We start from the raw sequence: 57,671 nt of genomic DNA, 5'->3' as shown, positions 1-57,671 counted from the left end.
AACAAGCGCATTATAAATTTGCTGGTTAATGTAAACTTTCTTAATTTTATTTTCATCAATAAATTGATAGATGCTGTCGCCATCGGTGTCCTTAATTTTGTGTTGTCCAATCATTTGAATAATATTGGCTTTTAGCGTTTTTTCTTCAAGTTGGCGCTGTTTTTCTGAATTGAGCACCTGATCCTTTTCCTGTTTCTGTTGCTGATCTTGAGCAATTTTTGCTTTGATTTCAGCATCATTGCTTAAACCTGCACGTTGTTCATGCTGTGCTTGCTTGGTCAATTTTTTCGCTTTTTTATTGTCGACTAAACCCGCTTTCAATAACTGCGCTTGTAAGGCATTTTTAACCATAAGATAAATCCAACAAAATTAGTGATGTAGATGCTTGCGAAGATACAATGCCCAGTAAGTTAGACTCATGGTCAAACTGAGGAACACTGGAATGAGAAAAGTATGTAAGTTTAAATAAGGATACAACCAAGTAACAAGTATCCCCCCACATAAAAAACCAATCAAAATCAAAAGCAGTAACATGATACGGCGTTTTTCTACAGGTAGACCACGTAACAAATAACCAAAATTGAGCCCCAAGTCCGTTAGTAGCCCAGTGAGGTGTGTGGTTCGAATAATTGCACCTTTATAGTGGCTGACCATGGCATTTTGCATGCCCATTGCAACACACGCCCAAAGTAATGCATAGCGTGGATAATAAGGAATAAACAACCAGCATAGAAAAATACATAGTCCAGAAAGACTAAGGGGAATACCGTAACGGCGTCCGAGTTGAAAATGACTACTACCGAGTAAATAACCACTATATAAAGAACCCAGTACAAAGCTTAAAATGACACAAATAATATAAAGAGCATGAATGAATTGCCCATGCACAATGGCAATTGCCAGCATGCTGACATTGCCTGTCATGTGCGAAACGGTTTGATGCCAGATACTTAACAACCCTAGTGCATTCACCATGCCTGCATTGAAGGCAAGAAAAAATGCACCAAGCTGAACCCAAACAGGTAATGTCTGAAATGGCATATCACGATCATGTGAGTAAAAAGTTATTTATATTTATACCCTTGATCAACTGCAATTACAAATAACACATCAGTCGAAGAATTAAGTGCAGTTTCAGTCGAATCCTGTAAGACACTAATGACCATTCCAATGGCAACGACCTGCATAGCAATTTCTGAAGAAATACCAAATAGACCACATGCAACAGGGACAAGGAGTAAAGAACCACCTGCAACACCAGAAGCACCACATGCAGAAATGGTCGCAACCACACATAAAATGATCATGGTGGTCAAATCAGTCTGAATACCCAAAGTGTTCACTGTCGCCAGTGCCAATGTGGTAATGGTCACGGCTGCACCAGACATATTAATGGTGGAACCTAAAGGAATGATCACATTGGCCGTAGATTCATCCACCCCACAACGGCGAGCGAGATCTAAGTTCACTGGAATATTCGCCGCGGAGCTACGCGTAAAAAATGCAGTAATACCACTTTCACGTAAGCATTTAAGTACCAATGGGTACGGGTTACCTTTAATCACCAGCGCCACCATAATCGGGTTAATGATTAGAGCAACAAAGAACATCGTGCCGAGTAAAACAGCCAATAAATGTGTATAGCTAATCAGGGTATTTATACCTGAGTTCGCAAAAGTTACGGCAACTAAACCAAAAATCCCCACTGGTGCAAACCCAATCACCAGTTTAATCACTTTTCCAATGGCTTCTGCACTGTCGTGCAAGAAGGCTTTGGTTGAATTTGAACTATGACGAAACGCTACGCCAAGAATTAATGCCCAAGCCAAAATCCCAATAAAATTGGCTTCGCTTAATGCAATGATTGGATTAGAGACAAAACTCAAGACCAAATTTTTAAGAACTACACTTAAACTGTTTGGTGGCTGTAAAGACTGGTCACTGGCTAAATGCAAAATAAGTGTTGTTGGAAATAAATGATCAGCGATGACAGCGCTTAGAGCGGCAAGTAACATGCCTACTGTATACATAATCAAAACAGGTTTGAAATTTTTAGCGCTTTGCGCTGCCTGAAAATTTGCAATTGAGGAAATGACCAGTACAAACACTAAAATAGGTGCAACTGATTTCAATGCCTTAATGAAAATATCACCTAAAAGGCTCAAGTAAGGTGCAACGTTTGGGAAGAACAGGGCAACAGAAACCCCTAAAATAATCGCAATTACAATTCTAGTCACTAAACTAGATTGCTTAATAGCTAAAAGCATAAGAACGCCTTAAAAACCAATTAAGGTTCTAAACCTACAGAAAAGAAAGGTTGAGTATTCTATAGAAAAAACCCAAAATCTTGCATTTTTATTGCGATAAAAAGCCGAATATTATGAATGAAATGAAAATATTATTATTTAAGAGTTTGATTTTAAATATTTTTTAATTAAACGGTGAATAAGGCGTAATCTTATAGTTTGTTGTTAAAATAAACAAAAATCACCGTTTAATTAAGCATACCTTACTCTGCAATTAATACTGCAGGAGAGGCAAGATGGAAATGATAAATATTGTTTAAGATTTTGATAAAACGTTGATCTTTTATAGAGTAAAAAATTTGTTTGCCTGAACGGCGAGTGGTGACGATATTATTTTTACGCAAAATCATGAGTTGCTGGGAGAGTGTTGGTTGTAGAATTTGACTTTTCATTTCAATTTCAGAAACATTCAGCTCTTCATTCATCAGTAAACTCAAAATCAGCAAACGGTCTTTATTGCCCAGTGACTTGAGTACACTTACGATATCATCTGATAACTCACGAATCACATCAATATCCAGTGGTTCGTTCATTTTTGCCCCTTTTCTAAGATCTATATAATTTATTAATAAATATACAGAAAATATGTGTATAAAAAATGGATTTTGTTATTCTTTGCGTATAATTGTAATAAAAACAAAGAATAACCATGACCATCAGAAAAAACATTGAATCATTTTTTTTAAGTAAATGGATATTATGCAAGTTATTGTATTACAAAGAATTGCTATTTGTAAATTAATTTATTTAATAAATATCAGTGGTTTATATGATTAAAAATTTCACCAATAGGAAAAAACTATCAGCATGATATTTTTATTATTTTTATAAGAGATCATACTTTTTGTAGAAACTTAGTATAATATGCGTGAAAATTTTATGTGCAACCTTTTCACTCATGTTTTCCTTTCTTTCAATTGAGTTCGCACTCTCTTTTATAGGTTTTTTCTGTCTATATTGGGGCTTACGGAAGATGCCTCAAATACAAAATATTGTGCTGATTATCGCCAGTTATTTATGTATTTTATTAATGTCTAACTGGATTGCAGTGACTATTATTGCCAGTTATAGCTGTGTTATTTATGCACTTTCTATTGCCATGGATCGCTGGCAGCAACATAAGAAAAAAATCTTTGTTTCAGGGCTTATTCTCACGCTGATTCAATTGGCATTTTTTAAATATTATGACTTCTTTCGCCAGGAAACCAGCCTTGTACTTGATGCAATGCATTTAGACAGTTCATTTTTGGCTTCGAATTTATTGTTGCCTTTGGGAATTTCTTATTACTCATTTCAATCGATTAGCTATCTATCAAGTCGTTATCAAAATGAAATAGAAGTTCCACGTTTTAATTTGCCACAGCTGCTACTCCATTTTTCATTTTTTACCACCATTACGGCAGGGCCAATTGCTCGCGCACAAAGTGCCAAAGGCTTGACTGACATCAATCAACAACCTTGTGGAATGAGTGCACAGATTTGCCAAACTGAACCACGCAAGATTTTGTATCCAAGTTTGGCTTTTGCACTAATTTTACTGGCACTGATTAAAAAATGGTGGATTGCAGGCTGGCTTGCAGATCATTGGGTCAATCCTGTATTTGCCAACCCGATGCAATATCATTCTTTAGAAGTATTGTGCGCCATTTATGGCTATACCTTGCAATTATTTCTCGATTTCTCTGGTTATAGCGAAATGATGATTGCATTTGGTCTACTGCTTGGTTTCCGTTTACCTGTCAATTTCCGCGCGCCACTGTTAGCACATAATATTCGAGATTTCTGGGACAAATGGCATATTAGCTTGTCAACTTGGATTCGTGACCATATTTATATTCCACTGGGGGGAAGCCGTGGTGGGTTTGCACGTACACAAGCGAATTTATTGATTGCTATGGTCTTGTCTGGCGTGTGGCACGGTTCAGGCTGGAACTTCTTCTTGTGGGGGCTATTACACGGCGTTGGTTTAGTTGCGCTGAATATTGGCGATAAAATTTATGAAAAAGTCCGTCAGGTCACGCCAAGAGAGTCTCGTAATGTATTGGCAAATACGGGCTGGTTAGGCAAAGCAGTTGGCATATTTTTCACGATTCACTTTGTTTGTTTCTGCTTTGTATTTTTCCGAGCAAAAAGTTTAGATGAAGCACTACAAGTTTTCCATGCGCTATTTAGCAACACAGTGAATGTGTCTTGGTCAAACAACCCATTGTATTTGCTAGGTGTATTGCTGCTTGCTTGGGTACTTTATCCTTTGGTGCGAAATAACACGCACAAATTGGCTGAAGTTTTTAGCCGAATTCCCAAATATGCCGTTTCAATTCCTTTATTTATCGTGTTTTTACTTGTGCTGATCTGCGCACCTTCAGGTATTCCAGGATTTATTTATGCAAACTTCTGACACGGATATTATCAGTTCATCATTAGAACAAACTCAACAACCCGAATGTGTTCAGGATCATCTGGCGCAGCGTCAGAATTTTTTATATGTGCTTTTTATTTTGCTGGCTTTTGCCTTAACGTCCATATGGATTATGCAAAATTCGGTCAATGCTTATTTTCAGCAGACCTATCATAAAGATAGTCCATTTGCGATTTTAGATCAGTTTCATATCTGGCATCTGGGTGGAGAAATTGGTGATTATTTATATCGTGAAAATGGGCAATATGATGAGCATGTCAATCAAATCAACAGTCGTATGATTGACGGGTTTAATCAAGATTATGCATATACACCTGAATATAAAGCCGCCGAAGCAAAACGCTTAAAAGAAGAACAGATTAAATTGGCGTTGCTCGAAAAACAAAAAGCCAAACAGGCATTTGACCAACGCTTTATATTGACGGGACAAGATCAGGTCTTTTTTGCGGGTGACTCCATGATGCAAGGGGTTGCGCCACATGTACAAAAAGTTCTCGAAGAAAAAGGTATTCAGACAGTGAACTTGAGTAAACAAAGCACAGGGCTGACTTATCCAAAATTCTTTGACTGGCCAAAAACCATTCGTGAAACATTAAACAGCAACCCACGCATTAAAGTAATGATTGTATTTTTAGGGCCGAATGACCCTTGGGATATGTTTAATGCATCAACCAAACATTGGCTTACCTTTAAGTCTTCAGAATGGGAAGCAGAATATCGTGCCCGTATTGACAGTATTTTAAATGAAGCACGTAAACATCATGTCAGTGTGATGTGGTTGACACCACCGAACATGCATAAAGATCAGCTAAATGAACAAATGATCTATTTGAATCAAGTCATTCAAAGTGAAGTGCAAAAAGCGCAAGAATTCGTGATTGACTCCCGCCCAATTGTTGGTGGAAAAAACAACCATTTTGCAGAAACACTCAACACAGAAAATGGAAATGTGAAAATGCGGAGTGCGGATGGGATACATTTTACAGTTGAAGGACAGAAAATCATCGCGCACAATATTTTGCAATACTTACATTTAACAAATTAAAGCGATTTTTGAATGAAAATGAAAGAATTAAAACGGTGCGGCCTTTTGTTGGCTGCATCTGTTATTCATATTTCTGCATTTGCAGGCAATCTCTCCAATTTCCAAGAACCCAATACTCCTCAACTGGTTAAAAGCATTCAGCAACACAAGCTCAATGTCGTTCAGTTCGGCGATTCACACACCGCTGCGGACTATATGAGTAATGCTTTAAGAACCACATTACAAAATACTTTAGGAAATGGCGGAATGGGTTGGGGAATGCCCATGTATTTTTCTGGTCAGCGCCTGACTCGTTTCGGTTACGAAAATAACAATTGGCAGCCTATTTCGATTCGCACTCAGGCCAATGAAAACTATACCTTAGGTGGATTAATTGCCCATCCTGCTACGGATGGTGCTACGCTCACCATTAAAGCCAAACAGTCAGAACAACTACAAAAGATTACCGTCAGTATTCGTCAGGGTGCTGGAGATAGTGACTTTCAGATTACAGACAGTCGTGGTCAGCATTTTCGTTTAAGCGCGCCAATTAAAAATAACACATGGCAATTGCAAACTTTCGAAGCCCATTTACCTTTTACAATTACGGCGCCACATAATCCGCAATCGGCATTGGGTGGCTGGTGGGCAAAAAATGCAACAGGTTCAGGTGCAATTGTTTCTGCACTGGGAGTTAATGGTGCGCAATTGCAGTCTTGGAATAACTGGAGTAATGATTGGCAACAGCAGCTTGGGCAACTCAAATTTGATTTAATTATTTTGGCGTATGGAACCAATGAAGCCTACAGTTATCATGATCTTGAGCAACAAAAACAGATCTTACTTAACCGAATTCATGATATTCGTGAAGCTTCACCGCATAGTGCAATTCTGATAGTTTCTGCACCTGAAAGCTTAAAAGACAAATCGGGTGAGTGTGGTATACGTCCAACACAATTAAGTGTATTTCAAAATATGCAGCGCCAAGTTGCCAGTCAAGCTCATACCTTGTTTTGGGATTGGCAAGAGGCAATGGGTGGCCGTTGTAGCATGAAAAACTGGATAGCACGTGGCGATGCTGCCAGAGATGGCGTGCATTTCTCTGCTTCAGGATATACCAAATTTGGTGACATGCTTGCCAATGATATTTTGGCACTGGCAGGAAAATCGGGTAGTGGAGGAGTTTTCGCTTCTAGTCATGCAGAAACGCATCCTTCAAGTAAATCAGCTGTATTTTCTGAAAATACTCAAGACCGTGCGATGGCACATGCGAGTATTTGTAATGTAGATGAAACGAGTAGCTGTAAAATCATTCATTAAGATAAAAATTACAGCAAACTTAAAAAAATAACCCACAAATATTTGTGGGTTATTTTTTTCTAATCGGGATTATTTGTGTACAACAAGCACAGGAACAGTGCCTTCAGAAAGGATGGCTTGAGTAACACTACCCAAGAACAGTTTTTTGATCCCTTTACGACCATGTGAACCAATGACAATCAGATCAGCACCAAGGTCTTTGGTTGCTTCAACAATCACTTTATGTATGGTTTGACCTTCAAGAATTTGAGTTTCAGCAGTTACGCCTTCTTGAGCAAACAAAGATTTTGCCTGTTCAAGAATTTCCTGAATTTCTTCTTTGGCTTTAGCCACATAATCATTAATAAATTGATCAGTGTTTACAAACTCAACGGCAACAAAAGGATCAACAGCCAAAACACAGACAGCGGTTACTTTGCTGCTAAATGCTTTTGCAATACATGCGGCCTGTTTGACTGCTGCTAATGAGGTTTCTGAACCATCAACTGGAACTAAAATATGTTTATAAGCCATGTAAATTACTCCTAAGCTGTCCTTAGACACTGAATACTTTTGTTAGATTTTGATCGTTTTTAAATGTAAGTGTCTCATCTATAAGAATTTCTAGTAGTATTTCATCTATTAAGTATTGTACAAACTAGAATTTTTTAATCTAAGAGCACGTAGCTTAAGGCTAACACATTTTATAAGCTTGAAAAAAGAGGGAATATTTTATTTTGATGAATAAAATCTATACTAATCTCTGGCTGTATCGATGAAATAAACTTGCATTTCATCGTTCTTTCACAAACGTATGCCTATAATATGCATCATTTTTTAGAGTGGGCTATCATGGATAATCAATCGGACCTCCAAAATTTAAATAATCTAATCGAGGAATTCGCAGTTAAAAATAAAAAACCTGAGAAAATCCTAATTGGCTATAAAGTTTATGCAGAGTTGATGAATGATCGTCAGTTCATGCAAGAGGTTGTTGGATCAGCAATGAATCCAAATAAACGTAAGTATAAAAATATCAAAATTAAAGTGACTCAAGATGGTCGACAACTTGAGCTTGTTTAAATTCTAAATTGTGAGAAGTTGATAGGAGTGTGGGATGGACATGTCAGTTGATATACCACGACCATTCTCCTAAACAGGTTTCAAAAATAAAGATTCAATCAGGCCAAAAGCATAGTTCAGAATAAATGATGTACTTGAAGGCAGATACGATCTTATCTCCAAAAATGCCATCGGCTCGCCCTGCGCATTGAGTTACACAATATGCCAGTCAGTCGCTATTTTTTCGGGTTGAGCAGAATATTAGGAATTTTACCCAAGAAGATATCACGGGCAATATCGCCTTGTTGTTCGATATTATAATCTGTAAATGCTTTATGCTTTTTTAGTGTGTAAGCATATGGGTTATAGTGTTTCAAGCTTAGATAATAGGCCGTTTGTAAAATTGCACCTTTCATCAATACTGAGCTGCCTTGTTGGAATTGTAATACATGAGTGAGTTCATGAATGAAAACAGCCTGATAAACCTGTGACTCTTGTGCATAGTCCAATGAATAATTTTCAGGGTTCACAAAGATTGCACCGATAGGCGCCATGAACATGCCAATGGGCTGCCACGGTAAAAACGGCGTATTCCAGATACGAACTTGCTGATAATCGATCAGATTGCCAAAGACTGTAGATGCAAGGGCAATTTCATTGTCTGTGAGCGGTCGGACATGCAGCGACCAAATTTTAAAATAATCTAGACAGCACAATAAAATTCTGTTTTGAAATAATTTTTTGATCATAAGAAATATTAATCTAAGCGCATAGCTTCAATAAATAGATGAAAAAGCAGTAATAATACATAGAGTATCCGCTATAACGTATATTACTTTCACTGAAGATTTCTCTCAATTGTCTTGTTGCCAGCTCTTGTGTGACTATGCTTTTAGGTAACCAAGTCATTCCTAAACGATCAATTGCTGCTTTCACTTTTAGCCTTGCATGGCTCACAATCATGAAAAATTTTGGCTGCAAGCTTATGGTGTTGCCTGATGAATCTAAAAACTCCCAGTCCATAATTTTGTCATAGGTGGGTAAGAGCATACCAATACTACGATGCTGATATAAAGTATTGAGCTATGTTGGGCTGCCATGCTGTGCCAGGATACTCAGGTGAAGTAACCAAGGCCATTTCCAGATCTTCGCTTACCCGAACGGCGATCATGTCTTTTCTAGCTGTATGATGAATATCCCATCTTCTTGGCTTTACTGTTGGGACGAAAACGTACTCAGTGATAAATGTTTAATATCTTCCGACGGCGGTGCGCCAAAGAAACGTTTATATTCACGGGAAAATTGCGACAAACTTTCATAGCCGACCTGCAAGCTGGCAGAAGAAATATCACGATTTTCGGTCATGAGTAGACGCCGTGCTTCGGTTAAGCGCAGGCTTTTTTGATATTGAAGCGGGCTCATACTGGTAATGTCCCGAAAATGCTGGTGAAAACTTGATACGCTCATGCCCATACTCTTGGCAAGCTCTTCCACACGCAAGGGCTGGGTAAACTGGTGTTTAATCCAATCAATCGCGCGAATAATCCGATGTCCTGTAGTTCCCATCGTGACAATTTGCTTGAGACGTTCACCCTGTGGGCTGATCAGTAGTCGGTAAAAGATCTCTTTAATAATTAAAGGGGCTAATACAGCAATATCCTGAGGGGTATTTAACAGATTGATGAGTCGAATAAAAGCACTGAGCATATCTGGTGTGAGTGTACCCACCGCAACACCTTTTCGCTCACGTCTAGAGGGCTGAAAAGAAATCTGTGCTTCGAGCATGATTTGCGCCAGTAAATGCGGATCAAGTTTCAGTAACACACTGAGGTATGGACGTTCTGGAGATGCTTCGGTAATTTGTGCAATCACAGGAAAATCGACTGCCGTAAACAGAAAATGACTGGCGTCATACGTGTAAATTTCCTGACTCAGCATGACTTGCTTTTGACCTTGTGCAATCAGACACAAACTAGCATCCATCACATAACTGGTTGGTTCATTCGGCTGCTCCCAGCGGCTTAAGCTCAAACCTGTGATTGGCGTTTGCACATGATGCTGACCTTGAGTCCACTGCGCGATGCTACGCCCCAAAATTTCATTTAAGCCCATTTCCAAGTTTGACACTGCCTGACCTTTTCACATTTGTAACTTCCCCAAACATAGTCGCAATTTGTCAAGAAACCTAGAGTAAGCAACATTTTTTTGGAGAAATAGGCAAATTTGTAAGAGGAATGGAACAACTGTTTTGCTGTGAAATTTCTATACTGATTTTACGGTTCTAATGACAGACCGCTTTGAAAAAGAGGTGAAGTCCATGCAAGTGCTTAAAAATGCCCAGCATCAGTCTCAGCAAGGTTCGCCAGACTGGTTTAGTGGCATAGTCCATATTGATAGCTTATTTGCACAGCAAGCACCTGCTTATGTCAGTGGTGGACGTGTAACCTTTCAGCCCAAAGCCCGTACCGCTTGGCATACTCATCCACTGGGTCAGATTCTACTGGTCACCGCAGGTTTGGGTTATGTGCAGAAATGGGGCGAACCACGCCAGATGATTCAACCTGGCGATATTGTGGTGATTGCACCCAATGAAAAACACTGGCACGGTGCATCGGAACAGCAGTTTATGACCCATATTGCATTGCAGGAAGCACAACAGGGTCAGGTCGTGACTTGGTTAGAACACGTGGTAGATGAACAATATTTAGCTTCTGGAGAACACAATGAGCATTAAAGTCTTGGGTTATGCAGCTCAGTCTGCAACTAGCCCTTTAGCCCCGTTTACCTTTGAACGCCGTGATCCACGTGAAGATGATGTCACCATTCAGATCGAGTATTGTGGCGTGTGCCATTCTGACTTACATCAGGCACGTAATGACTGGGGTTTTAGCCGTTATCCGATTGTTCCTGGACATGAAATTGTTGGGCGTGTGACAGCAACAGGTGCGAAAGCGCATAAATTCAAAGTCGGTGATTTGGTCGGGATTGGTTGCTTGGTGGATTCTTGTCGCCACTGTTCAGCATGCGATGCAGGTTTGGAACAGTACTGCGAAAATGGACATGTCCAAACTTATGCAAGCGAAGACTTGCATGATCATCGCCCAACTTATGGAGGTTATTCACAAACCATTATCTGCTCAGAAGATTTTGTGCTGAAAGTTCCTGAAAATCTCGACAGCAAAGCGGTTGCGCCGTTGTTGTGTGCAGGGATTACCACATGGTCGCCACTACGTCACTGGAATGTCGGTCAGGGCAGTAAAGTTGCGGTTGTTGGGTTAGGTGGTTTAGGGCATATGGCGATTAAGTTGGCTCATGCACTCGGAGCGGAAGTGACTTTATTTACCCGTTCCGTCAGTAAAGAGCAAGATGCCAAACAATTAGGCGCAGATCACGTAGTTCTATCAACCGATGCTGAACAAATGCGAGCCGCAGCCAATCAGTTTGACCTGATTATTGACACTGTGCCGTATGAGCATGATCTGAACCCGTATATCCCAACACTCGCATTGAATGGAACACTGGTTTTGGTTGGTTATTTGGGTGAGATCAAACCACATACCGTACCAATGATCATGGGACGCCGTTCTGTGGCAGGTTCAGTGATTGGTGGAATCCAGGAAACACAAGAGCTTTTGGACTTCTGTGGCGAGCATAACATCACAGCAGATGTGGAAATGATCGAAATGCAAACCATTAATGATGCGTTTGAGCGTATGTTAAAAAGCGACGTAAAATACCGTTTCGTGATTGATATGCAATCCTTTCAGCAAACCAATTCGCTTTAAGATCAGTTTTTTTAAATGATGCTGCCCAATGTTTATTTTGCCATTGAGCAGTATCGAAAGCATAGCGAGTCTGTATAGATCAGACTCGCTATTTTTATGCCGAAACTATTCAACATTTATCTAGATAGAACAATTCATATTGCTAAGGAAATTAAAATTACAATCAACTTGGCTTCTTTTGGTTTTGGGCAGATTTAAAGTTTGAGAGTGATGCTACAGCAACAGCCGAAATGACTACCGTAGGCAAGCTCGCCATCAAAATACCTGTTGTTCCTAAACCTAATGCCAAAATTTTCCCTGTTAATAGTGGGCCTGTCATGGCACCCAAGCGACCTAGAGAAATTGCACTTCCGACTCCAGTGACTTTCCCCATACCTGAATAGAAAATAGGGGAAATACCGTAAAGAATGGATTGACCACCTGTAGAGAAAATTCCGCCCATAATGCCTGCAACGATTAACACTGGAATAGACGTTGTCGTGAACAGTAGACTCAATGCAATAAACAAACCGCTATAGATAATGGTGGTTAATTGCCAAAGTTTTAGGCGATCCAGTAAAAAACCAAAAGCTAAAGTGCCCACAATTGCACCGATTTGGAAGACGAGCATGACCATAAAGGCCTGTTGTTTTTCTAAACCTTGTTCCATCAATAAGTTAGGTAACCAACTAATTAAAATGTAATTGATCATTAGGGTAAAGAAAAAACTGATCCAAAGTGGAATGGTATTTCTATATTGCTTGTTTTTAAACAAAACTTTCAGTGTGCTTGGCATAACCGTAAAAGTCTGCGCGTCTGCGACGAATTTAGGCTTGTCTTTAAGAACAAAAGACATGAAAGGAATCAAAAATAAGGGGCTTATCCCACCAATCAAAAACAATGTTTGCCATTTAACCTCTGGTAAAAATATCGCCAGAACTGCGACAAAACTTGCACCTACGGGCAAACCACAATACATCAGGCTATTTAACTTGCCCCGATTTTTTTCAGTGGCTTCATCACCTACACCTGAAATCATGGCAGGCATTGCAGCCCCTAAGCCTAAGCCTGTAAAGAATCGTGCTATATATAAAACTTCAATGTTTGGCGCTAATGCGGTTACAACCATAAAAATGCCAAAAACTGCGATAGAAAGCATCAGGACTTTCTTTTGTCCTAAATAATCAGCAAGCCGTCCGCCAAAGAATGCGCCAAATAACATTCCAGATACGCCTAAACTAAATACGTATCCCATTTCGACTTTGCCTAAACCAAAAGTTGTGGCAATTCCTTTAGCCGCAATACCTGGAGCTTGAAGATCATAACCTTCAAAGAATGCGACCAAAAAACACAAAAAAATCGTTAAAATTTTCTGTACTTTCCCTGTTTGTATTTGTGCCATGATTGATCTCCATCAATAATATACAAATCGTTTTAAACCCACGATTCGGCTTCTTATTCTCTGTTTAATCATCACGAATAAATATCAAGACAATAGTCGGGTATAATCACGATTAAATAATAAAGCAGGCTTGTTTTAGGTTTATAAATAAAATATTTTTAATACAAATGTTGTGAATTTATATATATTTCAATTATTTATTTATAAATAGTTATTTTTGATTAAGCGATAGTAAAAATAGATCATTGCAAACCAATAAGTCCAAAATAATCATATAATATGACGTTTTTTTTTGATTCATACCTTTGTCATCGTAAAAATATAATCTCATTATGGGATGGTTTTATTAGACTTCTTTTTTGTTTCTTTCTATAACAAAAAAGGGGATAAACAATGTTGATTCAGACTGGGTATAAAAATGTAAGTTTTTTTGCAAGTATGAATTTTTGATAGGTATGATTAAGGCATCTAGGGAAGATCAATTAAGTTATGGAATTACGTCATTTACGGTATTTTGTTGCTGTTGCTGAAGAATTAAATTTTACTAAAGCAGCACAAAAAATGTGTACAGTACAACCTTCACTCAGTCAGCAAATCAGGGACTTAGAACAAGAAGTCGGTGTACAGCTTCTCTTACGCTCTAACCGTAAGGTAGAACTTACAGAAGAAGGGAAAGCATTTTTAAAAGAGGCGTTACTTTGCTTGGAGCACTCTGAAAAAGCCATACATGATGCTCGCCAAGTATCCAAATTAAATCACGATCACTTAAATATAGGTTTTGTCCCTGTCGCAGAGATGAAAGTATTTCCCTATATCATGCCGAATATTCGTGCACACTTTCCAAATTTAAATATTAATTTTCAAAGTTTAACCGATGCAGATCAATTTAAAGCGCTGAAAAAAGGTGAAATTGACATTGCTTTTACACGGTATACTGATGAAACAAAGGAGTTTGAGTCATTTCACATCTTTCAAGAACCTCTGGCATTAATTGTTCCTAAAGATTCACCGACCGCCAAGTTAAAACAAATCAGTATTAAAAGTTTTAACCAGCAAGATTTTATTGTCAGTGATGAGATTGCTTCACCGCAGCTATACAAAATTATTCAGAATTTTTTTAAACAAGAAAAAATTACACCTAATATTGTTCAGTATTCGAATAATATTTTATTGAATGTGAACTTGGTGGGTATGGGCGTTGGCTGGAGTCTAGTACCATTGTATGTCACTCCCTTACTTGGCGACAAAGTGGTCGTCAAAAGTACGATTGAGTCTTTACCCATGATTGATTTGTATGTGAACTACCGAAAAAATCAAAAAAATGAAACGATTGATTTGATTTTAAAGATCTTAAAAGAATACTTTTATATTAATCTTATATAGATAATAGGCTTCTTTCATCAGTTGAATTTCTTTCTACATCGGGAGACTTTCCAAAGGGAACTCAACAATCATGAAAGTAGATTGATGTAGATTGATGTAGATTGATGTTATAAATTTTAAGCAATTTTCATTAAAGGCAAATAAAAAAGGTCGCTCATGAGGCGACCTTTTTTATGAAAGGCATGATTATGAATATAGTTTTGCAAATAACTCATTACTGATGCTATTGAGCGTTTGTGGAATAGCAAGTGCTGCCACAAAACGGTCTGGGCGCAAGATCACGATTGATTGAGAAGTTTTACCAAACCAACTGCGTATATCGACATCAAGATCACCAATTGTAATCACCCCATCAAGTTTTTTACGCTGAGGATTATCAATCTGAACTGCAGGGAGAACCTGAATAAATTTCACACCTAATGATTTCCATTTTTTCATGGTTGCATCATTAATTCCCCATTTAGGATCAACGCCCCATGCAATGATTGCAAAATCATTGTCAATGACGTCATCGAGTAACGCCGTTTCACCTGATTCGAGTTTCACCTGAGGTTGTATAAACATCTTACCGATCGGTGATTTTTTATTGCCGTCTGTTACCAATGCGCCATCTTTATATTGCGGCATTGGTTTAAAACGCATTTCTAATAAGTATTGTTTAATTGGCTTAATGTAATTAAGAGCATAAGCAATACTGTCTCGGACAAAGCCTTGCCATACTTTTGGTGGAGCAAGTACATGACCTGCCATCACAGATAGATCAATCATGGCTTTAGCATGGTCTTTGCGTTCAACCTGATACGAATCCAGTAAGGCAGCACCTGATTTACCTTGAACAACCAAAGCCAGTTTCCACGCAAGATTAAAGGCGTCACGCATACCGCTATTGTATCCCTGACCTTGCCATACTGGCATAATATGCGCAGCATCACCTGCCAGTAAAATGCGGTCAACACGAAATTTATCGGCGATACGTGCATTATGCGTGTATACGCGTTGACGAATGACTTCAATATTGTTCGTGTTTGGAAGCACTTTAGAGAGAAGTTTGTTGATATTTTCAGGTTTGCTCAGTTCTTCTTGAGTTTCACCTGGCATGACCATAAATTCAAAACGACGTATACCGTGCGGTAGGGCTGCCGAAACATATGGGCGAACAGGATCACAGCATAAATAAATATGCGGTGTTGCTAGTGGATCATTTTCAATATCAACTACAATCCATTGATTTGGTGCTGTTTTTCCATCAAAACCAATATTTAATGTACGTCGGACAATCGAGTTACCACCATCGCAAGCAACCAAGTATTGCGCATGAACCACCTCAGATTTTTGATCTGCGGTTTCAATATTGAGTGTCACGCCATTTGCATCTTGACTAAATTGAGTTAAATCACGCGAGAAAAGAACTGTTGCAGTTTTATACTGTTGTAAGCTTTCGAGTAGGACATTATCCACTTGAGGCTGGATAAATGCATTTCGACGAGGCCAACCGAATTCGCGCGTCATCGGTTGAATATCTGCAAAACAATGACCTTTTGGCGTTAAAAAGCGCATGGCATGGTTTGGTGTTGTATGTGGTAAAACTTTATTAATTAAGCCAAGCGACTGAATTGTGCGTAAAGCTTCATCATCAATACCAATTGCACGAGGGTAATCAATCAAGCTATCCAGCTTTTCTACCACAACGACGGAAATGCCTTGCTTGCTTAAATAATTAGCGATTGTTAAGCCAACAGGACCTGCACCTAAAATTGCCACTTGGGCATTGTAATCAATTTGCTTAGTACTCACAGCGAAATCCATTCCATTGACATTCATTCATTTATTCAATTAACCGCCAATACTGAAATCTGTACAACCTAGTCGATAGTCGTTATATCGGCTCAATAAAGCAGACTGAGAACAACATAAAAACTATAAACAACTGAAAAACAAGTATTTTATAGAAATTAATGAGTATATTTTTTTGATTTGACGATCATTTTTTTCTATCGACATTCAATTTAAATTTCATCTATTTTAAATTTTTTTAGATTCTAATAATGAAGTAAAAATGGCTATAAATTTTAACTTATTTAATAAAAACAATATCTTAATATTATTTTATTAATTCATTATCCTAACCGAAGACAATTTTTTATTAGCTATTAGTCGTAGAAATTAGCAATATTTGAAATATTAGCTCTGTACTACGACTATTGAAATTAATTAGTTCAATGATTTTTAAGTCTTTTTTTTATGAAAGAGCCACTAAAAATAACATATATCATTTCTAACTATTATAAAAAACAAAATAACTATTGGAATAAAAATAGCATTTTCTTGATTCTAAATATGTTTATTTAAATACACGTTTTTATAGATAGCCAGATACCGTATCGCTGTAAGCATTCATTCATTTGGCTACTGTGGAAATTTTCAGATCTCACTCAATGATTCACTCATTGTTTGTAATAAGAAAATTACATTTCGTAGTTTAAGGAAAAATTAATGTCGAATTCTGGTGTTGTTGAATTAGTTGCACAAGCTTTACGTACTGCTGAATTCTCTCGAACTGCAATCGCTCCCATTCGTTCTGAACTTGGCGGAGAAAGTGCTGATGTCGATATCGCCTATGCTGTTCAGGAAGTGAATACACAACATGCATTATCTGAAGGCCGCCGTTTGGTGGGTCGTAAAATTGGATTGACGTCTAAGGTTGTTCAAACTCAACTGGGCGTTGACCAACCCGATTTTGGTATGTTGTTTGCCGATATGGCTTATGGTGATGGTGAAGCCATTCCTGCAGGTTTATTGATCCAACCTAAAGTTGAAGCTGAAATTGCGTTAATCATTAATCAGGATTTAACCCAAAAAGAACACACCTATGCAGACATTATTGGCGCAACCGAATATGCGTTGCCTGCAATCGAAGTGGTGGATAGCCGTATCGAAAACTGGAAAATCTCGTTGATTGATACTGTTGCAGATAATGCCTCTTCAGCTGCTTATGTTTTAGGTTCACGTCCAGTCAAACTGGATCAGCTGGATCTTGTAAATTGCAAAATGACCATGACCCGCGGCAATGAAGTGGTTTCTCAAGGTGTTGGCAAAGCTTGTCTTTCTAACCCATTAAATGCCGCTGTTTGGCTGGCAGATGAAATGGTGCGTCGTGGTCGTCCACTTCTTGCCGGCGATATTATTTTAACGGGTGCGCTTGGGCCGATGGTGGTCGCGAATCCAGGTGATGAATTTCACGTTGAAATCGAAGGTTTTGGTTCAGTAACAGCTGCTTTTGCTGCTGAATAATCTAGTTCTTTAGGGAAGTTGTTCATGAAAAAGATTAAATGTGCATTGATTGGGCCAGGGAATATTGGGACTGACTTGCTTTACAAACTTCAACGTAGCAAATTTTTAGAACCCGTCTGGATGGTCGGAATTGACCCAACCTCTGAAGGTTTGGCACGTGCAGAAAAATTGGGTTTAAAAACCACCGCTGAAGGTGTGGATGGTTTGTTGCCACACGTAATTGCTGATGATATCAAAATCGCTTTTGATGCAACCTCTGCATATGTACATGCTGAAAACAGCCGTAAGTTAAATGAACTGGGTGTCCAGATGATTGACTTGACGCCTGCTGCGATTGGGCCTTTCTGTGTCCCACCTGTGAATCTGGAAACCTTGCTTGAAGCAGGTGAATTGCCAAACGTCAACATGGTGACCTGTGGTGGGCAAGCGACGATTCCGATGGTGGCTGCAATTTCACGTGTTCAACCTGTTGCATATGGCGAAATTATTGCCACAGTATCGACCCGATCGGTCGGCCCTGGTACCCGTAAAAATATCGATGAATTTACCCGTACCACAGCAGGCGCAATTGAAGAGGTCGGTGGTGCCAAACAAGGCAAAGCGATCATTATCATTAACCCTGCAGAGCCACCATTGATGATGCGTGATACCGTGCACTGTTTAGTGGAAGGTGAACCCGATCAGGCCGCGATTACACAATCTGTGCATGCCATGATCAAAGAAGTTCAAAAATATGTCCCGGGTTACACACTGGTGAACGGTCCGGTCTTTGATGGCAATCGCGTATCCATGTTCCTTGAAGTTGAGGGGCTGGGCGACTTCCTACCCAAATATGCGGGTAACCTTGACATTATGACTGCTGCTGCTGCGCGTACCGCAGAAATGTTTGCAGAACGTTTACTCGAAACAGCCGAAGCTTAAAAGGATGACCACATGTCTAAGATTATTATTAATGATATGACTTTACGTGATGGTATGCATCCAATGCGCCATCAAACCACACCAGAGCAAATGGTGAAAATTGCAACTGCACTAGATGATGCAGGTGTGCCTTTAATTGAAGTGACCCATGGTGACGGCTTAGGCGGTAACTCGGTCAACTATGGCTTTGCAGCAGCCAGCGATGAAGAATATCTCAAAGCAGTGATTCCACATCTGAAACAAGCCAAAGTCTCTGCACTATTACTACCTGGTATTGGAACGGTCGACCATCTCAAAATGGCACATGATGTCGGTGTTGCAACCATTCGCGTTGCAACGCATTCAACCGAAGCCGATGTCTCTGAACAGCATATTACGGCTGCGCGTAAACTGGGTATGGATACCGTAGGCTTCCTGATGATGGCACACATGGCCTCTCCAGAGAAATTGCTCGAAGAAGCACAGAAAATGGTGTCTTATGGTGCCAACTGTATTTATGTCACTGACTCTGCGGGTTATTTGTTGCCACAAGATGTAACGGATCGTGTGGGTATCTTGCGTGCCAACCTGCCAGCAGAAATAGAAATCGGTTTCCATGGTCACCATAACTTAGGTATGGGTGTGGCGAACTCGATTACTGCGGTGAATGCAGGTGCAGTACGTGTGGACTTGGCATCTGCCGGTTTAGGTGCAGGTGCTGGTAATACTCCACTGGAACTGTTTGTTGCAGTGGCTAATCGTATGGGACTGGAAACAGGTGTAGATCTGTTTAAGGTTCAGGATATTGCCGAAGACATTATTATTCCAATGATGACTCACCCGATTCGTGCTGACCGTGATGCAGCAACTTTGGGCTATGCAGGTGTGTATTCATCGTTCTTGCTGTTTGCTAAACGTGCCGAAGCCAAATATGGCGTATCTGCACGTGAAATCCTGCTTGAGTTAGGACGTCGTGGCACGGTCGGTGGTCAGGAAGATATGATCGAAGACTTGGCATTGACCATGTCTAAGGCGAAAGCATTCGCTACTTCAGTTTAAAACTGATGGTGTAAACGATTCAAAAGAAGCATCCTTTTTAGGGTGCTTTTTTTATAAAAAGATACTTATTAACAATAATATGAAAGGTTTTAGCTATTAATAAAAACAAAATCTTGGAGTAGCTATTTTTATGTTGAAATAAAAAATCAATTAAATAAGATTAATTTTTATTCTTGTTAAATAAAAATTAATATAAAACAATAATTTATTTTTAATGAAAATAAATATCTACTGAGTGTCATTGTTGATTTATATTTTCTAAATATAAAAGCATAAATTGTCTAATTGTCTAGAATGAAATCAAGGCAAAGTTTACTACTGTTGTCTGATATTCGATCTTTGACATGTTCTACATTATAGCCCGCTCATTACATTGTTCGATTAGGAAGTAGACAATGCGTTGTTATGCTTTATGGATGGCTTTTGTCGGTACAAGTGTTGGAATCACTAGCACTCATACGTTTGCTGATTTTTTTGAAGATAGTCAAACTCAGCTCAAATTGAAGAATTTCTATTTAGATCGACAATATGATACTGCATCAAGTAAAAACTGGGGTAGTTGGTCGCAGGGTGTGACTCTAGATACAAAATCAGGCTATGCTGATTTAGGTATGGTGAAAGTTGGCGCTGATCTTTTAGCCCAATATGCAGTACGTTTAGATGGACGAGATCGTAATCCAGACTGGGTTTTACCTTATGAAGGCAAGCCAGGAACAGGGAAACAGGCTCGTGAGTTTGGTCATATTGGTGTGACATTAAAAGCGCAAGTTGCGCAGACCGAAATTCGTGTAGGTGAGTTACTTCCTGTCACGCCTGTATTGGTTTATGACCCGTCTAGACAACTTTTAACGACTTATAATGGTGCTTGGTTAGAATCGAAAGATATTAAAAACACCAAAGTTACTTTGGGTTACATCAAAAGCATAAATGCGCGTTATGAAAACCAGCCGATGGATTTGGGTTTATGGCCGAAAAACCTGTCTAAAGATAGCAAAGTCAACGGAATGTATATTGCTGGGGTTGATTATAAATTTAACCAAAATGTGCAAGGTTCTTATTTTTATGCAGATGTCGATAATATCTATCAACAAAACTATTTGGGCTTAAGTTATAAAGAAAACTTAAACAAGGATGCTAAATTAGACACCCATATCCGTTTTTTTGATAATCGCCAATCAGGTGATGCTTTGTATGGAAAAATTGACAACCAAGCTTTATCTTTAGGAACGGCATTTACCTATAAGAATCAGACGATTAGTTTGGGCTATCAACAAATGTTTGGTAAACAAGGGTCTAATCCAAGTGCTGCAACTGGTGCGCCATATTTCCCAACATTAGCGGGTTGGGTACCACAGCCGTATTTAGATAACTGGGGTGTCGCAAGTTTTGTTCGTAAAGACGAACAATCATTCGGGATGACTTATAGTTATAATTTTGCTGGCTGGGGAATCAATGGCTTAAAAGCGACTGCCAAATATTGGGGTGGCTGGAATATAGATTCACATTATGAAAGTAAGGGTGTGAAATCAGGTCGAGGAACAGAAGATGAGTTTAACTTCATTTTAAACTACGTTGTGCCTGAAGGTAAATTTAAAGGTCTAGGTTTCGAATGGATGTATATTGATGTGGATTGGCATAATGTACAAGGACAGATCAGTAGCTTAAAAGAAAACCGAATTGCAACCACTTATACGTATAAGTTCTAATTTTTAAGGTAACTGTAATGCTTTTTTACAGTTACCCCACCAGCGATGGCTGCTCGGCCATCGCTTTTTTATTATTTTTATTTACTCTTATTTAATAGATTTCTTTCATACTTGCCTACACCCTCTTTATTTTTCTCCCATAGGGAGAAATAAAAAAGGACTGATGCAAGAAATTTAATATTTTGATCACATATAAAGTCTAAATTTAAGAGGTTTCTTTTGTCAGCTTATAGTATTTCTCTGGTGCTTGATTGACCGATATTTTTAATTTTGCTCATGGAAAAAATAAAAAGGGTATAACCCTTAATAAAAGAAGCCTATTTTGTAAAAAAAGAAAAAGGATGAGGTACATCCTTTTTCTTATACTTAGGTCTATAAATATAATGAAAATACTAGCTAAAATTGATAACTATCAACTTTAGTCTCGATTAATATTTAAGTAAAAAACTTTATTGAGTAGCTCAATAAGCTTCTTAATTCCTAAAGATTCGGATTGTTTTCGATAACTTACAAATAAATCAAGATAAGGTAATTCAACTTCTAAGGGGCGAATTACGGTGTTATTGACCGTCAATGGCTCAATATAAGCAGGTAAAATTGCACAGCCCAGCCCCATGCCAATTGAATTAATATTAAAGAGAATATTATCTGCTTTTTGTACAATATTAAATTTAATATTATGCGCTTGTGCGAATTCTAAAATCGTATGGTGGAGAACTGCAGATTGTTCAACAGCAGGAATAATAAAATCAATACCATTCAATGCTTTCACAGGAATACGATCATACTTGGTTAAAGGATGATCTTTATGCAATAGAAAGATCAGGGGTTCACGCAACACAAACTGACTTTGAATTTCATCGTTATTCAGATTCTCTCGTATAAAAGCAACGTCTAATTCTCCTTTCTTGAGCGCATCGATTTGGTTGGTATTATTCATGCTCAATAATTCAATTTTTAAATCAGGATTTTGTACTCTAAGGTTCGGTAAAACATAAGGAAATACTTTCATTTCTGCAACAGGCACAAAGCCAATCGTGAGGAGATGTTTTTTTGATTTGGCGACTTGTCGAGCCATGGTGACAGCCTTGTCTGCCTCGGCCAGAGTAATTTTTGCCCGTTCTAAAAAGACTTTCCCTTCTTCTGTTAATTCTACTTTACGCTTGGTTCTATGCAGCAGTTTTACCCCGACATACTCTTCGAGGTCTTTAATTTGCTGGCTTAAAGAAGGTTGAGCTGTATATAACTTGAGTGCAGCTTTACTAAAGTTCAGCTCTTCTGCAACCATAATAAAATAGCGAAGATGACGTAATTCCATAATGGCAATAATCCTAAAAATGCTCGTTTATTTCAGTCAATCTGTTGGCATAAATACCTAAACCAAGCAAAAATCCATTTCAGTGGTAAAAAGTGTATTAAAAAAGTTGGCTATAATTTAGTATAAAAAAGAATAAAGAATTATTCATAAAATATCTAAAATAAAACTTATAAAATATTTCACTTATATGTATTAAAAAATCATTATCAACGCCAACAGATTCCACCATCTTTTGATTTGATGGCGGCAGCAGGAGAGCGATGATCATGAGTGGAAAAATTGATGTGCGTGAAATCGATGCCTTAGTCGATGCACAAAATGGACGTATTTCACCCTCTATTTACACTGACCCTGAATTATATCAACTTGAATTAGAGCGTATTTTTGGGCGTTGTTGGCTATTTCTTTGTCATGAAAGCCAGATTCCGAAGGCTGGTGACTTTTTTAATACTTATATGGGTGAAGACCCGATTATTGTCGTCCGTCAAAAAGATGGTTCAGTTAAGGCATTTTTGAACCAGTGCCGTCACCGTTCTATGCGCGTGAGTTATGCAGACTGTGGGAATACCCGTGCATTCACTTGCCCATACCATGGCTGGTCTTATGGTGTTGACGGTTCTTTGAAAGATATTCCATTAGAAAATGTTGCTTTTCCACAAGGTTCATGCAAAGGAAAATGGGGTCTTGTTGAAGTCAATCGTGTTGAAATCTATAAAGGTTTAATTTTTGGTTGCTGGGCAGAGGATACGCCTGATCTACGCAGTTATATGGGGGATATCGCTTGGTATCTTGATGCGTTGATTGATCGTCGCGAAGGTGGTTCAGAAGTTATTGGTGGAATCCATAAATGGGAAATTAACTGTAACTGGAAATTTGCAGCAGAACAGTTTGCTTCAGACCAATATCATGCACCGTATTCACATGCTTCTGCAGTACAGGTCTTGGGTGGTAAACCTGATGATGATGCTTCAAAAGCACTTGGTGCCGCACAAACAGCACGCCCAGTATGGGAAACCGTTAAAAACTGTGTGCAATATGGTCAACGTGGGCATGGTTCAGGCTTTTTCTTAACTGAAAAACCAGATGCTAACTTCTGGGTAGATGGTCAGGTTGCTGATTATTTCCGTGAAACTTATGAAGAAGCTAAAGAGCGTCTTGGTGAAATTCGTGCATTACGTCTTGCGGGACATAACACCATGTTCCCGACCTTGTCTTGGCTGAATGGTATGACCACCATGCGGATCTGGCATCCACGCGGTCCAGACAAAACTGAAGTTTGGGCATTTTGTATCACTGACAAGGCTGCACCACAACATATTAAAGAAGCGATGGAGCTGAATGCTTGTCGTGCATTTGGTCCTGCAGGTTTTGCTGAAGCAGATGATGGCGAAAACTGGATTGAAATCCAGAAAGTTCTTCGTGGCTATAAAGCGCGTAATAGCAAACTGATTATGGAAATGGGTCTGGGCAATGAAAAGCTGCGCGATGACGTGCCTGGTATTACCAACCATATTTTCTCGGAAACGGCTGCACGCAGTATGTATCGCCACTGGGCAAACTTACTGATGCATGAAAAATGGGAAGATGTAGAAAAAGCTACAGTAGCGTATGAGCAAAGCCTTTTGGCAAAAGATGATTCGGCTGTCGCTATAGCAGATGAAACGGAGCTTGCGAAATGAATCAGGTCGTTGACGTGTTAAAACCACAACCAGTATGGCGTTCTATCGGGCTAGAGCTTTACCATGATATTAGCCAGTTTTTATATGCCGAAGCACAATTGTTAGATGACTGGAAGTTTCGTGACTGGCTAGATATTTTGAGTGAAGACATGCTCTACACACTCAAAACAACGACGAATGCCCAGACCCGTGACCGTCGTAAAAGTATTGCACCGCCTTCAACCTGGATTTATCACGACGATAAACCTGTGTTAGAGCTTCGTATTGCAAAGTTAGAAACTGGCATGTCATGGTCGGAAGAGCCTCCATCACGTACCCGTCATCTCATTACCAATATTCGGGTAGAGCCAACTGAGCAAGCAGATGAATATCTGGTATATAGCAACTATTTGCTTTATCGCTCGCAAAAAGAAAAAGACGTATTGATTTATGTGGGGAAACGGGTTGATTTAATCCGTAAAAATGAAGAGAGCAGTTTAGGCTGGAGCATTGCTAAACGTGACATCACGCTCGATCAGGCAACTTTAACATCCCACAACATTACGGTGTTTTTCTAATGAATAAGATATTCGTTTGTCAGGTTGACGAACTTGATGAAGGTGAAGCATTAAAAGTGGACTGCAGTGTAGGCGATATTGCTGCACTTGCTGTCTTCAATTTTAATGGCGAGTTTTTTGCGATGAATGACAAGTGTAGCCATGGCAATGCCTCAATGTCAGAAGGCTATCTGGAAGACGATGGTACTGTTGAGTGCCCGTTACATTCATCTCGTTTCTGTTTAAAAACTGGCGTACCACAATGTGTGCCAGCGACTGACCCGATTCAGACTTTTCCTGTCGTCGTTGAAGATGGTGCTTTATTTGTCGAACTCTCAGGAGTGGCATAATGGGCTGGTTGCAAGGAGAAGTCGTACTGATTACAGGCGGCGGTTCGGGGCTTGGGTTGGCACTGGTAGAACGTTTTTTAAATGAAGGCGCACAGGTTGCTGTGTTGCAACGCTCTCAGTCCAAAGTTGATGAACTGATCGCTCGCTTTGGTGATCGTATTGTCGCGGTTACAGGTGACGTTGCTCGATATGCCGATAATGTTCGTGCTGTTGAAGCTACCGTGGCACGTTTTGGTAAACTCGACTGCTTTATTGGTAATGCTGGAATCTGGGATCACTATGCCGATGTTATCAATATGTCAGGCGAGCAGCTGGAACTGGCATTTGATGAAATCATGAGTATTAACACCAAAGGTTATTTGCTCGGTGCCAAAGCAGCACTGAATGAATTGTTAAAAACCGAAGGCTCCATGATTTTCACCTTATCAAATTCTGCATTTTATTCATCAGGTGGTGGGCCAATTTACACTGCATCAAAGCATGCTGGCGTTGGCTTGGTGCGTGAATTGGCGTATGAACTGGCACCTAAAATCCGTGTCAATGCCGTCGCGCCTTCGGGCATGAATGTGAATGTCAAAGGTGCAGCATCATTGGGACAGGAAAATCTTGGACTGCTCGATGCGCGTGATCCTGAGCGGATTGGTCAAGGTATGCCACTCAAATTCTTACCTGAAGCAGAAGATATGACAGGTTCTTATGTTCTGTTAGCTTCTCGACAAAATAACCGTCCATTATCTGGCGTATTTATTAATGCCGACTGTGGTCTAGGTATTCGTGGTTTACGTCAGCCCAATGCAGGCTTCTTTGACGTTTAATCCTAAAGGTCTAGTCCTCTAGACCCACATAGATCGCCTGTTGGCGATCTAGTTTTTGGAGTTCAACATGGCTGTTAAACTGATTTGTGCATCTCATAGCCCGCTGATGGAGTTCGCTTCACCGATTGAGAAGCGTCAGGAAGAAGTTGTTCGTGCAACGTTTAAGGCTTTGGCGGCTGAGTTAAAGCAATATGATCCAACCCTGATTATTACTTTTGGTCCCGATCATTTTAATGGTTTCTTTTATGACCTGATGCCAAGTTTCTGTGTTGGCCTTCGGGCTACTGCTGCAGGCGATTGGGATTATGGCCCAGGAAAACTCAATGTACCTGAGCAAACCGCGCTACAACTTGTGCGTCATGTCTTGAATGAAGGCGTTGATATTGCATTTTCCTACCGAATGCAAGCAGATCATGGGGTTACCCAGCCCTTGCACTTTTTATGTGAAGGACAGCTTGATCGTTACCCGACGATTCCCGTTTTTGTCAATGGTGCAGCAGCGCCACTGCCAACCACAAAACGTGCGATTGCACTTGGCCGTGCTATAGGTTCATTTATTCAGTCTCTTAATCTTGAAAATGAACGCGTACTCATTTTGGGAACAGGGGGATTGTCGCATGATCCACCAACACCACAAATGGGTTCTGTACCTCCTGAAGTTGAAGAATTCCTGATTGCAGGTCGGCACCCGACTACAGAAGCACGCAACGCCCGCCAAGCCAAAGTCATTGCTGTGGGGCAGCGTCTTGCCGCAGGTGATACTTCGGTTTCAGTTCCGCTCAATCCAGAATGGGATAAACAGCTGTTAGATATTTTTCAAAATGCTGATTTTGCAGCCATTGAAAAAATGACTGAAGCCGATATCCGTCGTGAAGGTGGACGTGGTGGACAAGAGATTCGAGCATGGATAGCCGCTTTTGCAGCGCTTTCAGCATTGGGTGACTATGAAATGAAAGTTCATTGTTATGAAGCCATTTCAGAATGGATTGCGGGTTTTGGCATTGTCACAGCCAATTTGAAATAAAGGACAAAACACATGAGTATTCAAACCATTGTGATTGTAGGCGCAGGTCAAGCGGGCGCAAGTGCAATTTTAGAGTTACGCGCACAGCAATTTTCTGGTGAAATTATTTTGATCGGTGATGAACCTCATCTGCCGTATGAACGTCCACCGCTATCTAAAGACGCAATTTTACAGCCAGAACAAACCAAGCTGGAAATTCTCTCTGAACAAAAACTTGCCGAACTCAATGTCAAAGTGATTCGCAACAATGCTGTAGTTAAACTTCAGCCTGAAGCACATCAGCTTGTTTTAAAAAGTGGTGATGTGATTCACTATGACAAATTGTTATTGGCAACAGGTGGTTCAGCACGCCGTTTACCGATGTTAGATGCTCTAGGTCAACATGTTTATACTTTACGGAATCTTGAAGATTCACAGAAACTGATTCCTGTATTACAACCTGAGAAACGCATCTTGATCGTGGGTGGTGGTGTGATCGGTTTAGAGTTGGCTTCTAGTGCGCGTGCAAAAGGCTGTCAGGTCACAGTGCTTGAACAGGGAGCAATGGTCATGGGCCGTTGTTCTCCACTCAATTTGAGTCAATTTTTACTGCAACAGCATCAACGTGCAGGTATTGAAATTCAACTGAATACCAAACTGGTGCAGGCTGAATTGCGTGACCAAGAAGTGATTCTCACCTTGGAAAATGGTCAGCAGTTGACGGGTGATGCTGTCATTTACGGAATTGGGATTGTACCCAATGCTGATTTAGCGTGTGAAGCAGGTCTTGATGTCGATTTTGCCATTCGAGTCAATCAGTATTGCCAAACCTCTGATCCTGATATTTATGCGGCTGGTGATGTTGCAACACAGTTGGTCGAAGATGGGCAGTATCGTCGTATTGAAACTTGGGAAAATGCCAACAAGCAAGCGGGAATTTTTGCGCGTCATGCCATGGGCAATCCATTGGCGCAACAAACTCCTGCATGGTTCTGGACAGACCAGCTTGATATGAATTTCCAGTTTGTCGGTGATATGACTGCCACAGAATGGCATATTCGTGGTGAGATGGATATTGAGCAGGGTAAAAATGCCAGCTTTGTGATGTTCGGAACGCGCAACGGAATTCTGGTTGCAGGCATTACCGTCAATCAAGCAAAAGAAACGCGTCATTTGAAGAAAATGATTGCGAAAGCACAACCGTTTGATGCAGAAACACTGCTAAATCTCGCGATTGATTTACGCAAGGTTGCTTGAGTCTAATTATAACAGGCTTAAATGTAATCAACCCATGCGGTTTTCGCCATGGGTTGATTGATTTATATGGATATGATTCATGTTTATGTCTAAGGGATCGACGTCTTTTACCCACATTGCAATTTATGCCACCCTTGTCCTGATCTGGGCAGCAACGCCACTGGCAATTGTATGGAGTGTGCAAGAAGTTTATCCACTTTGGGTTTTAATTATTCGCTATGCAGGTGCATCTATTTTAGCGGTTATTTTGCTCATCATCTTTCGTAATCCCTTGCCACTAGATCGTCAATCACTCACGAGTTATGTCGCAGGCAGTCTAAATTTAATCGGTGCTCAACTCTTTATTTATCTAGCTGCCCGTTATTTAACCTCAGGGTTGATGGCTTTGCTATTTGGGTTGTCGCCATTAATTTCTGGATTGATCGGGCATTTTATTTTAAAAAATCAGCGCCTCGTTCTCATACAATGGGGGGGGATGTTGATGGCGGTCTTTGGTTTGATGATGGTTTTTGCGGATCAAACTGGAAATCAGGTACAGCCGATTGGTATCATCTTAATTTTTATTAGTATTATTTCTTATATTAGTTCTATATTTTGGGTCAAGCATATTGCAGCACCACTCACACCGATATCGCAAGCGACAGGGTCCCTGCTGGTTTCAGCATTGGCATCTTTGCTGTTGATTCCTTTTATTTATCCGCACATGCCACAACACCTTCCTGGCCTGCAAAGCATGCTTGGCTTTTCATTTACGATATTATTTTCATCGATTATTGCGATGCTGTGTTATTTTTGGCTGATTCGGGAATTAAAACCTGCAACCATTGCTTTGAGTAATGTGATCACACCCGTTATTGCTTTAACTTTGGGGGCGGTGTTTAACCATGAGCAACTTAATTTAAGTGCATTGTTTGGTGTAATGTTGGTGGTGATCGGGATTCTTTTTTATTTTAGAAAAACTTAGCTTGATTTAATGATCAGCATCATGGACTGATAAAAGCTGTTTAATCATTACAAAGATAATGTCTATACATGTTTTTTGATTTATTCTGTTTTTATTGTTGCTTAATCATTAAGCATGTTGATTTTTGATCCAAACTAAAATATTTTCTGGCGCAGTAGCGGGGAATTTCTGCTTTTTATCCCTATGTTTGATCTAGTGTCTTGCCAAGTAATAAACCACGATTTTTCTTAAGTTAAACAACCATCGGCGATGGTGAATTGCTATCACTCCCTTCTATAAATTTCTTTCATGATTGTTTACACGTTCTTTGTCTTTCTTTTTTCACAGAAAGAAAAAAGCACATGAATGAAAGAAGTTTTATGCAAGTTTTTTATGCTTATAAAAAAGATGTTATTAAACAAATGGTAAATAGTTTGTGTGGTTTTTAATTATTATTTAAATTAAATAATTGACTTAATTTGTTTTTTTAAAAAATTAATTTATTTTTGGTGTTTCAAAGTTTGAAATTGAGTTATGCTCAAGTTTGTTTCTTGCGTAGTCAGTTATTTAAAACATGATTTGATGAGTTTATTTTTCGTAGCAAATTAGCTTTGAAGCAAGCCATCCTAAAGTGCGAGAGGCGAAAGCCCTTGTCATCTTACAAGGCATTTTCTATGACGAGATAAAACTCAAAATCCCAAGTTAACTTGGATAACTATACGATGAAAAATGGGAGCAACATCTTAATTTAATGGTTGATCAAAGCGCTTTTAAATTGCCTTTATGAACATTAACGATATTAGACTTCTTTCATAATAGTTTACAGCTTTTGATTATTTTATATGTGATCTAAGACAGTGTATTACTCAAATAACACTGTATAAGTGAGTTGGTTATTTCATCATTTTGGATGAAAAGCCTTGAGTTTTATCGCTAAAATAGCCTTGTTCTGACTGTTTTTTATGCAAAGATGTATTTTAAAGAAATATTTTATATGTAAAATCAGCAAGAGGTTAATTTTCTTAAACAATGGAGACTTTAATGGCTAGTCAATTTATTAGTAAAGATAATAGCCATATATTTCAGCTCATTAGTCAAGGCAATAACCTGAAAACTGTTTTAGAAGCAATTACAGCATGGCTAGAGACTCACATTGAAGATGCGATTGTTTCAATCATGCTTTATGACCCTTCAATTGGAAAATTGCGCCTCATTAGTGGCCATCAAAATTTCTCTGATGAATATAAGGAGATGTTAAAAGCGGTTCTCGTTCATGAGAAAAGCGGTACATGTGGCTCAGCGGCTTTTTATAAACATTTAGTCATTTCTGAAAATTTAATTACTGATCCTAAATGGTCACGTCAAAAAGATCTTGTGCAAAAAGAGAATCTGACTTCATGTTGGTCAATGCCTGTGCTCGGAACGGATGGAGAGCTCTATGGTACTTTTGCAACTTACTATAGAACGATGATAAAGCCTTCAAATATTGAAATTAACCTGTTGCAGCGTGCTGCTATTTTAGTTGCTTTAGCGATTGAGATTGATCAGGAAAGAAAACAAAAATTATTGATTAATGATAAATATAGCTCATTTTTTAAATATCATCCCGATGCGGTATTTGAAGTAAATCTTGAAGGTTATATTGTTTCTGCAAATGTCGCTTCTGAGAAAATAACAGGATTTTTAGAAAAAGACATCAAAGGGCAATATTATTGTAATTTTGTGCCTAAAACCTCAGTCAATACTGTAAAAATTGCATTTGAACGTAGCTTACATGGTGAAGCTGAGCATTATGAACTACAGGTCTATCATGCTTCAGGAGGGTTATTATGGTTTGATATGACAAACTTACCCATAAAGCATGATGAAAAAATTATTGGTATTTTAGTGATTGCAAAAGATATTACTGCTAAAAATCGCTATCAAGAACGTGTACGACTTCTAGAAAGAGCAATACAAAATAGCATGCATGGGGTAGTAATTACTCATGCCGATTCAGATATGCCGATTGTTTATGTTAACGCTGCATTTTTAGCAATAACAGGTTATACCGAATCTGAAGTTATGGGGAGAAATTGTCGCTTTTTACAAGGTGCTGACACAGCTGCCATCACACTCAAAAAAATAAAAAATGCTTTGATGACAAAAACTCAACTACAAGTCAAAATCAAAAATTATCGCAAAGATGGTAGCTGGTTTTGGAATCAGCTGACATTAGCGCCTATTTTAGATGATTTAGGTCATTGTACACACTTTCTTGGAATACAACAGGATGTGACGAAAGAGTGGGTAAATGAAGAATATATTGAATATCAAAAAATGCATGATTATTTAACAGGGTTATTTAATCGTCGCACTTTTGATGAATACTTGGAAAAAACGCTAAAAAATATACAAGCCAAAGAAGATTTATATTTACTTTATATTGATCTAGATGATTTTAGCCCGCTCAATGAGAGCTTAGGTCATATTGTTGGTGATAAATTATTGCAATCTGTTGCAACTAGAATGAAAAACTTCATTCGAGATAAAGACATGCTGAGTCGAATATCTGGTGATGAATTTGCACTTGTTCTTTTAGATTTTAAAACTCCTGATCATGTGATTGAATTTACTGAAAGATTACTGAAAAATTTATCTACACCCTTTCAAATAGATGGTCATAAAATTCATATTACTGCCAGCATAGGAATTGCTAAAAATTGTAGTCAAGTTTATCAAGGCATACAATTAATCCAGCATGCGATCCTCTCGATGCAAGAGGCAAAAAAACAAGGCCGTAATACATGGAGCTGGTATCAGGAAAAATATAATGATCTCCCTAAAATAGATTATATAAATTTACGTTTAGATCTATCCGAAGCTTTAGAAAAAGCTCAGTTCAATGTGTTTTATCAACCATTAGTTAAGCCTAAAACTGGTGAAGTTGCTTCATTAGAAGCTCTTATCCGCTGGATTCATCCAGAAAAAGGCTTTATCCCACCAGATGTTTTTATCCCTTTAGCTGAGAGAACAGGGCACATTGTTTCGATTGGCCGTTGGGTTTTACAACAGGCATGCCATGATATTTCCAAATTAAATAAAAATCGGGAAAGTCCTTTAAGTGTATCCGTGAATATTTCACCATTAGAGTTTCATCGAAAGAATTTTTTAAATGATTTAGAAGAAATTTTAAATGTGAGTCAACTTCCGCCTCAATTATTAAAATTAGAAGTGACGGAGGGAATGTTGATTACTGATGTGCAAAAATCGATTGAAATCTTACACGCGATACGCGCTTTAGGGATCAAGGTTTCTCTCGATGATTTTGGTACAGGCTATTCAAGTTTAAGCTATTTGCGCCGCCTACCTGTTGATCAAATAAAATTAGATAAAAGTTTTTTTGAAAATTTTCCGATTAACCAGCAAGATACCGCTATTGTTAAGTTAATTATTGAAATAGCTCATCAGTTAAATTTAGAAGTTGTTGCTGAAGGCATTGAAATTTATGAACAGGTTAAATTCTTAACTGAATATGAATGCGACATGATTCAAGGGTACTTTTATTCAAAACCTGTGCCTATGAATCATTTAAAATTGTGATTTAGACCATGAGTGTTCAATTAAAATTAAAGTTATAAACTTTATGAGATAAGAGTTTTTTAATTGCCTTTCAGCTTTTTACAGGTATTTGAATTTATGGATGATTATCCATATAGATTATATTACTGTAAAAATAATCTATAATTTTAGATTATACCTAATAGGCACTTTTGTGTGCCAATTTGAATCTAAAATGAATTGAGTACCAAAGAAAAAGCGATTTAAAAACAGTACTATCAGAAAGACATGGATAGGTGAGGGTATTTAAAGCTTATTCAATTGAATTTATTATTATATTGCATCGTATGATATAAATTAACTAAATTCTAACTGCTAAAAAATATAGGTTTAAATAATAACTCTGTAATTTAATTTAAATAGCTGATTTAAATCAGTGTAGAAACTACGTCCATCTAAATTTAAATCGACTTCAGTTCCAGATTCAAGCAATACTCTTTTACCTACTTCGATTGATTTAAATCCAGTACGTGTGCTTTGTGTTTTGTTTAAAGGAACTAGCGATACTAAAATTTCTGTACCGTTTATAGATTTTGCAATAATGTTTTGATTTTGATTCAATTTTTTACCAATTTTATTGTATGTATTCCATTATGGAATAAAGATTAAAATATTCTAAATTTTTAGAAATAAAAAAGTACGATGTACGTACTTTTTTATTTTATTAAATATTATAGTGCAACAATATTTACAGCATTCGGGCCTTTTTGACCTTGAGCGATGCTGAATGATACTTGTTGACCTTCAAATAAAGTTTTGAAACCTGAGTTAGCGATTTCGCTGAAATGAGCAAATACATCTGGACCAGATTCTTGTTGAATGAAACCAAAGCCTTTAGCTTCGTTAAACCATTTTACTGTACCAGTTACTGTGTTAGAGTTAGACATAATATATCCTATGAGTTTTAAGAGTTTTTAGTCATTTCGAAATTTAAATGACTATTTTTAACTTTGAAAAATAATAAGAATTGAGCTTAAGATCTTAAAAAAACGGAGGATTATGACTAAAACTACGATACTTAAAGAAGATTTACTAAACAATACTTTTTTTCTAGTTAATTGAACTATACACGAAATAAAATTATATTCAAGCTTTTTTATCTCTTCTATTTATTTTTCTTTTTAAATGGTTTTAAAACAACAACTTTTAGACTGCATTATCTGGATTACATCTGGCTCTTTTGGTCAATTGAAAAAATATATTTGCTGGCATGTGGTATAAATTTTATTAAAAATATTTTTATAAAACAAATATTTAATTTGATATATGTTTGCTGGGATGAGTGCTGTATGAACATGCCATGAAATATATATTGATTGGGTTTTGTTCATTCATACGCTTTCTTTTTCTGTTCTTTATGGAAGGAGAGTATAGATCACGAGGAAGTAAAACTTAAATAATAGTAAATATAAGCCTTGAACAGCGCTGTTTGTCTATTTTGAAATCAGTTTGGCATCTTCTTTTATTTTCTAATGTTTTATCTATATAACGAACCTCATTAAATTCTAAAGATTAACCTAAAATTGCGTGCAATATTCTGAACAGCTTAGAGTAGACATGATAGTATTTAGCCTATGAAAAACGGACTAAAACTTGATTCCATGTCTATTTTTACCAAAGAAATTTCTGCACTAAAACTCAATCAATTTAAGCAGCATGAAAAACGCTGGATTGGTGGGCTACTTGGTTCTGCAGGTGCGTTATTATTTAAAGAAATTGCCGAACAATTCTCGCATTTATTTGTACTGATTGCGCGTAACAATCAACATTTGGCACAGCTAGAAAGTGAACTTGAGTTTTATGGGCTAAAACCAACTATTTTCCCAGATTGGGAGATTTTGCCCTATGATCGCTTATCTCCGCATCAAGATATTGTCTCGGAACGACTGGCTATTTTAGCCAATATGCCGCAGCAAGGAATTTTACTGGTTTCAGCTTCGACCTTTGCCCAGCGTGTTGCCCCCGTGTCTTGGGTGCTTGGAGCGCATTTTGATTTAGCTGTCGGGCAAAAATTTGACTTAGAACAACAGAAAAAACGCTTGATTCAGGCAGGTTATCAACTGGTTGACACTGTGTATGATCACGGTGAGTTTGCGGTACGTGGTAGTATTGTCGATGTTTATGCATCAGGTCAGGAAGCGCCGATTCGGATTGATTTGTTTGATGATGAAATTGACACCCTGAAATATTTTGACCCCGAAACTCAGCGTACTACGCAAACCATTCAGCAATTCCGTATTTTACCTGCTAAAGAATTTCCACTTAAAGAAGCTCGTGCGTTGTTTCGTGAGCGTTATGCCGAAAGTTTTCCAACAGCAAATCCAAAGAAAAATCCAATTTATCAGGATGCTTTAGATGGGATTGCATCTTCTGGCTTAGAGTTTTATTTGCCGTTATTTTTTGAAAAGACAGCGATGCAAAACCAAAGTACGCTCGCCAGTTACTTTCCTGAACAGACTGTTGTCATCAATACTGATGATTTGGATGAAAGTCTGACTCAGTTTTGGCAAGATGTGTATCGGCGTTATGAAGACCGCCGTCACAATGTCGATCAACCATTATTGCCTCCTGAAGATTTGTTTTTAAAACCGCAACAAGTTCTGGAGCAGGTCAATCAGTTTCGCCGTATTGTGGTTTCAGTTGACCCGATTGTTGAAAAGGCAGGGGGTATCAATCTTGCCACCGATGCGCCGCCTAAACTGCCTGTGGATGCTAAATTAGAGCGACCATTTAGCCAAGTAAAACATTATGCCGATGCTGTAAGCTATCCTGTATTGCTCGTTGCAGAAAGTGCAGGGCGGCGTGAAACCTTAAAAGATGCCTTGCGTCCAAGCTTTGGTGATATTCCACAAGTTGACTCGTTTCAGCAGTTTTTAAAAGAACAATATTCGATTGCAATTACCAATGCACCTTTAGATCGTGGTTTAGTGATTCATGATCATCTCGCGGTGATTTCTGAAAATCAGTTGTATGAACATCGGGTTGTACAGCGTCGCCGTAAACGTCAGCAGGAAATTTCTGAAGAGTTTCTGGTTCGTAGTTTGACTGAGCTGAGCATTGGTGCACCTGTGGTTCATATTGATCATGGGGTGGGGCGTTATGCTGGTTTGGTGAATTTAACCATTGATGAGCAAGAACATGAATTTTTACAGCTTGATTATGCAGATGGCGCAAAGATCTATGTGCCTGTATCGAACCTGAATCTGATTAGCCGTTATAGTGGTGGTGACCCAGATTTAGCACCTTTGCACAAGCTGGGTAATGATGCATGGAATAAAGCCAAATGCAAGGCACTGGAACAAATTCATGATGTTGCTGCCGAGCTTTTGCATATTCAGGCGCGTCGTCAGTCTAAGCCAGGTTTTGGTTTTGAACTGGATCAAGGCATGTATATGCAGTTTGCCAGTGGCTTTGCTTATGAGGAAACGCTGGATCAAGCCAATGCCATTGAAGCCACGTTATATGATATGCAACAAGCCAAACCGATGGATCGTTTGGTCTGTGGTGATGTAGGTTTTGGTAAAACCGAAGTTGCAATGCGCGCGGCGTTTGTTGCGGTGCAAAACTCAAAACAGGTTGCAGTGTTGGTGCCGACCACGCTCTTGGCTCAGCAGCATTATGAATCGTTTAAAGACCGTTTTGCAGATTGGCCGATTCGGATCGAAGTGTTATCGCGGTTTGGTTCAAGCAAGACCCATCAAAAAACCATTGAAGATCTGGCACAAGGTAAGGTCGATATTGTGATTGGAACGCACAAAATCTTGCAGGAAAATATCCAGTTTAAAGATTTGGGCTTAATGATTGTCGATGAAGAGCATCGTTTTGGTGTACGAGACAAAGAACGCATTAAAGCCTTGCGTGCCGATGTGGACATGCTGACACTGACTGCCACGCCAATTCCACGAACCTTAAATATGTCATTTAGTGGCATGCGTGATTTATCGATTATCGCGACGCCACCCGCACGCCGTTTAGCCGTGAAAACTTTTGTACAAGAACAGACTGATGCCACGATTAAAGAAGCGATTTTGCGTGAATTGCTGCGTGGCGGGCAAGTGTATTTCTTGCACAATGAAGTCGATACCATTGAGCGTACAGCGGAAAATCTCCGCCATTTAGTGCCTGAAGCACGGGTTGCTGTAGCACATGGACAAATGCGTGAACGTGACTTGGAGCAAGTCATGCAACAATTTTACCACAAGGAATACAATGTCCTGGTGTGTTCAACTATTGTGGAAACGGGGATTGATGTACCAAATGCCAACACCATGATCATTGAACGTGCCGATAAACTCGGACTGGCACAGTTGCATCAGCTACGTGGCCGTGTAGGGCGTTCACATCATCAAGCCTATGCTTACCTGATGGTGCCTTCTCTTAAAGGTTTAAAAGGCGATGCCGAAAAACGCCTAGATGCAATTCAGCGTGCTTCAACTTTGGGTGCAGGTTTTATGTTGGCAACCGAAGACCTAGAAATTCGTGGTGCAGGTGAACTGTTAGGTGAAAAACAAAGTGGTTCAATGCAGGCGATTGGTTTTAGTTTGTATATGGAAATGCTGGAAAAAGCCACCAAAGCCATTCAATTGGGTCGGACACCAAACTTCGATGCACCATTGAGCTTAACTGCGGAAATCAACTTACATATGCCTGCACTCATCCCTGATGACTATTTGGGTGATGTGCACCAGCGCTTACTGTTTTACAAACGCATCAGCAATACCAATAGTCAGGAAAAACTCGATAATATCCGTATGGAGTTGATTGACCGTTTTGGGATTTTACCTGTTGCTGTAAAACAGTTGTTTAGCGTGCATGAAATTCGGATTCAGGCGGAGCAGCTTGGCATTGTAAAAATTGATATTAATAGCAATGGTGGTTATGTCGAATTTTCACCTGATACGCCTGTACAAGCGATTAGTATTATTCAAATGATGCAGCGCCAGCCGGCTTATTTTCGTATGGATGGCGGGCAGCGCCTGAAAATTATGGTCATGCTGGAAGACTATGAAAAACGTATTCGTTTTATGCAGGATGTTTTGGTACAGCTGATTCGGGAATTACCTGCAAGCTAGTTTTTTGGCGGCTCGAATATATCACCTAATCGTGTATATTCGAGCGATAAAGCACAATCCGTTCATATTCATGTCAACATGGATATGTTAGTATAAAACCACTTTTCGTTATTTTTACCATTTATAAAGATATGTTTAGTTTACATCCGCAACTTGCGCAAGATACTTTTTTGGTTGGTGATTTTCCGTTATCAACTTGTCGTTTAATGAACGATATGCAATTTCCTTGGTTAATTTTGGTTCCTCGTGTACCAGGAATTACCGAACTGTACGAACTCAGCCAAGCCGATCAGGAACAGTTCCTACGTGAATCAAGCTGGTTGTCGAGTCAGCTATCACGTGTATTTCGTGCCGATAAAATGAATGTGGCAGCATTAGGCAACATGGTACCGCAACTGCATTTCCATCATATTGTACGTTATCAAAATGATGTTGCTTGGCCAAAACCTGTTTGGGGTTTACCTGCAGTGCCGTATAGCAACGATGTGTTGGCACATATGCGTCAGACCTTAATGCTGGCACTACGTGGTCAGGGTGAAATGCCATTTGACTGGCGAATGGACTAATTTCATTTATCCACATAATGTTGCTTAGAGGTGGGGCAAAGGTGCCATTTGAGCGGAATGTAAATAATAAGTTTGTGCTGGAAAGTGTGTATAGATTCATTGCTTATCTCATGCTTTCGTTTGGTGTGTTACTCTACTATTTTCCGATGCCTCTACACTTTCAGCATTATGTGGTTAGCATTTTTTCAGTAGCTGTTTTTATTGCAATACTTTGTATATTTGTTCTTGCGAAACATAAATTTACCCGTCACCAAATTAAACAAATTGTTTTTGTCTTAGACTTGTGCGTCGTGGCGGCAGTTTTATCTGCGGTACATTTATCTTTCGTTTTTAGTGGCTTAATACTCGCGTCGTTTTGGTATTTATCAACCTCATTCAATAAAATTTCTTTTGTCGGGTACAGCCTTGGCTTTCTATGTGCTGTCATGACCTTTTATATCAGTGCTTTTTTATTTTTTGGTTTTGAAAACTATTTTGAAGATGCCAGTATCTATTTGACCATTTACAGTTTTATCTGTTTTTGTGCCTGCTTTGGCGTAACCAATTATTTTAATAAGAAAGCATTAAAAAACCTGATGACAACTAAAGATTATTATCAGGATCAGATGAATCGTTATATTCAGTTTTCCAATCAACTCAGCCGTTATGCCCCCTTGCAATTATGGCAGTCGATTATGCGTGGCGATACTCAAGCCAAAATTGATTATAAACGCAAAAGAATGACGGTGTTTTTTTCGGATGTGATCGGTTTTACCCAACTGGCTGAAAAATTAATTCCCGATGATTTGGCATTTGTCTTAAATGATTATTTGAGCCATATGGCAGAAATTGCCAAGCGTTATGAAGGCACACTCGATAAATTTATTGGCGATGGTATGCTCATTTTCTTTGGCGATCCACAATCGCGAGGTGTGGAGCAAGATGCCAAACATTGTATAGAAATGGCGATTGCCATGCGGCAGCAAATGCATGTACTCCGTGAGCGTTGGTTAAAAATGGGCTTTCCTGAGTTGCATATTCGCATGGGGGTGAGTACAGGTTATTGTCACGTAGGAAACTATGGCTCAGATTATCGAATGTCTTATACTTTGATTGGTCATGATGTGAACTTGGCAGCACGTTTACAGGCGGCAGCACATCCTGATGAGATTTTGATTGCTGATGAAACGTATCGTTTGGTCAAAGATGAGTTTGTTTGTGTTCCTAAAGAGCCGATGCAGCTCAAAGGTTTGAGTGAGCCAATTCGAACTTGGCAACTTATTGATAAATATACAGGAATTCGTTCAGACTTGCAGCAATGGTTTGACTATGAATACAAAGGTTTTCATTTGTTGTTGAATCTGGATGAAGTGCAGCATTATGAATATCAGCAGTTGCTTGATGTTTTGGAGCAAATGAGACAGCGGATTCAAACTCAGCAGGACTTGACGACAGAGCAGGGAATTGCACGTTTAGACGCCAGTGATGAAGTGCAGGATTCGGACTCAAAGCTCAGTGGCTTTGAATCCGATAAAGTCTAAAATTTAGTGGTTTTCTGATGCATGGTTGATCGTGTATTTGGGAATTTCAACTTCTAAATCTTCATTTTCCACATTTACCTGACAAGATAAACGCGAATCAGGTTCTAAACCCCATGCACGATCAAGCAAGTCAGCTTCAACATCATTCATCTCTTCTAGACTGTCAAACCCACGACGAACAATTACATGACAAGTGGTGCATGCACAAGACATGTCACAAGCATGTTCAATCTTGATACCATTTTTGAGTAAGCTTTCACATAAATTACTGTGATTTTCGACTTCAAACTCTGCACCTTCAGGGCAAATCTGGGCATGCGGAAGAACTTTAATACGTGGCATATCTTTACCTATTCAGAAGTTGAGTTTGACCAGTCATCTAGTTTAGTGCCTTTGAGGGCATGGTCAATATGACGGTTCATACGTAGCGCGGCAAAAGCATCACTGTGAACTTTAAGCTGGTTGACAGCTTGCTCAATGGCTTGGAGATCCTGACCTTGCAACTGGTCGGCAAGTTTTTGCTGAGCTTGCTGCAACTCACTGAGCTGAGTGTCATTGAGTAAATTGGCATCTGTTTTAAGTGCTTGAGTCAGCGCTTCCAGTTCACGTTGAGCTTCAACTTTGGTTTCTTGCAAGTGACGAAGTTGCTTGTCTTCTTCGGCATGCTGAAAACCTTCAAGGAGTAAGCGTTCCATATCGGTATCGGATAAACCGTAAGATGGTTTAATGTCGATATGTGCTTCAATACCTGATGTGGTTTCACGCGCAGACACAGCCAATAAACCATCTGCATCGACTTGGAACGTCACTTCAATACGTGCTTGACCCGCAGTCATTGGTGGAATACCACGCAGTACAAAGCGGCCTAAAGAACGACAATGCTCAACCAGATCGCGTTCGCCTTGTACCACATGAATCAGCATGGCGCTTTGACCATCTTGATAAGTGGTAAATTCTTGACGACGTGCTACAGGAATGGCGGTATTACGTGAAATTAGACGCTCAACCAGACCGCCCATGGTTTCTAAACCTAAAGACAATGGTGTGACATCAAGCAGTAATGAACCATCTTGGCTATTACCAACCAATTGATTCGCTGTAATCGCTGCGCCAATAGCAACCACTTCATCTGGGTTTATGGTACACAAAGGCTCTTGCTGGAAAACTTCAGCAACGACTTTCTTTACGGCATATGAGCGTGTTGAACCACCGACCAGCACGACATTTTGAATGTCACTGAGCTCAAGTTTGGCATCGCGCAGTACACGTTTGCAGACGTTAATAGTGCGGTCAAGGGCAACTTGAATAATCGATTCAAATGTTGGACGATCAAGGCTAATCACTTGATCAAGCAAATGTAATTGAACATGTTCTTGCTCAGACAGTTGCTCTTTAGCTTTACGTGCTGTTACCATGAAGTGGGCATGTTCAGCATCATCTAGCTCATCTAGATTTAACTGTTTTTTCGCCCATTTAACGATTAAACGGTCGAGGTCATCGCCACCTAGCGCAGTATGTCCGCCTGTTGCCAGTACTTCAAACACACCTTGCGAGAAACGTAAAATTGATACGTCAAATGTACCGCCACCCAAGTCATAAATGACATAGTTGCGATCAGTCGACAAATTGGTTTCCTGATCTAAACCATATGCAACCGCTGCGGCTGTAGGCTCATTCAATAAGCGTAAAACATTTAAGCCTGCAAGCTGTGCAGCATCTCGTGTTGCTTGGCGCTGGGCTTCATCAAAATATGCAGGAACGGTGATTACAGCCCCAGTGAGTGGTTGTTGAATGCTGTCTTCGGCACGCAGTTTAAGTTGCTTTAAAATGTCGGCAGAAATTTCAACAGGTGTTTTTGGTCCAGCATTGGTTTGGAATGCAGGCATTTCATTGTCTGCCCCAACCAGTTCATACGGATGCTGAAATTTGATATCTGCTTTAGAACGACCCATGAAGCGTTTGACTGAAACAATGGTGTTTTTCGGGTCACGGGTAACAAATGGTTTGGCTTCCTCGCCATAAGCATTTTGTTCTTTTGCATAATGCACAATCGATGGCAATAAAACCCGACCATGTTCATCTTGTAAAACTTTAGCTTGACCTGAGCGTACAGTGGCAACCAAAGAGTGCGTTGTGCCTAAATCAATACCAATCGCAACACGGTGTTCGTGAGGCGCACTTGACTGACCAGGTTCAGCAATTTGCAAGAGAGCCATCTGTTAAAATCCTTGAATATAAAAATTAAAAATCATCATCCAGATCATACTGGTCATCATCAAGTAACTGATCTTCAGCTTTATCAATGTCATTCATGACACGCTGGAAAAAACGTAACTTGCGTACAGTATCGCGTGCTTCGCCCCATTCTTCATCATCATAATCGATTTTAAATTCACGAACCAAACTTTCAATCCATTGATTTACTTCATCTTTTAAAGAGTGGAGTTGCTCTGGATTTTGCGCTTCATCAAGTTGTTCACGAATTTCAAGCGCTGACTGTAAAAACTCAAAATCATGAATAGACTGATCAAGACCGTGATCTTGTTTTTTAAGCGAGAGCAAATAAGCAGCACGGCTATCGACATGGGACAGAACTTTATAAGCTTGATTAATTGCACTTGATTTGATGAGTGCTTGATCTTTATCTTGTGCTTTATCAGGGTGATATTGTTGTTGCAATTTTAAAAAGCTGGTTTTCAAAGTCGCTAAATCAATATCGAGCGCTACAGGTAATTCGAACAACTCAAAATGATTCATGGGAGATGATTTCCACGAGGTAAATGTCAATAAAACAGTGAATTATACACTGTTTTATTGGAAATGAAGGAGAAGGGCATAATTAAACAGTGAAAGACTCACCGCAACCACATTCACCTTTTTTGTTTGGGTTGTTAAATTCAAAGCCTTCGTTTAGACCATTTTTAACATAGTCCATTTCTAATCCTTCGAGATAAACCAGACTCTTCGGATCAACAAAGACTTTTACGCCAAACTGTTCAAAAATTTGATCATGTGTATCGATTTCATCTACAAATTCGAGTACATATGCTAAACCTGAACAGCCTGAAGTTTTCACCCCAACGCGAATGCCTTCACCCTTACCACGATTTCTGAGGTAATTGCTAATGTGGGCGGCTGCATTTTCAGTTAAATGGATCATGAAAACTCCGTGAATTTATCTTGCCAAACAATTATGCATTTGATTTTTTGCTACGATAATCTTCAATCGCAGCTTTGATCGCGTCTTCTGCCAATACTGAACAGTGAATCTTCACAGGTGGTAAAGCCAATTCAGTTGCAATATCAATGTTTTTGATCGCTTGTGCTTCATCAAGTGTTTTACCTTTTAACCATTCGGTTACGAGTGAACTTGATGCAATTGCTGAGCCGCAACCATAAGTTTTGAAGCGCGCTTCTTCAATTACACCTTCATCGTTCACTTGAATTTGTAGGCGCATTACATCGCCACATGCAGGTGCGCCGACCATACCTGTACCCACATTGGTTGCATTTTTGTCAAGTACACCAACGTTACGTGGGTTTTCATAATGGTCAATGACTTTTTCGCTATATGCCATGGTCTTTCTCCGAACCTAGGGGGTCAGCCTGAGTATCCTAATTAATATGGTGGTAAAAACATCAATCACAAGGATTAATGTTCTGCCCATTCAACTGTTGAAAGGTCGATGCCTTCTTTATACATATCCCAAAGCGGTGAAAGCTCACGGAGTTTTTCTACAGCAGTTTGAGTAATGCTAATCACGTGATCAATGTCTTCTTCGGTAGTGTATTTACCAAAACTGAAGCGGATTGAACTGTGCGCAAGTTCGTCAGACAAACCTAGTGCACGTAACACGTAAGATGGTTCTAGTGTTGCAGAAGTACATGCAGAACCACTTGAAACAGCAACATCTTTAAGTGCCATCATTAAAGATTCACCTTCAACAAAGTTAAAGCTGACATTTAAATAGTTGGCAACATTGTATGTCGGGTGACCATTGAGGAAAACTTGCTCCAGACTTTGCAAGCCATTCCATAATTTGTCACGAAGCACACGTAAGCGAGTTTGTTCAGCATGCAGATTTTTACCTGCAAGTTCAAATGCTTCGCCCATACCCACAATTTGATGTGTTGCAAGTGTGCCAGAGCGCATACCGCGTTCATGACCGCCACCGTGCATTTGTGCTTTTAGGCGAACACGTGGGCTACGACGCACATAGAGCGCACCAATCCCTTTAGGACCATAAATCTTGTGACCAGAGAAACTCATCAGGTCAACTTTCATTTGGCTAAGGTCAATTTCAATCTTGCCTGCAGCTTGAGCAGCATCAACATGCAAGAAAGTTTTGTTGGCGCGAGTCAATTCACCAATGGCAGCAACATCTGTTACCGTACCAATTTCATTGTTCACCATCATGAGGGACACTAAAATCGTATCTGGACGAAGTTCAGCAGCCACCATTTCAGGGGTAATCAAACCTGTTTGTGGTTGTGGTTCAATATAGGTAATTTCAAAGCCTTCTGCTTCAAGCTCACGGCAAGTATCTAAAACCGCTTTATGTTCGATTTTACTGGTAATGATATGTTTGCCTTTAGATGCGTAGAACTGAGCAACACCTTTTAGTGCAAGGTTATCTGATTCAGTCGCGCCAGAAGTCCAAACAATCTCACGTGGATCGGCTTTAACAAGATTAGCGACTTGTTCACGTGCATACTCTACTTTTTCTTCTGCTTGCCAGCCGTAAGCATGTGAGCGCGAGGCTGGATTGCCAAAAGTACCATCAAAGGTTAAGCATTCCATCATGCGTTCAGCAACTTGTGGGTCAACTGGAGTTGTTGCTGCATAGTCAAGATAAATAGGACGTTTCATGTTAAATACCTGTAACCGATAATAGGTCTGACTCATAAGGTGCTGTGTTTTGGCGAATCGAGACAGTTTGTACATTGTCACGAGAAATGAGGTCAGCTAAAGAGATTTTTGCTAAATAATCGGCGATATGGTGAGAAAGATCTTGCCATAAGTCGTGAGTTAAGCACATTGCGCCATTTTGACAGTTGCCTTTATGGTCACAACGTGTCGCATCCACTGTTTCATTGACAGCTTCAATAATTTCTAAAATAGTAATTTCATTTGCGCTTCTTGCTAAATGGTAACCACCATTTGCACCACGAACGCTAGAAACTAAACCATGACGTTTCAGCTTAGCAAATAACTGCTCGAGATAAGCGACTGAAATTGTTTGCCGTGCTGCAATTTCTGCAAGTGTGATCGTTTGTTCAGGTGGCTGCAAAGCTAAATCGAGTAAAGCAGTCACTGCGTAGCGACCGCGAGTGGTTAAACGCATAATTCGATACACATGTTTAGACTAGATGTCTAAATTTTATGAATCCTGACTAAAATAGTCAAGTTTTTTTGATAGGAATAAGATAGACGGAATTTAAGCTGATTGAATAATTGTTTTAACTAGCCCAGCTATTATATAGCAAAGTACATAAAAGTATGACAATTACCGTAATAAAAAAACTATTTAAACGGTGTTGCTTTTTTTCTATGTGGCGCAGACGGTTTTTATACTGTTTAACTTCAACTTGTAAGCTATTGATTTTAGAGCGTTGATATTCAATTTTTTCTAAAAGTGGTGCAATACGTTTCTTTGAAGCAACAACTTCGCTGTCAGGTTCTGAACGAAATAACCATTTTTTCCAGTCAGAAGCGAGTTTAGGAAGTGCCAGTTGGGTGAGTAGATCTCGGAATGGATCTTTAAGGCTGTCATGTCCGTACATGCGAATTCCACGCACACTTTTTTTATGACCCAAGACTAAAGTTTGAACATAACCAAAGACAGTGCCACTAATTTCAAGGTCAACAGGTGAGTCAGGGGCTTGGATGTCGAACAAAATCCCTTTGTGAGTAAAACGCACATAAAAGTCAACATAGGGAATATAACAATTCACTTTGACTGTGAGTTGTTGGTCTATGAATTCTTTTGCATGTAATTGCACTACATCATCGTGTTTAAAAATGAAGCTATAAAAAGTTTCTAGTGCAATCATGCCAAAGTTCAACAATAACTTGGGCTGTTCTTGTGTTTGCTGAGATTCACTCATAAAGTCAAAATTCCTCAATGAAAATCTAAAGATTTCACTGATTGTCCTCGAACGATGAAAATGGTCGAAAAAATGAAGTAGTTTTGTAGAACAGTTTGGGGAAATGTTCAAGTCATATCTTTGTTATTATAACGTGATTATGCGCAAATCAGTTGTTGATATATAAAGAGAGGGGAAACTGCATGAGTAACAGAACAATAAAACAGCAAAATGAATCTGAGGACATGGCAGTTGAGCCGCAAGTGAAAAAAAATAAGCAGAATCAAAAAACTGCTTTGGATTTTCGCAAGTATACCCAACAAATTTGGTTGGCAGGATTAGGTGCATTTTCACGTGCTGAAGAAGAAGGCAATAAATTCTTTGACTCGCTAGTCAAAGTGGGCGAAGAACTCGAAGCCAAGACTTTGGATTTTGCAGATCAAACTGTGACTAAAGTGACAGATAAAGCTTTAGAATCGGTTTATGAAACCAAAGACAAAGTCGAAAAAATACTAGATCAGAGTGTTAACACCTCACTTAATCGCTTGGGATTGGCATCGAGTAAAGACATTCAGCATCTCGAACAATTGATTCTATTACTGCACAGTAAAGTTGATACGTTAATTGAAGAAAATCATGAGTTGCGACAGCAGCTTTCGCAAAGCTCTCAATAAATGTGCATTTTCATGGTTTTTTGCAGGGAAAACCTTATAAAAGCATTTGATGAGTATTGCCTTTTCACCTCAAGCATTGCTATAAAGGCGGTATGGTTATATACGAAAGCCTTGGATCTTAAACAACCAAATTAAGAGGACGTAATCTTCATGAATAAATCAGAATTAATTGATGCGATTGCTACAAAAGGGGGATTGTCTAAAACTGATGCAGGAAAAGCATTGGATGCGACTATTGCTTCAATTTCTGAAGCGTTAAAAGCGGGTGACACAGTAACTTTGGTGGGCTTTGGTACATTTAGCGTCAAAGAGCGCAGTGCGCGTACAGGCCGTAACCCAAAAACTGGTGCAGAATTGCACATTGAAGCCAGTAAAGTACCTAGCTTTAAAGCAGGTAAAGGCTTGAAAGACGCTGTTGCATAAGATAAGACAGCCAATTAAACGCGCCTAAAGGCGCGTTTTTTATTGAATTGGCGAAATAAACAAGGCAAATCCGTTCATTCATTTATAGATTTCAGTTAAAATCGCACACAAATAAAATATTGGAATACTTATGGAATCGTTTCGTAAACTGATCAAAGGTTGGTTGGGCATCGCATTGCTGGTGTTATTCCTGACTCCTTTAGCGTTAGTAGGTATTGAAGGATATTTTAGTGGATCGAAAAAAACCGATGTAGCTAAAACAATAAATGGTCAAGACATTACAAATAAAGATCTTGATGATTTGGTTAAGGCTTATCAACAGCAATATTTGCAATATGTTCAAGGTGATGCATCTTTACTCAATATGGATGCGATTCGTAATAATGCACTAGATACCCTAATTGCTCGTCAGTTACTGCTTCAACAAGCACAAAAAATTGGCTTGAATCTAAGTGATGCGCAGTTTGTGACCATGTTGTCACAAGTACCTGAATTTCAAGTCAATGGTAAATTTAGTGATGAAGCTTTTGGTCGTTATTTGCGTAGCAGTGGCATGACCAAGGAAGCCTTGATTGCAAATTTGCGTAAAGATCAGGCATTAAAAATGCTTTCAGGAACGATTTCTAATTACACATTACTCGACAAGAGCGATATTCAGCGTTTGGCAACAATTCAAACTGAACAGCGTGAGATTTATTTGGCGAGCGTTAAACTAGATGAATATAAAAAAGGGTTAACTGCAAGCAGTCAGGAAATTGCAGACTATTACAATAAACACAAAAGCAGTTTCAAACAAAATGCGAGTGTTGATGTTGATTATGTTGTGTTAACATCAGCCATGATGAATACATCGACTGCTGCACCAACAGATGCTGAAATTCAGCAGGCATATAGCAAATATGTAGTAACTCAGAAAAAAAATGTGGCAAAAGAAGTTCGCCATATTTTAATTAGCCATGATAATCGTGGTGATGCTGCTGCGTTGAAACTTGCAAATGATATTGAAGCAAAAATTAAAGCGGGTATGTCATTTGCAGATGCTGCAAAACAGTATTCTGAAGACCCAACATCGAAAGATAAAGGCGGTTTACTGGATGGCTATAAAGCAGGTACGTTAGGCTCAAAAGAGTTTGATGGTGCTGTTGCTACTTTGGCAGATGACCAAGTTTCACAGCCAGTAAAAACAACTTTTGGTTATCACATTATTGAAGTGAAAACACCAAATGCAAAAATTGCATCGCTTGATGCGATGAAATCACAATTGGTTGCAGATATTGAGAAAAGTAAAAAAGCCAATGCGTTTAGTGATGCTGTCAATAAATTAAATGATACTGTCATTAGCAATGATGCTTTGGATGTTGTGACCCAGCAAGTAAAAGCTGCCAAAGTACAATCTGCAAAAGCAGTGACTGTTTGGACCAGAGATCCGTACTTAAGTGATACATCTGTAAAAAGCAAACTCTTTAATGATGATGTGAAAAATGGTGATCGTAATGCATCAAGTAGCATTCAGTTAGCAAATGGTAGTGTAGTTTGGGTTAAAGTGCGCAACTATTATGCTCCAGGCACACAATCTTTAGCTCAGGCAACCGCTGCGATTCGTGCAAAAGTGCTTGATCAAAAAGCTGAAGTTGTCGCAAAACAGCATTTGGCAGCGACATTCAATGGTTTTAAAACACAACCTGCTGCACAAGTATTGGCGCAATCAAGCATTAAGTTTCAGAAAGCAGGCGTGTTCCCGCGTCAAGGCTTGAAGAAAGAAGTATCTAACATTGCATTTACGCTACCAACACCAAAAGAAGGCATGTGGTCTGTTGCAACTACAACTTTACCAAATGAGATGATAGTGATTGCAGTGTCTAAGGTTGTGCCAATGGATATGAAAGCCATTAGTGCAGAACAAATGCAACAATTGCAAAATTGGTATCAACAGAGCCGTAGTGAGCAAGAGCTTGCGGATTATGTTGAATATTTAAAGTCCAAAGCAAAAATCAAATAAAATAAAAAAAGCGCTTCGGCGCTTTTTTTATTGAGATGAAATTTATAAACAATTGGCAGGTTTAGGTACACCCGCAAGACGACTGAGATGACGAGCGACTAAACCTGTATTGAATTGTTGTTGCAATACAGCATTATTAATCTCTGGGCTGACGCTTTTCATCAAATATTTGATCAGAGGGCGGGTTGCTGGTGAGTGTCCAAATTGCTGATAAAATTGGCGAACTGCATGTAAAATTTCAAAATGCCATGCAGTAAGTTGAATGTCTAGACTGTTTGCAAGTTCTTGAGCAATATCCTCATTCCAAATTCGATAATCTAGCAAATGGCCATCTTGGTCGAGTTGTAAAGTCATATTTTTCTCAATTATTTCAAGCTGATGCAGCGTGTATGTTGCAATAATAAAGTAGTAAACTCTGAATAATCAATGATATTCAAACTGGTAGAATTTGCTTCGGGTAAGATGTCTGCATCGGCTTTAAGCATATAGCATGTATAAAGTTTTAAGGCAGGTTTAGCATACAGTAAAACGGATTCTGCCATTAACACAACATGATCTTGTGGGGTTGCCATTTGTTGCAGCTGTGCGAGCAATGACGTTGCTTTACTATAATCGCCCTGAATTAAAAAGAGTGTTGAATTTGACATGATATTTACCAGTAAAGCACGTGTTCAAAATTTTGTAGAAATTCTGGATTGAGTTCAATAAACTCAATTTCATGTTGACTTTGTTTCACAAAAGCATGCTGCTGTTGCTGACGTTCCACATAAATCGGCGTGAGGTCATAAAACTCAAAACTATCTACCATGTTTGAGCCGAGTTTGAAGGCATGTGTCGATGGATTAAAAACCAAATCATTTTTGAGTAGGCTTAATGCCGCATCTTTAAATAAGACTTTGACCTGACAGCCAAATGTTGCTAGTACCATCGTTGCAGACAAGCTTTCATTGCTTTGTGCTTGCATTAGATTGGCTTGAGTTAAAATAACAAGAACAGTTTTCACAGAACTACCTTTTAAAAACAACAAAACACACGTGCAAAGCTTCTAGAATTGAACTAAACGAGTGGTGTTTTGAACAGCATCGGCGAATTCCCCTAGACCAACCAGCTCAAAGCCTGATGCGAGGTTAAATTGTGTTAATTGGTGGCGTTCGGCATTTTCTTGATCAGTAATGCCCCTAGCTAACGCTGCACTGACACAAACAGGTAAACGAATACCGAGTTTTTGCCATTCCTGTGTCAATTGGCGCTGGTCATCAGGATACCAGTTCAGGGTGTTTGCCACCATAACCCCATCCTGATAGAAAAAAACCCGAAAACTTTGATTTGTAGCTTGGAGTGCTTGCACTGTGCCTAGTGCATGCCAAGCCAAAACAGAATGTGGAGAAGCGGTGACAAGAATTAGGGTGCTCATAACAAATCACTTTACAAAGAATATGGCTATGCACTCGCGTGGACTTTGAATGGTAAACCATGAAAAATGAACAATAGGTAAGTATACAATGATTTTAATTACAGGTGGTTTAGGTTTTATAGGTTCGCATATTGCATTGCACTTATTGTCTAAAGGGCAACAAGTTGTGTTGGTTGATAATTTAGTCAATAGTCATCCGCATACCTTAGACCGTTTGCAATATATCGCAGGGCAATATATTCCATTTTTACAGGTTGATGTGCGTAATACACCTGCATTAACCAAATTTGTAGAACAGTACCCGATTGATGTGGTGATTCATTGTGCAGGATTTAAATCAGTACAGGAATCAGCCTTGAAACCGATTGAGTATTATAACAATAATTTGAGTGCTTTAATGAGCATCGTACGTATGATGCAACGGATCGGTTGTCGAAATTTTGTGCATTTATCGAGCCTGATGGTTTATGGATGTTCTGAAACGAAGCTTTCAGAAACTGCACCGTTGAACTATCACTGTGCTAATCCTTACGTACAGTCACAGCAAATGATGGAAAAAATTCTTGCTGATGTATTTCAGCACGACAATGAATGGAATATGGCTATATTACGTCTTGCCAATGTTGCTGGTGCATTTGAACAGGGTTTTTGGGGAGAATTTGTCCCTAAATTACCAAAGAGTATTATGGGATTGTTGATGCAAGCTGCGAATCATGAGCGCGAAGGTATAGAGTTATATCAGGCTGCCAAAACTCAGGATCATACGGTTGAGCGCAGTTTTGTACATATTTTGGATGTCTGTGATGCTTTGGAAAAAACACTGGAATGGTTGGGAAAACAACAACACTGCTATGAGGTGTTCAATATTGCCAGAGAAGATGTGGTAAGTATTGCACAGTTGATTCACACCACAGAAGAAGTTACAGGTACTAAAATCCCAATGCTGAATGTTGCACATCATTTAAATCAAAGTGTATTAGATCAGATTGGTGCAGATGTAACTAAAGCAAGGCAAGAGTTAGCTTGGACTGCGCAACGGACAGTCGCACAGATGCTACAGGATCAGTGGCGATTTTATCGTGGCGCATAATTATAAGAAAATGATAATTATTTACTAAAACCTTTTAGCTTAGTATGATGCTTAAGGTGATAATGTAAATCATTAGATATAAGTAAACGATAAAAACTAGAGCTAGAGGAAGGTTATGAAAATACGTATTGAACATGACACTATGGGTGAAGTTGAAGTCCCAAATGATGCGTTGTGGGGAGCGCAAACCCAGCGCAGCTTACAAAACTTTAAAATTGGTCAAGAGCGTTTACCTCGCGCCATGATTCGTGGCATGGGGCTGGTCAAGAAGGCAGCTGCATTAACCAATGCGGAGTTGAAACAGATTTCACAAGAACTGGCAAATTATATTGTCGATGCGGCTGAAGAAGTCATTGCGGGGCAGTGGGATGCACAATTTCCACTGGTAGTTTGGCAAACAGGTTCGGGTACGCAAAGTAACATGAACTGTAATGAAGTGATTGCCAATATTGCTAACCAAAAACTAGGCAACCCTTTGGGTTCACAAAAGCCTGTCCATCCGAATGATCACGTGAACCGCGCACAATCGACCAATGACTCATTTCCAACTGCGATTCATGTTGCAGCGAGTGTGCAAATTAATGAACTGCTGATTCCTGCGGTGAAACGCCTTCGTGATACCTTGCAGCAAAAGTCAGATGAATTTCAGCAAATTGTCAAAATTGGCCGAACACATTTACAAGATGCAACACCGTTGACATTAGGGCAAGAATTTAGCGGTTATGTCTCACAGCTTGATCATGGTTTAAAGCGCCTGAATCAAGCCCTTGAAGGCTTGTATGAGCTGCCATTGGGTGGGACGGCTGTGGGTACAGGGTTAAATGCCCATCCAGACTATGCCGTGAAAGCTGCACAACAACTGGCACAACTGACTGGCTTGCCTTTTGTTACTGCACCAAACAAATTCGAAGCATTGGCTGGGCGTGATGCTGCGGTATTTGCATCGGGTGCATTGAAAACCCTTGCAATCAGCCTAAATAAAATCGCAAATGATATTCGCTGGTTAGCCAGTGGCCCACGTTGCGGATTTGGTGAGTTACGTATCCCTGAAAATGAGCCAGGCTCAAGCATTATGCCAGGGAAAGTCAATCCGACACAGAGTGAAGCCATGACCATGGTGGTTGCTCAGGTCTTGGGAAATGACACCACGATTAATATTGCGGGTGCGTCAGGTAACTTTGAGTTGAATGTGTTTATGCCTGTGATTGCATTTAATTTATTGCAGTCGATTCAATTGCTTGGTGATGTATGTAATAGCTTTAATGATCATTGTGCTGTGGGAATTGAGCCAAACCGCGAAAAAATTGACCACTTTTTACATAATTCTTTAATGCTGGTGACTGCACTTAATCCTGTGATTGGTTATGAAAATGCGGCGAAAGTGGCAAAAACAGCTTATAAAGAAAATAAAACCTTAAAACAGGTCGCTGTAGAGCTTAATCTGGTAACCCCTGAGCAGTTTGATGAAGTGGTGCGCCCTGAAAAAATGGTTGCACCGAATGTGAAATAATAGACATGTCTGAGCATCAGCAGTTTGTATTGGCGTGAGTTATGCGTACAATATAGCGCTCTATATTTACTGCTGATGATCTTTTTTATGCTCGATATATATTTAACCGATACGCAACAACACGTTCAGTTTCAAGATTATCCGGGTGATCATCCTGTCAAATTTATTCTCAATTTTAAAAAGATTTTTCCAAGTGTGATGGAGCTGTTACTTCCTGTTCTACCTTCAGACGATAATTTGGAAGAGATGACTTGGGAAGCATCATCTCAAGATTTTGAAATTTTCAAATTGTTGTTGGGGGGCTGGGGGCTAGTTGAACTACGTTTAACTGCAGTGGCACAGTATAAAGACCGTGCTTATGCTGACCAGTTTGTTAAAAAAGCACAGGCAAAGCGTAAAGAGCATGGTAAGAAAAATGCAAAATTGTCGAATGTTGAACTCGATTATTTGTTCTTGCAGGATTTACATGCCCTGATTGATGCAGACTTGGTGGAAATTGGTGAAAAATTCTATCTACCAACATTGCGTGAACACTGGAAAGGTCGTGTGTCTGATGCTATTTTAAATGGCACAATATAAATGCTTAAATAAAACCCTAAGTAGACTGGCATTTGAAAAACAAAAACCTGTTAAAATTTAACAGGTTTTTTATAAGTTGGATGAATATTTGAATTGATTTAACGGGTTCTATAGGTAATTTTACGTTTGCTTTTGATGATTAAGAGCAACTTTATCTGGACTGACTACCATCCATACGGCGATACAAACAATGATCGCACCAAAAATAAAACCTTTGGTCATTGTTTCACCTAATATGAGATATCCCCATAACACACCAAAAGGTGGAATCATAAATGTCACAGTTAAAGAACGTAGCGGGCCAATATCAGCAATGAGTTTGAAATAAAGAATATAGGCAAAAGCCGTACACACTAGACCAACGGCCATGACACTTGCCCATACATTGCCTTGTAGCCAATGAATGCTAGGGCCTGTTGTCATAGACCAAATGAAAAATGGAAACAGAAAGAGTACAGCTCCGAGCTGACTGCCAAAAGCGACTATTTTAGGATCTAAACCGCCTCGATTTGAAATCCAGCGCCGTGTTAAAAAGCCAGCAATTGCATAACAACTTGTGGCAATAAGACATGCTGTAATTCCCGCAATTGTTCCTTGAGAGGTGTTGGCTTTTCCAACTGTTGTAATGGCTATAATTCCGAAGAGACCAAGAAATACCCCGATCCATTTTTTCAAAGACAGGTGTTCGCCGAAAAAGCTAAATCCAAAAATTGCACCCATAAGCGGTGTAGTTGCATTTAAAATTGCAGAATAACCTGCTGGTAGCCATTTTGCGGCTAAACAATACATTAAAAAAGGCAAACCAGAATTAATCATGCCTAAGATGAGTGTAGATTTAAATTTACCTTCAAATTGAAATGAAGATTTGAATATAAATAAAATGATAGCAAGCCCTGAAAATCCAAATACGACTCTTAAAAAAGCCGTATTGATTGCGCCAAATTCAGGAGCCGCTATTCGCATAAAAAGAAAGCTAGCCCCCCATATTGCTGCAAGAAACAATAATTTTATGTAATCGGATGAACGCATATAATCAGCCACTCCTTGTCATGCGTAATCATTTGATATGATTTAAATCTGATTGTACGTAATCTTTTATAGATTGATATCCAAATCTTGCTCAGTTTAGTGGCTGATGGCATCGGATAAATGGTTGGAGTTATGACTCCGAATGACCAATCAGATAGCAATAAAAAAAGCCGTGAATTTCACGGCTTTTTTGCTGATGCATCAATCTTTGCTTTAAGCTCCAGCTTTTGCTTTATGCGCTTTTAGCGTTGCATCTAATTTTTCTTTGTCTAACGCTTTGTCCCAACGTGCCACAACGATTGTTGCACATGCATTACCAATAAGATTGGTCAGTGCACGACATTCAGACATGAAACGGTCGATACCTAAAATAAGCGCCATCCCTGCAACAGGAACATCTGGAACGACAGATAAAGTTGCTGCAAGTGTAATAAAACCTGCACCAGTTACGCCTGCCGCGCCTTTAGAGCTGATCATGGCAACGAGTAGTAGGGTCAACTGCTGGCCGATGGTTAAGTCAATGTTACATGCCTGAGCAATAAACAATGCTGCCATCGTCATATAGATGTTTGTACCATCTAGGTTAAACGAGTAACCTGTTGGAATAACAAGACCTACAACAGATTTTTCACAACCTGCTTCTTCCATTTTTTCCATGAGTGATGGTAGTGCAGCTTCTGAAGAGCTTGTTCCTAGAACTAACCAGAGTTCTTCTTTAATGTAACGAACCAAGTCAATAATTGAGAAACCGTTGTATTTTGCAACAGCACCTAAAATAATCACGACAAACAATACAGCTGTAATGTAGAAAGTGAGAATTAATAATGCCAAGTTACCAATAGAACCAATACCATATTTACCAATTGTAAATGCCATTGCACCAAACGCACCAATTGGTGCAAGTTTCATGAGCATGCCTACAAGTTTAAATACAGGAGTAGTCAGGTTATTTAAGAAATCAATAATTGGTTTAGAGTGTTCGCTGGTTGTTGCAAGTGCAATACCAAACAATACTGCAACAAAAAGAACTTGTAAGATATCGCCGCCAACAAGTGGACTAACCAATGTTTTTGGAACGATATTCATCAAGAAACCAACGACAGTCGAGTCGTGCGCTTTCTCAACATATTCGGAAACTTTATCGCCGTGTAAAGTTGCAGGGTCGATATTTAAGCCGTGACCAGGTTGGATCACATTGGCAACCACCATCCCAACAAATAACGCTAAAGTTGAGAATGTGACAAAATAAAGCATCGCTTTACCTGTTACACGTCCAACACTTCCCATGTTGTTCATGCTAGCAATACCCGTGACTACTGTTAAGAAAATAACGGGTGCGATGATCATTTTTACAATATTAATAAAAGCATCACCTAAAGGTTTTAAGCTTTCACCAACGCTTGGGAAGAAATGACCTAATAAGATACCTATGGCAATTGCGAAGATTACTTGAACATAAAGTATTTGGTAAAACTTCGGCTTGTCCCCTGGAGTTTTGGGTTGATGTGCGTGAATGTCCATTAATATAAAATCCTATAGATATTCCAAAAAAGTGGGTGCCAATTTTGTGGTTTACTTGCAAAACGAATTTTACTTTAAAAAAATATTTGAAGTTAAAATGTAGCTATAAAATTTGGAAATGATGAAATTAAATAAATAACTCAAATAAATAAAAGAAATTTATTGATTTTTCATAAAATTAAATAAAAACAATATCTTAATTATATTGGTTGGGTTTTGTTAGTCGAGAAAACGATTTTTAATTCTGAAACCCGACCAAATCAATAAGTTATACTTTAGTCGAATAGAATATTTTTTATACAAAATTTTTAAGAAAAATTACATTGAACTTTTAAATTTTCATTTGAAAATTTAGATGAGATTGTTAAGTTTTTCTTGAGATATTTGGTCTGAATTGACAATAAATAAGCGGAAATTGTGGAATTTGGGGTGAATTCTTTTAAATTAAATAATGAATCTGATTATTATGTATGCAAAAAATGCATTAATATGGTGCAAAAAATGCATCCATCCCGTAAGAAATTCTTAAGTATATTGATGAGTAGCCATGATGGGTTTGTATTTATTTATGAAATGATCTAAGGTCAAAATACAGGAAAATATTGCAGTTCTAATGTACTGAAATTTACTTTTAGGCATTAAATTTGCTTCAAAAGAAACTATAATGATGAAAATATTATCATCATGACCCATGATTTGAACTTAAGGAATAGGATAAATGAAATCACGTGCGGCAGTTGCATTTGGACCAGGTCAGCCCTTAAAAATTGTAGAGGTTGATGTTGCACCACCAAAAGCAGGAGAAGTTCTGGTTAAAATTACCCATACTGGTGTTTGCCATACCGATGCATTTACTCTCTCGGGAGATGACCCTGAAGGAATATTCCCTGCTATTTTAGGGCATGAAGGTGCGGGTATCGTGGTTGAGGTAGGTGAGGGCGTAACCAGTGTTCAACCAGGTGATCACGTTATTCCTTTATATACCGCAGAATGTGGTGAATGTTTATTTTGTAAATCAGGCAAGACCAATTTGTGTGTTGCAGTACGCGCAACGCAAGGAAAAGGGGTTAT

55 protein-coding genes (2 of these 55 cut by a window edge) are annotated in these 57,671 nt (G+C 39.1%); 29 read left to right on the top strand and 26 right to left on the bottom strand.

Translation table 11 applies throughout. From position 1 onward, the window contains the following. The 4 genes from E0H77_RS11680 to E0H77_RS11665 form a co-directional block, all read right to left on the bottom strand. Positions 1 to 351: the 5' portion of a DUF2058 domain-containing protein gene (locus E0H77_RS11680; RefSeq protein ID WP_131378182.1), read on the bottom strand. The gene continues 186 nt to the left of window position 1, outside the view; only the first 351 of its 537 coding nucleotides appear in the window; the start codon lies at positions 349 to 351; the stop codon falls past the left edge of the window. Between the two features lie 18 nt (positions 352 to 369). After that, positions 370 to 1,041 (bottom strand): YoaK family protein, encoded by a 672-nt coding sequence (locus tag E0H77_RS11675; RefSeq protein ID WP_131378180.1) that lies wholly within the window; start codon positions 1,039 to 1,041, stop codon positions 370 to 372. Between the two features lie 23 nt (positions 1,042 to 1,064). After that, the gene (gene sstT / locus E0H77_RS11670) at positions 1,065 to 2,267 is read right to left on the bottom strand and encodes a serine/threonine transporter SstT (protein WP_131378178.1); all 1,203 of its coding nucleotides are present in this window, start codon (positions 2,265 to 2,267) and stop codon (positions 1,065 to 1,067) included. Between the two features lie 242 nt (positions 2,268 to 2,509). Next, the gene (locus tag E0H77_RS11665; RefSeq protein WP_131378176.1) at positions 2,510 to 2,839 is read right to left on the bottom strand and encodes an ArsR/SmtB family transcription factor; all 330 of its coding nucleotides are present in this window, start codon (positions 2,837 to 2,839) and stop codon (positions 2,510 to 2,512) included. Between the two features lie 440 nt (positions 2,840 to 3,279). Between E0H77_RS11665 and E0H77_RS11660 the strand changes: the two genes are divergently transcribed. From E0H77_RS11660 to E0H77_RS11650, 3 genes are read left to right on the top strand one after another with little or no spacing between them, the layout of a single operon-like run. Beyond that, positions 3,280 to 4,704 carry an MBOAT family O-acyltransferase gene (locus tag E0H77_RS11660; protein ID WP_131378174.1) on the top strand — a complete coding sequence of 475 codons (1,425 nt, stop codon included), beginning with the start codon at positions 3,280 to 3,282 and terminating at the stop codon, positions 4,702 to 4,704. Beyond that, entirely contained in the window at positions 4,691 to 5,770 is a 1,080-nt protein-coding gene (locus E0H77_RS11655; protein ID WP_131378172.1) for an SGNH/GDSL hydrolase family protein, read from the top strand. The genes E0H77_RS11660 and E0H77_RS11655 overlap by 14 nt, the downstream gene beginning before the upstream one ends. 48 nt (positions 5,771 to 5,818) lie before the next feature. Beyond that, positions 5,819 to 7,069 (top strand): GDSL-type esterase/lipase family protein, encoded by a 1,251-nt coding sequence (locus tag E0H77_RS11650; protein ID WP_228258333.1) that lies wholly within the window; start codon positions 5,819 to 5,821, stop codon positions 7,067 to 7,069. Between the two features lie 69 nt (positions 7,070 to 7,138). Here the strand turns inward: E0H77_RS11650 and E0H77_RS11645 are convergent, their stop codons facing one another. Beyond that, complete coding sequence (locus E0H77_RS11645) at positions 7,139 to 7,582, bottom strand: universal stress protein (protein ID WP_131314161.1); 444 nt, start codon at positions 7,580 to 7,582, stop codon at positions 7,139 to 7,141. Positions 7,583 to 7,900: 318 nt separating this feature from the next. Between E0H77_RS11645 and E0H77_RS11640 the strand changes: the two genes are divergently transcribed. Continuing rightward, positions 7,901 to 8,131: a hypothetical protein gene (locus E0H77_RS11640; RefSeq protein WP_004901620.1), complete on the top strand. Its 231-nt coding sequence runs from the start codon at positions 7,901 to 7,903 to the stop codon at positions 8,129 to 8,131. Between the two features lie 215 nt (positions 8,132 to 8,346). Here E0H77_RS11640 and E0H77_RS11635 read toward each other — a convergent pair whose 3' ends face one another. Both E0H77_RS11635 and E0H77_RS11630 read right to left on the bottom strand, forming a co-directional pair. After that, a complete protein-coding gene (locus tag E0H77_RS11635) occupies positions 8,347 to 8,859 on the bottom strand; it encodes a hypothetical protein (RefSeq protein WP_131378168.1) in 513 nt (170 codons plus the stop codon). Between the two features lie 463 nt (positions 8,860 to 9,322). Then, the gene (locus E0H77_RS11630) at positions 9,323 to 10,222 is read right to left on the bottom strand and encodes an AraC family transcriptional regulator (protein WP_171478348.1); all 900 of its coding nucleotides are present in this window, start codon (positions 10,220 to 10,222) and stop codon (positions 9,323 to 9,325) included. A gap of 205 nt (positions 10,223 to 10,427) precedes the next feature. On the opposite strand from E0H77_RS11630, the gene E0H77_RS11625 reads away from it, so the two are divergent. Together E0H77_RS11625 and E0H77_RS11620 are read left to right on the top strand one after the other, a co-directional pair. Next, entirely contained in the window at positions 10,428 to 10,844 is a 417-nt protein-coding gene (locus E0H77_RS11625) for a (R)-mandelonitrile lyase (protein ID WP_131378164.1), read from the top strand. Beyond that, positions 10,834 to 11,895, top strand: a complete 1,062-nt coding sequence (locus E0H77_RS11620) for an NAD(P)-dependent alcohol dehydrogenase (RefSeq protein WP_131378162.1) — start codon at positions 10,834 to 10,836, stop codon at positions 11,893 to 11,895. Before E0H77_RS11625 ends, E0H77_RS11620 begins: the two co-directional genes overlap by 11 nt. A gap of 163 nt (positions 11,896 to 12,058) precedes the next feature. Here E0H77_RS11620 and mhpT read toward each other — a convergent pair whose 3' ends face one another. After that, the gene (gene mhpT, locus E0H77_RS11615) at positions 12,059 to 13,276 is read right to left on the bottom strand and encodes a 3-(3-hydroxy-phenyl)propionate transporter MhpT (RefSeq protein WP_131378159.1); all 1,218 of its coding nucleotides are present in this window, start codon (positions 13,274 to 13,276) and stop codon (positions 12,059 to 12,061) included. A 489-nt stretch (positions 13,277 to 13,765) separates the two neighbouring features. Between mhpT and E0H77_RS11610 the strand changes: the two genes are divergently transcribed. Beyond that, on the top strand, positions 13,766 to 14,659 hold the full coding sequence (locus E0H77_RS11610) for a LysR substrate-binding domain-containing protein (protein ID WP_131378157.1): 894 nt from the start codon (positions 13,766 to 13,768) through the stop codon (positions 14,657 to 14,659). 186 nt (positions 14,660 to 14,845) lie between these two features. On the opposite strand, the gene E0H77_RS11605 is transcribed toward E0H77_RS11610, so the two are convergent. Further along, positions 14,846 to 16,480, bottom strand: a complete 1,635-nt coding sequence (locus E0H77_RS11605; RefSeq protein ID WP_171478344.1) for a bifunctional 3-(3-hydroxy-phenyl)propionate/3-hydroxycinnamic acid hydroxylase — start codon at positions 16,478 to 16,480, stop codon at positions 14,846 to 14,848. A 672-nt stretch (positions 16,481 to 17,152) separates the two neighbouring features. Between E0H77_RS11605 and mhpD the strand changes: the two genes are divergently transcribed. The 4 genes from mhpD to E0H77_RS11585 all read left to right on the top strand — a co-directional run bounded on the left by mhpD (position 17,153) and on the right by E0H77_RS11585 (position 21,615). Beyond that, positions 17,153 to 17,950 carry a 2-keto-4-pentenoate hydratase gene (mhpD, locus tag E0H77_RS11600; protein ID WP_131378155.1) on the top strand — a complete coding sequence of 266 codons (798 nt, stop codon included), beginning with the start codon at positions 17,153 to 17,155 and terminating at the stop codon, positions 17,948 to 17,950. 24 nt (positions 17,951 to 17,974) lie between these two features. Continuing rightward, a complete protein-coding gene (locus E0H77_RS11595) occupies positions 17,975 to 18,871 on the top strand; it encodes an acetaldehyde dehydrogenase (acetylating) (protein ID WP_131378153.1) in 897 nt (298 codons plus the stop codon). 12 nt (positions 18,872 to 18,883) lie between these two features. Further along, complete coding sequence (gene dmpG, locus E0H77_RS11590) at positions 18,884 to 19,909, top strand: 4-hydroxy-2-oxovalerate aldolase (protein WP_131378151.1); 1,026 nt, start codon at positions 18,884 to 18,886, stop codon at positions 19,907 to 19,909. 395 nt (positions 19,910 to 20,304) lie between these two features. Continuing rightward, the gene (locus E0H77_RS11585) at positions 20,305 to 21,615 is read left to right on the top strand and encodes an OprD family outer membrane porin (RefSeq protein WP_131378149.1); all 1,311 of its coding nucleotides are present in this window, start codon (positions 20,305 to 20,307) and stop codon (positions 21,613 to 21,615) included. A 418-nt stretch (positions 21,616 to 22,033) separates the two neighbouring features. Here the strand turns inward: E0H77_RS11585 and hcaR are convergent, their stop codons facing one another. Next, positions 22,034 to 22,933, bottom strand: coding sequence for a DNA-binding transcriptional regulator HcaR (hcaR, locus tag E0H77_RS11580; protein WP_131378147.1), 900 nt, complete (start codon positions 22,931 to 22,933; stop codon positions 22,034 to 22,036). Between the two features lie 266 nt (positions 22,934 to 23,199). On the opposite strand from hcaR, the gene hcaE reads away from it, so the two are divergent. From hcaE to E0H77_RS11540, 8 genes are all read left to right on the top strand, one after another. After that, on the top strand, positions 23,200 to 24,612 hold the full coding sequence (gene hcaE / locus E0H77_RS11575; RefSeq protein WP_131378145.1) for a 3-phenylpropionate/cinnamic acid dioxygenase subunit alpha: 1,413 nt from the start codon (positions 23,200 to 23,202) through the stop codon (positions 24,610 to 24,612). Next, positions 24,609 to 25,169, top strand: a complete 561-nt coding sequence (hcaF, locus tag E0H77_RS11570; protein WP_131378143.1) for a 3-phenylpropionate/cinnamic acid dioxygenase subunit beta — start codon at positions 24,609 to 24,611, stop codon at positions 25,167 to 25,169. Before hcaE ends, hcaF begins: the two co-directional genes overlap by 4 nt. Next, entirely contained in the window at positions 25,169 to 25,498 is a 330-nt protein-coding gene (hcaC, locus tag E0H77_RS11565; RefSeq protein WP_131378141.1) for a 3-phenylpropionate/cinnamic acid dioxygenase ferredoxin subunit, read from the top strand. The genes hcaF and hcaC overlap by 1 nt, the downstream gene beginning before the upstream one ends. Further along, complete coding sequence (hcaB, locus tag E0H77_RS11560; protein WP_131378139.1) at positions 25,498 to 26,313, top strand: 3-phenylpropionate-dihydrodiol/cinnamic acid-dihydrodiol dehydrogenase; 816 nt, start codon at positions 25,498 to 25,500, stop codon at positions 26,311 to 26,313. Before hcaC ends, hcaB begins: the two co-directional genes overlap by 1 nt. A 67-nt stretch (positions 26,314 to 26,380) precedes the next feature. Next, complete coding sequence (locus E0H77_RS11555) at positions 26,381 to 27,337, top strand: 3-carboxyethylcatechol 2,3-dioxygenase (RefSeq protein WP_131378137.1); 957 nt, start codon at positions 26,381 to 26,383, stop codon at positions 27,335 to 27,337. A gap of 12 nt (positions 27,338 to 27,349) precedes the next feature. Beyond that, positions 27,350 to 28,573 carry a 3-phenylpropionate/cinnamic acid dioxygenase ferredoxin--NAD(+) reductase subunit gene (gene hcaD / locus E0H77_RS11550; protein WP_131378135.1) on the top strand — a complete coding sequence of 408 codons (1,224 nt, stop codon included), beginning with the start codon at positions 27,350 to 27,352 and terminating at the stop codon, positions 28,571 to 28,573. Positions 28,574 to 28,658: 85 nt separating this feature from the next. Continuing rightward, a complete protein-coding gene (locus E0H77_RS11545) occupies positions 28,659 to 29,537 on the top strand; it encodes a DMT family transporter (protein ID WP_416240518.1) in 879 nt (292 codons plus the stop codon). 1,020 nt (positions 29,538 to 30,557) lie between these two features. Then, on the top strand, positions 30,558 to 33,098 hold the full coding sequence (locus tag E0H77_RS11540; protein ID WP_131378131.1) for a bifunctional diguanylate cyclase/phosphodiesterase: 2,541 nt from the start codon (positions 30,558 to 30,560) through the stop codon (positions 33,096 to 33,098). A 348-nt stretch (positions 33,099 to 33,446) separates the two neighbouring features. Here E0H77_RS11540 and E0H77_RS11535 read toward each other — a convergent pair whose 3' ends face one another. Beyond that, on the bottom strand, positions 33,447 to 33,677 hold the full coding sequence (locus E0H77_RS11535) for a hypothetical protein (protein WP_131378129.1): 231 nt from the start codon (positions 33,675 to 33,677) through the stop codon (positions 33,447 to 33,449). 110 nt (positions 33,678 to 33,787) lie between these two features. Beyond that, positions 33,788 to 34,003 (bottom strand): cold-shock protein, encoded by a 216-nt coding sequence (locus E0H77_RS11530; protein WP_131315248.1) that lies wholly within the window; start codon positions 34,001 to 34,003, stop codon positions 33,788 to 33,790. A gap of 720 nt (positions 34,004 to 34,723) precedes the next feature. Between E0H77_RS11530 and mfd the strand changes: the two genes are divergently transcribed. The 3 genes from mfd (at position 34,724) to E0H77_RS11515 (ending at position 40,274) form a co-directional block, all read left to right on the top strand. Then, a complete protein-coding gene (mfd, locus tag E0H77_RS11525; protein ID WP_131378300.1) occupies positions 34,724 to 38,188 on the top strand; it encodes a transcription-repair coupling factor in 3,465 nt (1,154 codons plus the stop codon). A gap of 131 nt (positions 38,189 to 38,319) precedes the next feature. Beyond that, a complete protein-coding gene (locus E0H77_RS11520; protein ID WP_004751830.1) occupies positions 38,320 to 38,754 on the top strand; it encodes an HIT domain-containing protein in 435 nt (144 codons plus the stop codon). 41 nt (positions 38,755 to 38,795) lie between these two features. After that, on the top strand, positions 38,796 to 40,274 hold the full coding sequence (locus E0H77_RS11515; RefSeq protein ID WP_131378127.1) for an adenylate/guanylate cyclase domain-containing protein: 1,479 nt from the start codon (positions 38,796 to 38,798) through the stop codon (positions 40,272 to 40,274). A 3-nt stretch (positions 40,275 to 40,277) separates the two neighbouring features. Here the strand turns inward: E0H77_RS11515 and fdx are convergent, their stop codons facing one another. The 8 genes from fdx to E0H77_RS11475 form a co-directional block, all read right to left on the bottom strand. Next, positions 40,278 to 40,616 carry an ISC system 2Fe-2S type ferredoxin gene (gene fdx / locus E0H77_RS11510; RefSeq protein WP_131315246.1) on the bottom strand — a complete coding sequence of 113 codons (339 nt, stop codon included), beginning with the start codon at positions 40,614 to 40,616 and terminating at the stop codon, positions 40,278 to 40,280. Between the two features lie 8 nt (positions 40,617 to 40,624). Next, positions 40,625 to 42,490 (bottom strand): Fe-S protein assembly chaperone HscA, encoded by a 1,866-nt coding sequence (hscA, locus tag E0H77_RS11505; RefSeq protein WP_131378125.1) that lies wholly within the window; start codon positions 42,488 to 42,490, stop codon positions 40,625 to 40,627. Positions 42,491 to 42,515: 25 nt separating this feature from the next. Further along, positions 42,516 to 43,031 (bottom strand): Fe-S protein assembly co-chaperone HscB, encoded by a 516-nt coding sequence (hscB, locus tag E0H77_RS11500; RefSeq protein ID WP_131378123.1) that lies wholly within the window; start codon positions 43,029 to 43,031, stop codon positions 42,516 to 42,518. Between the two features lie 82 nt (positions 43,032 to 43,113). Further along, positions 43,114 to 43,434: an iron-sulfur cluster assembly protein IscA gene (iscA, locus tag E0H77_RS11495; RefSeq protein ID WP_131378121.1), complete on the bottom strand. Its 321-nt coding sequence runs from the start codon at positions 43,432 to 43,434 to the stop codon at positions 43,114 to 43,116. A 31-nt stretch (positions 43,435 to 43,465) separates the two neighbouring features. Continuing rightward, positions 43,466 to 43,852, bottom strand: coding sequence for a Fe-S cluster assembly scaffold IscU (gene iscU, locus E0H77_RS11490; RefSeq protein ID WP_131315242.1), 387 nt, complete (start codon positions 43,850 to 43,852; stop codon positions 43,466 to 43,468). A 74-nt stretch (positions 43,853 to 43,926) separates the two neighbouring features. Further along, positions 43,927 to 45,144: an IscS subfamily cysteine desulfurase gene (locus E0H77_RS11485; RefSeq protein WP_131378119.1), complete on the bottom strand. Its 1,218-nt coding sequence runs from the start codon at positions 45,142 to 45,144 to the stop codon at positions 43,927 to 43,929. A 1-nt stretch (position 45,145) separates the two neighbouring features. Beyond that, positions 45,146 to 45,619: an Rrf2 family transcriptional regulator gene (locus tag E0H77_RS11480; RefSeq protein ID WP_131315240.1), complete on the bottom strand. Its 474-nt coding sequence runs from the start codon at positions 45,617 to 45,619 to the stop codon at positions 45,146 to 45,148. A 115-nt stretch (positions 45,620 to 45,734) separates the two neighbouring features. After that, positions 45,735 to 46,382, bottom strand: coding sequence for a hypothetical protein (locus E0H77_RS11475; protein WP_131315239.1), 648 nt, complete (start codon positions 46,380 to 46,382; stop codon positions 45,735 to 45,737). A 182-nt stretch (positions 46,383 to 46,564) separates the two neighbouring features. Between E0H77_RS11475 and E0H77_RS11470 the strand changes: the two genes are divergently transcribed. The 3 genes from E0H77_RS11470 to E0H77_RS11460 all read left to right on the top strand — a co-directional run bounded on the left by E0H77_RS11470 (position 46,565) and on the right by E0H77_RS11460 (position 49,457). Then, positions 46,565 to 47,035, top strand: coding sequence for a phasin family protein (locus E0H77_RS11470; protein WP_131315238.1), 471 nt, complete (start codon positions 46,565 to 46,567; stop codon positions 47,033 to 47,035). Positions 47,036 to 47,185: 150 nt separating this feature from the next. Next, entirely contained in the window at positions 47,186 to 47,458 is a 273-nt protein-coding gene (locus E0H77_RS11465; RefSeq protein WP_004751847.1) for an HU family DNA-binding protein, read from the top strand. Between the two features lie 130 nt (positions 47,459 to 47,588). Continuing rightward, on the top strand, positions 47,589 to 49,457 hold the full coding sequence (locus tag E0H77_RS11460) for a SurA N-terminal domain-containing protein (RefSeq protein ID WP_131378117.1): 1,869 nt from the start codon (positions 47,589 to 47,591) through the stop codon (positions 49,455 to 49,457). Positions 49,458 to 49,499: 42 nt separating this feature from the next. Here the strand turns inward: E0H77_RS11460 and E0H77_RS11455 are convergent, their stop codons facing one another. The 4 genes from E0H77_RS11455 to tusD are packed head-to-tail and all read right to left on the bottom strand — an operon-like array spanning position 49,500 to position 50,871. After that, complete coding sequence (locus E0H77_RS11455; RefSeq protein ID WP_131378115.1) at positions 49,500 to 49,811, bottom strand: TusE/DsrC/DsvC family sulfur relay protein; 312 nt, start codon at positions 49,809 to 49,811, stop codon at positions 49,500 to 49,502. Between the two features lie 11 nt (positions 49,812 to 49,822). Next, the gene (locus E0H77_RS11450) at positions 49,823 to 50,104 is read right to left on the bottom strand and encodes a DsrH/TusB family sulfur metabolism protein (RefSeq protein WP_131378113.1); all 282 of its coding nucleotides are present in this window, start codon (positions 50,102 to 50,104) and stop codon (positions 49,823 to 49,825) included. Between the two features lie 5 nt (positions 50,105 to 50,109). Then, complete coding sequence (locus tag E0H77_RS11445; protein WP_131315235.1) at positions 50,110 to 50,460, bottom strand: hypothetical protein; 351 nt, start codon at positions 50,458 to 50,460, stop codon at positions 50,110 to 50,112. 42 nt (positions 50,461 to 50,502) lie between these two features. Then, positions 50,503 to 50,871 carry a sulfurtransferase complex subunit TusD gene (gene tusD, locus E0H77_RS11440; RefSeq protein ID WP_131315234.1) on the bottom strand — a complete coding sequence of 123 codons (369 nt, stop codon included), beginning with the start codon at positions 50,869 to 50,871 and terminating at the stop codon, positions 50,503 to 50,505. Positions 50,872 to 50,959: 88 nt separating this feature from the next. On the opposite strand from tusD, the gene E0H77_RS11435 reads away from it, so the two are divergent. The 3 genes from E0H77_RS11435 to E0H77_RS11425 all read left to right on the top strand — a co-directional run bounded on the left by E0H77_RS11435 (position 50,960) and on the right by E0H77_RS11425 (position 54,050). Then, positions 50,960 to 51,961 (top strand): SDR family NAD(P)-dependent oxidoreductase, encoded by a 1,002-nt coding sequence (locus E0H77_RS11435; protein ID WP_131378111.1) that lies wholly within the window; start codon positions 50,960 to 50,962, stop codon positions 51,959 to 51,961. Positions 51,962 to 52,076: 115 nt separating this feature from the next. Next, entirely contained in the window at positions 52,077 to 53,471 is a 1,395-nt protein-coding gene (gene fumC / locus E0H77_RS11430; RefSeq protein ID WP_131378109.1) for a class II fumarate hydratase, read from the top strand. 87 nt (positions 53,472 to 53,558) lie between these two features. Continuing rightward, positions 53,559 to 54,050 carry a hypothetical protein gene (locus E0H77_RS11425; protein WP_131378107.1) on the top strand — a complete coding sequence of 164 codons (492 nt, stop codon included), beginning with the start codon at positions 53,559 to 53,561 and terminating at the stop codon, positions 54,048 to 54,050. Positions 54,051 to 54,170: 120 nt separating this feature from the next. Here E0H77_RS11425 and E0H77_RS11420 read toward each other — a convergent pair whose 3' ends face one another. Both E0H77_RS11420 and E0H77_RS11415 read right to left on the bottom strand, forming a co-directional pair. Continuing rightward, positions 54,171 to 55,079, bottom strand: a complete 909-nt coding sequence (locus E0H77_RS11420; protein WP_131378105.1) for a DMT family transporter — start codon at positions 55,077 to 55,079, stop codon at positions 54,171 to 54,173. Between the two features lie 213 nt (positions 55,080 to 55,292). Then, positions 55,293 to 56,600 carry a dicarboxylate/amino acid:cation symporter gene (locus tag E0H77_RS11415; RefSeq protein WP_131315229.1) on the bottom strand — a complete coding sequence of 436 codons (1,308 nt, stop codon included), beginning with the start codon at positions 56,598 to 56,600 and terminating at the stop codon, positions 55,293 to 55,295. 718 nt (positions 56,601 to 57,318) lie between these two features. Here E0H77_RS11415 and E0H77_RS11410 point away from each other — a divergent pair. After that, positions 57,319 to 57,671, top strand: partial view of an S-(hydroxymethyl)glutathione dehydrogenase/class III alcohol dehydrogenase gene (locus E0H77_RS11410; protein WP_131378103.1) — the beginning only. The gene runs 757 nt beyond the window's last position; only the first 353 of its 1,110 coding nucleotides appear in the window; its start codon is at positions 57,319 to 57,321; its stop codon lies off the right edge, out of view.

The sequence above is a fragment of the Acinetobacter brisouioides genome, assembly GCF_004331075.1.
Classification (GTDB): Bacteria; Pseudomonadota; Gammaproteobacteria; order Pseudomonadales; family Moraxellaceae; genus Acinetobacter.
This window is presented reverse-complemented; position numbering and strand designations above follow the sequence as displayed.

What these genes read in the sequence shown, in the direction of transcription:
- E0H77_RS11480 (WP_131315240.1), bottom strand. Translation starts at nt 45,619, where the DNA reads ATGCGTTTAACCACTCGCGGTCGCTACGCAGTGACTGCTTTACTCGAT.
- hcaB (WP_131378139.1), top strand. Translation starts at nt 25,498, where the DNA reads ATGGGCTGGTTGCAAGGAGAAGTCGTACTGATTACAGGCGGCGGTTCG.
- iscU (WP_131315242.1), bottom strand. Translation starts at nt 43,852, where the DNA reads ATGGCATATAGCGAAAAAGTCATTGACCATTATGAAAACCCACGTAAC.
- E0H77_RS11530 (WP_131315248.1), bottom strand. Translation starts at nt 34,003, where the DNA reads ATGTCTAACTCTAACACAGTAACTGGTACAGTAAAATGGTTTAACGAA.
- E0H77_RS11420 (WP_131378105.1), bottom strand. Translation starts at nt 55,079, where the DNA reads ATGCGTTCATCCGATTACATAAAATTATTGTTTCTTGCAGCAATATGG.
- E0H77_RS11545 (WP_416240518.1), top strand. Translation starts at nt 28,659, where the DNA reads ATGTCTAAGGGATCGACGTCTTTTACCCACATTGCAATTTATGCCACC.
- E0H77_RS11630 (WP_171478348.1), bottom strand. Translation starts at nt 10,222, where the DNA reads ATGGGCTTAAATGAAATTTTGGGGCGTAGCATCGCGCAGTGGACTCAA.
- hcaC (WP_131378141.1), top strand. Translation starts at nt 25,169, where the DNA reads ATGAATAAGATATTCGTTTGTCAGGTTGACGAACTTGATGAAGGTGAA.
- E0H77_RS11475 (WP_131315239.1), bottom strand. Translation starts at nt 46,382, where the DNA reads ATGAGTGAATCTCAGCAAACACAAGAACAGCCCAAGTTATTGTTGAAC.
- hscA (WP_131378125.1), bottom strand. Translation starts at nt 42,490, where the DNA reads ATGGCTCTCTTGCAAATTGCTGAACCTGGTCAGTCAAGTGCGCCTCAC.
- E0H77_RS11610 (WP_131378157.1), top strand. Translation starts at nt 13,766, where the DNA reads ATGGAATTACGTCATTTACGGTATTTTGTTGCTGTTGCTGAAGAATTA.
- E0H77_RS11485 (WP_131378119.1), bottom strand. Translation starts at nt 45,144, where the DNA reads ATGAAACGTCCTATTTATCTTGACTATGCAGCAACAACTCCAGTTGAC.
- E0H77_RS11640 (WP_004901620.1), top strand. Translation starts at nt 7,901, where the DNA reads ATGGATAATCAATCGGACCTCCAAAATTTAAATAATCTAATCGAGGAA.
- E0H77_RS11635 (WP_131378168.1), bottom strand. Translation starts at nt 8,859, where the DNA reads ATGATCAAAAAATTATTTCAAAACAGAATTTTATTGTGCTGTCTAGAT.
- E0H77_RS11660 (WP_131378174.1), top strand. Translation starts at nt 3,280, where the DNA reads ATGCCTCAAATACAAAATATTGTGCTGATTATCGCCAGTTATTTATGT.
- iscA (WP_131378121.1), bottom strand. Translation starts at nt 43,434, where the DNA reads ATGATCCATTTAACTGAAAATGCAGCCGCCCACATTAGCAATTACCTC.
- E0H77_RS11540 (WP_131378131.1), top strand. Translation starts at nt 30,558, where the DNA reads ATGGCTAGTCAATTTATTAGTAAAGATAATAGCCATATATTTCAGCTC.
- E0H77_RS11455 (WP_131378115.1), bottom strand. Translation starts at nt 49,811, where the DNA reads ATGACTTTACAACTCGACCAAGATGGCCATTTGCTAGATTATCGAATT.
- E0H77_RS11450 (WP_131378113.1), bottom strand. Translation starts at nt 50,104, where the DNA reads ATGTCAAATTCAACACTCTTTTTAATTCAGGGCGATTATAGTAAAGCA.
- hcaE (WP_131378145.1), top strand. Translation starts at nt 23,200, where the DNA reads ATGAGTGGAAAAATTGATGTGCGTGAAATCGATGCCTTAGTCGATGCA.
- E0H77_RS11555 (WP_131378137.1), top strand. Translation starts at nt 26,381, where the DNA reads ATGGCTGTTAAACTGATTTGTGCATCTCATAGCCCGCTGATGGAGTTC.
- E0H77_RS11645 (WP_131314161.1), bottom strand. Translation starts at nt 7,582, where the DNA reads ATGGCTTATAAACATATTTTAGTTCCAGTTGATGGTTCAGAAACCTCA.
- E0H77_RS11605 (WP_171478344.1), bottom strand. Translation starts at nt 16,480, where the DNA reads ATGAATGTCAATGGAATGGATTTCGCTGTGAGTACTAAGCAAATTGAT.
- E0H77_RS11655 (WP_131378172.1), top strand. Translation starts at nt 4,691, where the DNA reads ATGCAAACTTCTGACACGGATATTATCAGTTCATCATTAGAACAAACT.
- E0H77_RS11460 (WP_131378117.1), top strand. Translation starts at nt 47,589, where the DNA reads ATGGAATCGTTTCGTAAACTGATCAAAGGTTGGTTGGGCATCGCATTG.
- E0H77_RS11465 (WP_004751847.1), top strand. Translation starts at nt 47,186, where the DNA reads ATGAATAAATCAGAATTAATTGATGCGATTGCTACAAAAGGGGGATTG.
- fumC (WP_131378109.1), top strand. Translation starts at nt 52,077, where the DNA reads ATGAAAATACGTATTGAACATGACACTATGGGTGAAGTTGAAGTCCCA.
- E0H77_RS11470 (WP_131315238.1), top strand. Translation starts at nt 46,565, where the DNA reads ATGAGTAACAGAACAATAAAACAGCAAAATGAATCTGAGGACATGGCA.
- E0H77_RS11595 (WP_131378153.1), top strand. Translation starts at nt 17,975, where the DNA reads ATGAAAAAGATTAAATGTGCATTGATTGGGCCAGGGAATATTGGGACT.
- E0H77_RS11665 (WP_131378176.1), bottom strand. Translation starts at nt 2,839, where the DNA reads ATGAACGAACCACTGGATATTGATGTGATTCGTGAGTTATCAGATGAT.
- E0H77_RS11425 (WP_131378107.1), top strand. Translation starts at nt 53,559, where the DNA reads ATGCTCGATATATATTTAACCGATACGCAACAACACGTTCAGTTTCAA.
- E0H77_RS11415 (WP_131315229.1), bottom strand. Translation starts at nt 56,600, where the DNA reads ATGGACATTCACGCACATCAACCCAAAACTCCAGGGGACAAGCCGAAG.
- E0H77_RS11520 (WP_004751830.1), top strand. Translation starts at nt 38,320, where the DNA reads ATGTTTAGTTTACATCCGCAACTTGCGCAAGATACTTTTTTGGTTGGT.
- E0H77_RS11620 (WP_131378162.1), top strand. Translation starts at nt 10,834, where the DNA reads ATGAGCATTAAAGTCTTGGGTTATGCAGCTCAGTCTGCAACTAGCCCT.
- dmpG (WP_131378151.1), top strand. Translation starts at nt 18,884, where the DNA reads ATGTCTAAGATTATTATTAATGATATGACTTTACGTGATGGTATGCAT.
- fdx (WP_131315246.1), bottom strand. Translation starts at nt 40,616, where the DNA reads ATGCCACGTATTAAAGTTCTTCCGCATGCCCAGATTTGCCCTGAAGGT.
- E0H77_RS11625 (WP_131378164.1), top strand. Translation starts at nt 10,428, where the DNA reads ATGCAAGTGCTTAAAAATGCCCAGCATCAGTCTCAGCAAGGTTCGCCA.
- hcaD (WP_131378135.1), top strand. Translation starts at nt 27,350, where the DNA reads ATGAGTATTCAAACCATTGTGATTGTAGGCGCAGGTCAAGCGGGCGCA.
- E0H77_RS11585 (WP_131378149.1), top strand. Translation starts at nt 20,305, where the DNA reads ATGCGTTGTTATGCTTTATGGATGGCTTTTGTCGGTACAAGTGTTGGA.
- E0H77_RS11675 (WP_131378180.1), bottom strand. Translation starts at nt 1,041, where the DNA reads ATGCCATTTCAGACATTACCTGTTTGGGTTCAGCTTGGTGCATTTTTT.
- mhpT (WP_131378159.1), bottom strand. Translation starts at nt 13,276, where the DNA reads ATGGCACAAATACAAACAGGGAAAGTACAGAAAATTTTAACGATTTTT.
- hcaR (WP_131378147.1), bottom strand. Translation starts at nt 22,933, where the DNA reads ATGGAATTACGTCATCTTCGCTATTTTATTATGGTTGCAGAAGAGCTG.
- hscB (WP_131378123.1), bottom strand. Translation starts at nt 43,031, where the DNA reads ATGAATCATTTTGAGTTGTTCGAATTACCTGTAGCGCTCGATATTGAT.
- E0H77_RS11435 (WP_131378111.1), top strand. Translation starts at nt 50,960, where the DNA reads ATGATTTTAATTACAGGTGGTTTAGGTTTTATAGGTTCGCATATTGCA.
- sstT (WP_131378178.1), bottom strand. Translation starts at nt 2,267, where the DNA reads ATGCTTTTAGCTATTAAGCAATCTAGTTTAGTGACTAGAATTGTAATT.
- tusD (WP_131315234.1), bottom strand. Translation starts at nt 50,871, where the DNA reads ATGAGCACCCTAATTCTTGTCACCGCTTCTCCACATTCTGTTTTGGCT.
- mhpD (WP_131378155.1), top strand. Translation starts at nt 17,153, where the DNA reads ATGTCGAATTCTGGTGTTGTTGAATTAGTTGCACAAGCTTTACGTACT.
- hcaF (WP_131378143.1), top strand. Translation starts at nt 24,609, where the DNA reads ATGAATCAGGTCGTTGACGTGTTAAAACCACAACCAGTATGGCGTTCT.